Raw genomic sequence first — 56,261 nt, forward strand, 5'->3', positions numbered from 1 at the left:
GAGGATCGCATCGGAATGTTCGGTGCCGTAGGTGCGGATATGCGCCACGGCGGCGTCCAGATCGGCGACAACCGTCACGTTCAGATCCAGTGACAGCCATTCATCTGAATAATCTTCTTCGGTGACCGCCAGCACTTTCGCCGGGCCGTTTTGCAGATAAGGCATTGCAGATTCGCTGGCGTGTAACGTCACGCCAGCGCGGTGCATTTTGTCGCTCAGCTCCGGCAGGAAACGGGCGGCAATCGCCTGATGCACCAGCACGGTTTCCAGGCTGTTACAGGCGCTCGGACGCTGCACTTTGGCGCTTTCCAGCACGGTCAGCGCTTTGTCGAAATCTGCGCTTTCATCCACAAATGTATGACACACACCGATACCGCCGGTGATCACCGGAATGGTGGATTGTTCGCGGCACAGTTTATGCAGCGCCGCGCCACCGCGTGGGATCAGCATGTCGACGTATTTATCCAGACGCAGCAGTTCTGCGACCAGTGCGCGATCGGGGCTTTCAATCGCCTGAACCGCCGCTTTCGGTAATCCGCATTCTTCCAGCGCCATCTGGATGACGTTAACCGTCGCCTGATTAGTGTGGTGCGTTTCTTTGCCACCGCGCAGGATCACGGCGTTGCCGGTTTTCAGGCACAGGCTGGCGACATCAATGGTGACGTTCGGGCGCGCTTCATAAATCACGCCGATCACGCCGAGCGGCACACGGCGGCGTTCGAGACGCAAACCGCTGTCCTGCTGTGAACCATCAATCACCTGCCCGACCGGATCGCTCAGGCGGCAGACATCGCGCACGTCGCTGGCAATGGCCGATAAACGCGCGGGCGTCAGCAGCAGCCGGTCTAATAAGGCTTCGCTCATGCCGCTTTCGCGGGCGGCGGACATGTCGAGTTCGTTGGCAAGAATAATGCTCTGGCTGTTGGCCTCAAGCATGTCGGCCATCAGCATCAGCGCACGATTTTTCTGCGCGGTGCTGAGGGTGGAGAGCTGCCAGGACGCGGCTTTCGCGGCCTTGCCCATCTCGTTAAGCATCTGTGGCTCCTTAACTGACAATCATGTCGTCACGATGCACGGCAACCGGGCCGTATTCGTAACCGAGAATTTCGCTGATCTGCTGAGAGTGATGACCGGCAATCATGCGCATCGCATCGCTGTTATAGCGGCTGACACCGTGCGCAAGATCGCGTCCGTTCAGATTGCGGATGCGGATCACTTCGCCACGCGAGAAATCGCCTTTCACTTCGCGGATACCTTTTGGCAGCAGTGAACTGCCGCGCTCCATCATGGCGGAAACCGCGCCGTCGTCGATGGTGATTTCACCGGCTGGCGGTGCGCCGAAGATCCAGCGTTTACGGTTCTCCAGCGGGGTTTCCATCGCGTGGAAACGTGTGCCGACGGACACGCCATTAATCACATCACCAATCACACCCGGCAGGTTGCCTGCGGCAATAATGGTATCGACGCCCGCACGGCACGCGACATCCGCCGCCTGCAATTTGGTCGCCATGCCACCGGTACCCAGCCCGGAAACGCTGTCACCCGCCACACCGCGCAGTTCGTCATCAATCGTCATGACTTCACGGATAAGCTCGGCCTGCGGATTGGTGCGCGGATCGGCGGTAAACAGACCACGCTGATCGGTCAGCAGCAGCAATTTATCGGCCCCGGCCAGAATAGCGGCCAGCGCGGAAAGATTGTCGTTATCACCGACTTTGATCTCAGCCGTCGCCACTGCATCGTTTTCGTTAATCACCGGCACGATATGGTTATCAAGCAGCGCATGCATCGTGTCGCGGGCGTTGAGGAACCGCTCGCGGTCTTCCATGTCGGCACGCGTCAGCAGCATCTGACCAATGTGGATGCCATAAATAGAGAACAATTGCTCCCACAGCTGGATCAAACGGCTTTGCCCGACGGCAGCCAGCAGTTGTTTGGAAGCAATGGTGGCGGGGAGTTCGGGGTAGCCAAGATGTTCACGCCCGGCAGCAATGGCGCCCGACGTCACAATCACAATCCGATGCCCTGCCGCATGTTGCTGCGCGCACTGGCGGACAAGCTCAACAATGTGAGCACGGTTGAGGCGGCGTGAACCGCCAGTGAGCACGCTGGTGCCCAGTTTTACAACCAGTGTCTGGCTACCACTCATAATCGTTCCATTAGTGTGAATAAGAAGTGCTTCTGTGTCTTTTTTAACAGGGGAGAAGCGTTATGCCAACCGGCATAACGCTATAATAGCAGCATTCAGTATGGGAATGGGTAGTACAGAAAGTCAGGCGGAGAGCTTTACGGGTTCTTCGCTGAAATCATCAGCAGGTTCCAGTTTGAGGGACATCTCTTCAATCATCTTGTTGAGATTCTTGTGGAACCCTTTCAATGTCGTCTCAAGCTTCTCACGCACTTCAGCATCTTTAATGTTTTGCGCTTTCCAGATGCCGTCTTTATCGAACAAACCGAAGTGATAAACATAGGTAAAACGTTCGGCTTCAGCCTGCAACTCAATCCACCAGCCCCAGAACTCACGCTTTTCCGGCGCGGGCTTCACGTTCACACAGACAGCTAAGCAGTCAAAGAAAAAGCGGTCGTTCTCGCATTTTCCTTCTCTGATGTACGGTCCCAGCGTACCGAAACGTTTCATTAGCCTGCTTTTAGGATGACCGCTTGGTAACGTCATAGTACAACCTCCATAGAAAGACGATCCTTTTTAGCAAAACGTTAGGAATTAGCAACCATTAAGTTAACGCATATGCTTTTGCAACCACTCACAAATCTCATGCAAAGCCTTGTCAAAATGCTCATAAAGCGGCTCGTTCTGAATCGGTAATAGCTTGCCTTCAGATGAAGAATCCGCAATCAATCTGGCTTCCGCCTTCGGACTGAAGATGTCGTTTTCCCAGTACGCGGCCAGCATTGGCGTCGGCGTTCTGCGCCCCAGCAGCCCCTGCATTTTCAGAGAATATCGATTAAGTTCGGTCTTGAGCGCCGAATCCGACGCGCTCGACATCCCCAGCCGGCTCGCCAGCACATCCATATACATATCGGGAACCTGTTCCTGACATTTCGGATCGCTCAGCAATGAATGCACCAGCGCGCCTAATGTGGCAACGGCACACACACGGCGCGGTTCGAGATAGGCCAGACGCACAGCGACGTTCGCGCCAAAACGATAACCGAGCAGGCTGACACGGCTGGCATCGACCCACGCCACATCGGCAAGCTGGTGCAATACCTGCTGATGCAGGAAGCTGGTGTCCTGGGTGAGTTTCCACTTCGACGAGAACCCGATCGACGGCATGTCGATGGTCAGCATCGCAATGCCCATCGGCGCCAGATAAGAACGGAACAGACGCTGATGGTCACTTTGCAAGGTATCCAGACCGCCGCACACCAAAACAGTCGGGAACGGCGCTTTGCCTTCATTCGGCAGGTGCAGGAAACCGGTGATCGGCGCGCCGCCCGGAATTTTGAATTCGATCTCTTTGAGAGAATACGGCGAATGTTCTGACGATTTCTCAAAGGCTTTATTGGCCAGTACTTCTGACTGCTCTGCCAGCGTATCGCCTTTCAGATGCGGATAACCGGCGATGCTGTAAAGGTTCGCCGCCTTCAGCCAGTATTCGCTGGCCAGGTTCGGATCTTTTTCTTCTGCGGCTTTTTGCTGCCACGCCATCGCCTGATTTGACCATTCGTAAACCCAGTTGCCGTTACGGTAGCCAATGACGGTGTCCAGCAACAGCGGATCGCTGTGCTCGGCTTTGGAAACTGCAATCCGCGACAGCACTTCTTCGACTTCTAAAGGATCGACACCCCGCCACATCCACATCAGGCGGTTAATGGTTCTGTACCAGCAATTTACCGTGTCGCCTTCCAGCGCAGTGTGCATCGGCGGGTGCGTATTATGATGATGAACGCGACGAACCAGCGTCGAAGTTTCCGGATATTTAAAGGAAGGTTTAAACAGTTTTTCCGTAAGGTTGGCTGGAGCCATGATGCAAGATCCTCCGTTAGCAAGCAGCAGGTCGCCCGCAGGCGATCATTTCTGGACGGGATTATAACCCGACCACGTTGCGACAAGTGAGGGGTGAGGTCAAGCGGAAAGGATTTCAAGTCAACAAAAGCAAAACGCCCGGCAATAAGCCAGGCGTTAAATTAGAGGAATATTAACAGTGGAGGATTATTTTCCTACCAGAGGGGGGACGAATACGACCCCCATATCCCACGGCTGTTCGATCCAGGTGTTCTGCGGAATGTCGATGACGTAATCATCGACCAGCGGTGCGCCAGCAGGTTTCGCGAAGATGGTGATGAAATGTGCTTTCGGGTACATTTCGCGGATCGCTTTCGCGGTGCCGCCGGTATCAACCAGATCGTCGATCACGATGAAGCCTTCACCGTCGCCTTCTGCGCGTTTCAGCACTTGCATTTCGCGCTGATTATCATGGTCATAGCTGGAGATACACACGGTATCGACATGGCGGATGCACAGCTCGCGAGCCAGCAACGCTGCAGGGACCAGACCGCCACGGCTGACGGCAATAATGCCTTTCCATTGTTCTGCCGGCAGCAGGCGTTTAGCCATGGTGCGGGCGTGGATTTGCAGCATGTCCCAGGTTACAACGTATTTTTCGCTCATAAAGGTGTCCCAGCCAGTGAATTAACGGCTTCTAAATAAATAATGGGGGGAAAAAAGGTTGCGCGAGATTATAGTGAGTCCGTCTCACAAAAACCAGCGATTATCTGGTCAAAGCGCCCCAAAAAACCCGGAATTTCTCCCCGTCCCCGCGCACAGGTTAAGATTAAGTGATATTCTGTCAGGCCACTCGCCACACAGTCTGGCGGGGATTACTTAACCTTAAACCTACAGCATCTCAATCAGTTCCCCTGCAAACGGAGCCTGAATGAGCTGACTGTTACAGGAGACTTATAGTGTCTGAACTGTCTCAGCTTTCGCCACAACCGTTGTGGGATATTTTTGCCAAAATCTGTTCAATTCCGCACCCTTCTTATCATGAAGAAGAACTGGCAAAACACATCGTTGAATGGGCACAGGAAAAGGGTATCCACGCTGAGCGTGATGAAGTCGGCAACATTTTGCTGCGTAAACCGGCCACGAAAGGCATGGAAAACCGCAAAGCCGTTGCCCTGCAGGCGCACCTCGATATGGTGCCGCAGAAAAACAACGATACCGTTCATGATTTCACTAAAGATCCGATCCAGCCGTTCATCGAAGACGGTTGGGTAAAAGCCCGCGGCACCACGCTGGGTTCTGACAATGGCATCGGCATGGCGTCCGCGCTGGCGGTTCTGGCTGATGACAGCGTAGAGCACGGTCCGCTGGAAGTGCTGCTGACCATGACCGAAGAAACCGGCATGGCAGGCGCATTCGGCCTGCAACCAGACTGGTTACAGTCTGAAATCCTGATCAACACCGATTCCGAAACCGAAGGCGAAATCTACATGGGTTGCGCCGGCGGCATTGATTTTACCGCCACACTGCCACTGAGCCGTGAAGCAGTTCCGGCCGGTTTCACCACGCTGAAGCTGACCCTGAAGGGACTGAAAGGCGGCCACTCCGGCGCTGATATCCATTTAGGACTGGGTAACGCAAGCAAACTGCTGGCGCGTTTCCTGGCAGACAACGCCGATACACTGGGCCTGCGTTTGCTGGATTTCACCGGCGGCACACTGCGTAACGCCATCCCGCGTGAAGCGATTGCAACTCTGGCCGTTGCTGCGGATAAAGCAGACGCACTGAAAGCGGCAGCACAGGAATTCCTGGCGACCATTCAGTTCGAACTGTCAGCGGTAGAGAAGAAAATTGCTCTGGTGGCAGAAGCGGCTGAAAGCAACGCGAAAGCGCTGACCGCAGAAACTCAGGGTAAATTCCTTGCCCTGCTGAACGCGACGCCAAACGGCGTGATCCGCATGAGTGATGACGTGAAAGGCGTGGTAGAAACCTCGCTGAACGTCGGTGTTGTCACCATGAAAGATGACGAAGTAGCGATCAACAGCCTGATCCGTTCTCTTATCGACAGCGGCAAAGAATATGTGGTCAGCATGCTCAACTCACTGAGTGAACTGGCTGGCGCGAAAAGTCTGGCAAAAGGCAGCTACCCTGGCTGGAAACCTGAGCCAAGTTCACCGGTGATGACGCTGGTGCGTGAAACTTACCAGACGCTGTTCAATAAAACCCCGAACATCATGGTGATCCACGCCGGTCTGGAATGCGGTCTGTTCAAAAAACCGTATCCGGACATGGACATGGTTTCCATCGGGCCAACCATCACCGGCCCGCACTCGCCGGATGAGCAGGTTGAAATTGCCAGCGTCGAGCTGTACTGGAAACTGCTGACGGCCCTGCTGAAAGCGATCCCTGAACGCGGTTAATTTTTGCTCCCTCCCCTGCGAAGGGGAGGGTTGGGGTGGGGTATTAAAGCAAAATTAGTTGATTGAAGTTTTCTCAGGCATTGATTTTGCCCGCTAAACCCCCTCCCAGCCTCCCCCTTCGCAGGGGGAGGAGTTTAAATCTAACAATAGCTGCCGCTCGATTTGGGGATCTTGCAACGTCACATGTAACCCCACCAGCCTGACCCCTCTTCCGCCACGCCGCTGTTCCCAGGCATCACGCGCGACTTTCAGTAAATCTTCTTTATTCAGCACCGGCCACACGTGCTCCTGCGTGGTCTGCTGGAAATCATGAAATTTGAGTTTTACACCCTGTCTCGCAATGCGCAGATCCGGGCTGACGCGGCTTAAGCGCGTTTGCAGTTCGGGATACAAACGTTCGATCAGCGCCACGCACTCTTCCCAGCTGTGAATATCTTCGGCCAGCGTACGTTCCACACCGACGGATTTACGCAACCGCTCGGGGGAAATCTCGCGCTCATCAATCCCCTGACAGCGTTCCCACAACACGCGTCCAAACTTGCCAAAGCGTTTGAGCAGTTTCGCCAAATCGTAACGCTGTACATCACCGCAGGTGATCAACCCCTGCTCCTGCAACCGCTGGGCGGTGACTTTGCCGACGCCGGGGATTTTACTCAGCGGCAAATCTTGTAAAAACGCGTCCACTTTATCGGGCGTAATCACAAACTGGCCGTTGGGTTTATTCAGGTCTGAGGCGATTTTTGCCAGAAATTTTATCGGCGCAATGCCCGCAGAAGCCGTCAGATTGATTTCATCGAAAATGGCCTGACGAATTTCAGCGGCGATAAGCGTGGCGGAACCATTGCATTGGGTGGCGTCGGAAACATCCAGATAAGCTTCATCGAGTGACAACGGTTCAATCAATGGCGTATAACGCGCGAAGATTTCACGAATGTGGTTTGACGCTTCTTTATAGGCGTCCATTCTGCCGGGAATGACTTTCAGATGCGGGCACAGTTTCAGGGCCATGCCGGTAGGCATTGCGCTGTGTACACCAAATTTGCGGGCAGGATAATTGGCGGTACTGATGACGCCACGGCGGTCACGACTGCCGCCGATAGCGATTGGAATATCGCGCAGGGAAGGATCGTCGCGCATCTCGACGGCCGCGAAAAAGCAGTCCATATCCACATGAATGATTTTACGCATAGCCCTCCCCCCCAATGACTGTATAAGTATACAGTTGAGTGTGGAGATTTCCAACACAGAAAATGTTGGTTAATTTCGCTTAATTAATCACCATTCATGGCAAGGTAATAAATTTCCGATTGGGAAATTCATTATTCATTATTTGGTGATTGCTAAAAAATTAATCAGTATTAATATGGCATCGTTTCAGACAGGCAGTACATAAGAAGAAAATCAGTGGCGGTCTTACAGGCAGTTCCGCTGTAGACAAAATAATCGACATTATTACCAAGCAGGATTTAGAATGATCAGAATCGCGCTGTTTCTTGCGATGCTCCTCAGTTTGCCTTTATTTACAGCAAATTACGCCGTGGCCAGCGATGCTGTCCCGGTCAACGCGACGCTTAAAAAGCAATTGTTAGGCGCTCCGGTTTATATCCAGATCTTCAAACAAGAACGTAAACTCGAATTGTTTGCCCAGCTCGACGGCGAATTTCGTCTGATCGGCAGTTACGGCATCTGCGATTTTTCCGGCGGTTTGGGAAATAAACGTCGCGAAGGTGATTTCAAAAGCCCGGAAGGTTTCTACAACGTGGATATTCACCACCTGAAACCCGACAGCCGCTTTTATCGCGCCATCAACATCGGTTTCCCCAATGCTTACGACATCTCGCAGGGCTATTCGGGTAAGTATCTGATGATCCACGGAAACTGTAAGTCTATCGGTTGCTACGCCATGACCGACGGCTACATGGACGAAATCTTTACCTATGTGCAGGCGGCATTCCAGTTCGGGCAACGTAATCTGCAGATCAGCATTTATCCGTTCAAAATGACCGATGCCAACATGAAAGCACACAAAAACTCAAGCTACTACAGCTTCTGGAGCCAGTTGCAGCCGGGATATGCGTACTTTGAGAAACACCATCAGCCACCGAATGTTGTGGTTACTGACGGTAAATATGAAGTGCTGCAGCCGTTGTCTAACACCCCGCTGTCCTCACAGCTGGCGTTCGCCCCGATGAAATAACGCGAACTCACCTGGGGCAATCTTGTTCCAGGTTTCGTTTGCGGTCAGCGGTTGCGTGGCAATCACGGTGACGACATCATTCGGTGTCGTCTGCTGCTGAAAATCAATTTCCACATCCTGATCCAACAACGTTGCCTTTCCGAAAGGCGCCCGCCGCGTGATCCAGTGCAAATTCGTCGAGCAGTATGCCATCACGAAATTGCCGTCCGACAGCAACATGTTAAACACCCCTTTCTGCCGTAACTCATCAGCCAGCGACGCGATATAGCGAAACACCGGCGGCCAGCTTGCAGGGCGGCGCGGATAACGTTGGGTGAGTTTATGCAGCAACCAGCAAAAAGCGTACTCACTGTCTGTCTGACCGACAGGGCGCAGCGTGCCGGTATCCAGCTGGCGGTAACCGCGAAGCTGGCCGTTGTGCGCGTAAGTCCAGTTGCGTCCCCACAGTTCGCGGGTGAACGGATGGGTATTTTCCAGCGCCACTTCGCCACGGTTTGCCTGACGAATATGAGAAATCACCGCGCAGGATTTGATCGGGTATTCCTGAACAAGGCGGGCAATGGGCGAATTAAAACTTGGCGTCGGATCTTTAAAAGTACGACAGCCATTGCTTTCATAAAAGGTAATGCCCCAGCCGTCTTTATGCGGACCAGTCCCGCCACCGCGCTGCACTAATCCACTGAAACTGAAACAAATATCAGTAGGGACGTTAGCGCTCATCCCGAGCAATTCGCACATCACCTGCCTCCTTTACGGCAAAAATCTTATGCCTTGACCATCTCTTTTTCGATTAAGAGAATCAGGATATGAATCACTTTAATGTGGATTTCCTGCACGCGGTCAGCGAAACCAAAGTGCGGAACGCGGATTTCCACGTCGGCTGAGCCGTCCATTTTGCCGCCATCTTTACCGGTCAGGGTAATGACTTTCATGCCTTTAGCGCGGGCAGCTTCGATAGCTTTGATCACGTTACCAGAATTGCCGGAAGTGGAGATCCCCAGCAGAACGTCACCTTTCTGGCCAACGGCTTCCAGATAACGGGAGAAAATGTATTCGTAACCGAAATCGTTGCCGACGCAGGAGATGTGGCTGACATCAGAAATGGCAATCGCCGGATAGCCCGGACGGTTTTCACGATAACGGCCTGTCAGCTCTTCCGCGAAATGCATGGCGTCACAATGTGAACCGCCGTTGCCGCAGGAAATCACTTTCCCACCCGCTTTGAATGAATCTGCCAGCAGCACTGCTGCACGTTGAATAGACTCAATATTTGCCGGATCGCTGATGAATTTATTCAGCGTCTCAGCAGCTTCGTTCAGTTCAGTACGGATAATATCCTGGTACATAGCAGCCTCTTTTATGTCCATTTGCAGCCGGTTTACGCACGGCCGATAGCAATAAAACGTTCCGCTGTGCAGTTTAACGGAAAGCCGAAACAGCGAGAAGCAATGAAGCGGTAATGATTCCGATAGTTTCTATTTTTGACGCTTCGTGCGGCCGGTTTGTGAGCTGTGTTGTAATTAGTATGTAAACACATTGATAAAGAAATGAGCATGAACTAAAACCATTGTATCCCTACAACAGGTCAGACCTCCTACTACTCAGGAGCTTTACTATGATGGTTCTTAGCATTGTTGCATTTGTCGTGATCCTTGGTGTGTTGTTCTACCACAAGGTCAATCTTGCCCTTAGCAGCCTGATTTTACTGGCGTTTACCGCTGCCATGGGTGCCATTAATTTGTGGACGTTATGGCTTCTGGTGCCGCTGGCGATCATTTTGCTGCCGTTCAATATTCCTGCCCTGCGTCGTTCATTGTTCTCAGCCCCTGCCCTGCGTACCTTCCGTAAAGTGATGCCGGCCATGTCACGCACGGAAAAAGAAGCCATTGAAGCCGGGACGACCTGGTGGGAAGGCGATCTGTTTGGCGGTAAGCCTGACTGGAAAAAATTGCAGGATTACCCTGAACAGCAACTGACCGAAGAAGAGCAGCGCTTTATTGACGGGCCGGTTGAAGAAGCCTGTCGCATGGCGAATGATTTCCAGATAACCCATGAACTGGCAGATTTGCCGCCGGAACTGTGGGCGTATCTGAAAGAACATCGCTTCTTCGCGATGATCATTAAGAAAGAATACGGCGGCCTGGAATTCTCCGCTTACGCTCAGGCACGTGTGTTGCAAAAACTGGCCGGTGTATCCGGTATTCTGGCGATCACCGTCGGTGTGCCGAACTCCCTCGGCCCGGGTGAATTGTTGCAACATTACGGCACACAGGAGCAGAAAGATCACTATCTGCCGCGTCTGGCCGAAGGTCTTGAAATCCCTTGTTTCGCCCTGACCAGCCCGGAAGCGGGTTCTGATGCCGGTGCTATTCCGGATTTCGGTATCGTCTGTAAAGGCCAGTGGCAGGGGAAAGAAGTCCTCGGTATGCGTCTGACGTGGAACAAACGCTACATCACGCTGGCCCCTATCGCCACCGTGCTGGGTCTGGCGTTTAAACTGAGAGATCCCGATCATCTGCTCGGCAGCGAAACCGAACTGGGCATTACCTGTGCGCTGATCCCAACCGACACCGCCGGTGTCGAAATTGGCCATCGTCACTTCCCGCTGAACGTGCCGTTCCAGAACGGTCCGACGCGCGGCCACGATATTTTCGTGCCGATCGACTACATCATTGGCGGCCCGAAAATGGCCGGTCAGGGCTGGCGTATGCTGGTGGAATGTCTGTCTGTGGGTCGTGGTATTACCCTGCCGTCTAACTCCACGGGTAGCCTGAAATCTCTGGCGCTGGCGACTGGCGCATATGCCTATATCCGCCGTCAGTTCAAACTGCCTATCGGCAAAATGGAAGGCATCGAAGAACCGCTGGCACGCATTGCCGGTAACGCTTATGTGATGGACGCCGCTGCAACCCTGATTACCAACGGCATTATGCTCGGCGAAAAACCGGCGGTGCTGTCGGCTATCGTGAAATACCACTGTACTCACCGCGGCCAGCGCGCCGTGATGGATGCGATGGATATCACCGGCGGTAAAGGCATTATGCTCGGCACCAGCAACTTTGTGGCCCGTTCTTATCAGGGCGCGCCAATTGCGATTACCGTGGAAGGTGCCAACATTCTGACCCGCAGCATGATCATCTTCGGTCAGGGCGCGATCCGCTGCCATCCTTATGTTCTGCGTGAAATGGCGGCGGCTGAGAAAAACGATCTGGTTGATTTCGACCGTGCACTCTTCGGACATATCGGCCATGTCGGCAGTAACAATATGCGCAGCTTCTGGCTCGGTCTGACCGGCGGTCGCACCAGCGATACACCGGTTAACGATGAAACGGCGCGTTACTATCAGCACATTAACCGTCTGAGCGCCAACCTGGCACTGCTGTCTGATATTTCGATGGGCGTGCTCGGTGGCAGTCTGAAACGTCGCGAACGTATTTCCGCCCGTCTCGGCGATATCCTCAGCCAGATGTATCTGGCGACGGCGACGCTGAAACGTTATGACGAAGAAGGTTGTAACGAAGCGGATTTACCGCTGGTTCACTGGGGCGTGCAGGATTGTCTGCATCAGGCTGAAGTGGCTATCGACGATTTACTGCGTAACTTCCCGAACCGTTTCGTGGCGGGTGTGATGCGTCTGGTGATTTTCCCGCTGGGTCTTTCACATGCCGCACCGTCTGACCGTCTGGATCACGAACTGGCGCGCATTCTCCAGCTGCCGTCTGCGACCCGCAGCCGCATCGGTCGTGGTCAGTATCTGACGCCAAGCGAGCACAATCCGGTCGGTCTGCTGGAAGAAGCGTTGCAGGATATTCTGGCCGCTGAGCCGGTTCACAAACGTCTGTGCGACGCGATGGGTAAAAAGCTGCCGTTCACCCGTCTGGATATTCTGGCGCAAAAAGGTCTGGATGCTGGTCATCTGAGCGCCGACGATGCGCGTATCCTGAGTCGTGCGGAAGAAAGCCGTCTGCGTTCAATCAATGTCGATGAGTTTGAGCCGGACGCCCTGGCTGCGCAAAAACCAGAAGCGGAGAAAGACAGCGTAAAAAAGGCTGAGGCGAAACCCCGCCACACCGAAGCTGCCTGATTTAACGTTTAATCCATAGAAAAGCCTGAGTGTTTACGCACTCAGGCTTTTATTATTTGTGAAGATACACACGTATTACCCTAAAGAATTCAGGTTGCAGGAAGGCGGCAAGTAAACGCATCCCCAGGAACATAGATAACTATGTGACTGGGGTAAGTGCGCGAAGCCAACGCATCTGCAGCCAGAATTATGACGGGTAATTTAGAAGTAGTATTTAAAGCGGACACGCGCCCCATACCTCTGGTCACTGTCATCATCGCTGCTGTAAGTTTTATCCGCTTCCAGCATGGAGATGTACGCGCCCAGATAAACGTTGAAGTTTTCCATGTTCATGACGTTCGGGATCAGGTAGCTGGCGTGAACGGTATGGATGTCGTAGTTGCCCGGCTCATCGAACCAGTCATCGTCGTAATCAGATGCGCGGACACCCTCGATATTAAAGTCTTCAATTTTGTTGTGCGCGTAGATGTAACCCAGTTCGAAGTTTTTCCACAACGCATTGGCACCGACGGTGAAGTCCTTCTCATCTGACGCATCCATATACGCCGTGCTCAGGTTTGCTATCACGCCATTTTCCGGGTCAGCTTTCTGGCCGTCCCAGGTCATTGTCAGGCCATAACCATTACGTTTGGACTGATCGACGAATTCGTTTTTATCGTTGGTGTAACCATACGCGTTGTTCACCACGTTGGTTTCCATTGCCGCCGCGACTGACAAGGCATCCCCTTTCCAGGCAATGATCGGGCGCAGATAGGCAACGTTTTTGTCATTCTCAAGTTCGTTGCCATGATAGTTTTGATCGGCAAACAAGGCTGAACCGTTTTCCAGCAAGGTATTCAGCTCGAAATACCAGTTGCCGATATTTTTATTCAGCATGATGTTGCCGCCGCTGTCACTACGCCCGCGCCCTTCTTTCATCATATAGACATAGCCATAACCATCGGCGTACAAGTCGTTGGCGGTATTCCCGGAGTATTCGATGAAGGTATCCTGATTAAGCGGGAACATATCGTAGGCTTCGAAACGACCGATTTTTGCCATCCAGTCTTTTTCCTCACCGAAGAAGAAGGCGGCATCATCAAGATTCATCGAGCCATTCAGGTCAGCCGTTGGCTGTACAGAGAAACCGGAGAACTGGCCATTATCATTACGGCGATAACCATCCAGCCCGATTAATAACCGCCCGTTAACATCCCAGCGTTCATTATTTCCCGGCTTCCAGTTTTTATTGTCACTGGTTCGCACAGAGGTTAATTGCCCTGTACGACTTGCGCCGTCGATATTAAACTCCACATCGCCATACAGTTTTAAATTATCGAATCCATTAAGTGTTAATAATTTGTCTTGCGATATTCCATCTTTTTTAACTTCAACAGGATTAGCTTCTTTGACGATAGCAATTTCCTGTTCGCGTTTGATGTCCTGATGTTTGAGCTGCTCAATTTGCTTTTCTGCCGTTTCTGCTCGCGTTTCTGCCTGCTGCAGACGCTGTTCGAGCTGCGCCATGCGTGCTTCCAGACTGCTTTGAGACGCCGCAGCCACAGAAGAACCCGAAACGGCAAATCCGACGAACAAGGCCAGCGCTTTAATTTTTGTCATAAAAAGATATCCTTTTCACTATAAAATTTAACCGCTGCCCTTCAATTAACAGCGGTGTTTTATTTTTTTTGAAATAGTGCCCAGAGGTATTACGGCGAGGGATGAAGATAGTTTCCGGATTAATATCCTGTCAAAAATAAACTGGAAAAACGTGAAGTGAGAAAGGAAATAACTAAATTCCGCAATTACAGAATCAATAAACGTAAAACGGGAGCCTTTTTTGAGGCTCCCGCTTATTATTCACTAATGAAGTATTCTCTGTGAAAATATTTATTTCATGAATACTTTATATTCAGCCCTTCTTAGGACGCACTTTCGCCGTCAGCCCTTTCAGGAAATAACGCATTACCTGATCGCCGCAAGGACGGTAGTTTTTATGGCCTTCCTTGCGGAAGAACGCACTCAGTTCGCCTTCGGAGACTTTGAAATCTGCCGCAGTCAGCACGGAAATCATGTCTTCGGTTTTCAGCTCAAACGCCACACGCAATTTTTTCAGCATGATGTTGTTGGTCAGACGCTTTTCTACTTCCGGTGCCGGGAAGCGATCGTCTTTACCGCGTTTGAAGGTGATCAGGCCATTAAGGAAGTTTGCCATCACTTCGTCTGGCACTTCCATGTAGCCTTCTTCGTCTTCTTTTTTCAGGTAACGTGACATCACTTCAGGGCTGACAGGCGTACCGGTCGTTTTAAGGATCTCAATCAACTGACCTTCGCTCAAATCCAGCATGTAGCGCACGCTGCGCAAGACATGGTTATGCATCATAATTCTGTATTCCTGTTAAAAGTAAACCGAGGAAATGCCACCGGGTTTACCCCTACGCACCTCGAAGGCGGGCATTATACAAGAATCTTACAGGATTAGCTGAACTGACGGATCCGCGCAATAAGTGACTCCACATCGCCGATTTGTTGTGCAGTGATAATGAGTTTTTGTCCGAGGCTCAGCGCGTGGCGCTGGCAATCGGCGCGCATCGCCGCATCTTTAATGCTATCAATATCGGCGACGTGCGCCAGCCCGATGGTGCGGCGGATCAACTCCGCGCCGCAATAACCTACGGCATCGTGCCAGACTTCCTGCAGGAAAACTTCCGCATAGCCCGGCTCCGCCAGCGTCGGATCTTGTGATTTATCCCGCGCCAGTTGCAGGAAACGTTCCGAGAAGCTCAGCCACAGTTCACGCACATCTTTCAGGCGCTGCTCACGGCCATCTGCCGCTTCACGCACCCCGACCAGTCCCGGCAGACCGCAGTAGTTCAGCAGCAGATTTCCCATTGCCGAACCCGGATCAAATCCCAGCGGACCGTAATAACCGAATTCCGCGTCGATGGCTTTCAGTTTACCTTCGGCGACGAAAATCGACCCGCTGTGAATATCGCCGTGCAGCAACGCTTCCGCTTTACTCAGGAAACGGTGTTTCAGCGCAGCCACCGCCAGTCGCAGCGGTTTATCCGCACGCAGCGCATCCACTTCCGGCTGCAATACGGCATCAAAATTATTGCGTTCGTGATCGACATACGGATCGGTAAAGAACAGATCTTCGGTGATCTGACACAGTTCAGGGTTGGTAAAACGGGAAACTTCGGCTTTTTTGGTCTGCGCGTTCTGGAAGAAATCCGAGGTATGGAACAACGTCTGCGCCAGATATTCTCCCAGCTGGGCAGAAGCCTGCGGGTAGTATTTCCCCTGCACCAGCTCGCTACGCCAGATGTGATGATCCGACAAATCTTCCTGCACCATCACCGCCAGTTCTGCGTCGTGATGTAAAACGCTGACCGTGTGCTGCGGGCAATACTGACCGTGAATGATCAGGGTTTCAGCTTCAATGCGCGCACGATCTAAAGTCAGCGGCCAGGATTCACCCACACAACGCACATACGGCAGCGCCTGTTTGACGATCACCCGGCTTTTACCCGCAGTATCGCGGATCTTAAACACCAGATTCAGGTTTCCGTCACCGATTTCATCGGCAGTGACCAGGGAGTGCGGATCTGCCACGCCGCCAAACTGACGGGCATATTCAACGGCATCTTTGGCGGTAAATGTGTAGTAGCGCGACATCCTGACCTCTCGAATTCTTTTTTAGCCTTTAAAGCGTTTAGACGTCTATACATCCGTTACGCATGTTGGCAGAATAAGTGACCAGATGCAACCGGGCAACAAGGATTTAACCAATAATGCAAAGCCTCACAACCACCAGTTTACGTATTCGTGAAAACCAGCTGTGGATCCTCGACCAGCAAGCCCTGCCGCAACGGTCTGACTGGCGCGAATGTCGCGACGTCAGCGAACTGGTGGATCACATCCGCACCCTGCGCGTGCGTGGTGCGCCGCTGATTGGCTTGTCCGCCAGCCTGCTGCTGGCGCTGCTGGCTGAACAGGGAATGGCGCAGGATGAATTACATCATGCGCTGGACACGCTGCGCGCTGCGCGCCCGACCGCCGTGAATCTGATGAACAATCTCGACCGGATGAAAGTCGCGCTGCAACAACCTGATTACGTGAAGGCGTTATCAGAAGAAGCGTTGCGTCTGGTGGATGAGGACCGGGCATTGTGCGACAGCATTGCCACACATGGCGCTAAGCTGGTCACACCCGGCAGCCGCCTGCTGACCCATTGCAACACCGGCGGGCTGGCAACGGCAGGCGTCGGCACGGCGATCGGGGTGATCCGCCGCGCCCATGAACAGGGGAATGTAGAACAGGTGTGGGTGGACGAAACCCGTCCGCTGTTACAGGGCGGACGTCTCACCGCCTGGGAGCTCGGTGAGCTGGGCATTCCTTATCAGCTGATTTGTGATTCGATGGCCGCCAGCCTGATGGCACAAAAGCGCGTCGATGCCATCTGGGTCGGCGCTGACCGCATTGCTGCGAATGGCGATGTTGCCAACAAAATCGGCACTTACAGCCTGGCGGTTCTGGCGAAATATCACGGCATTCCGTTCTACGTCGCCGCACCGCATACCACGCACGATCCGCATTGTCCGAACGGTGCCGCTATCCCCATCGAACAGCGCGCCGCAAGCGAAGTCACCGGTGTTTCCGGCAGTTTTGGGTCCGTGCAATGGGCACCGCTGGACGCACAGGTTTATAACCCGGCGTTTGACGTCACCCCGGCAGAACTGATCAGCGGATGGGTGCTGGATGTGGGCGTGGTGACGCCGGATCAGGTTCGCGAAGGGATCTTCAGGCGAGCCTTACGTTAACCCTCTGGTAAATAATGCAGCGCCTGCAGGCGCTGTTTTTTTGAGCTAATGATAAAGAAAATCCATTAATGTAAGGAAATCGAAAAGCAATATCTGTTAGGATTATCATTAGCCAATTTTAAATTTTACTCTCTCTCAGCGCCGGTATTCCGCGCCCGAAAGAGTAAAAATGGCTATTGAGATAATTCATCGTGTTAAGTGAAATATCTCCTGATACGTATTGGAATAACATTAAGTCAAATTATTTTAATTTGGCACGGGCAACCCTTGCCCGTTAATAAAAATTAAATTGACAAGGAATAGTAACATGAGGAAATCAGTTTTCATTTTGTCGGCAATGATTGCGGCAGGTACATTAACAGGGTGTGCAACAGAATCATCCCGCACGGTTGAAGTTCAGAAAGTCGCTTCTTATAACACGCAATATAATGGCCCCCGCAGTCCGATTTCTGTCGGCAAATTCGATAACCGCTCAAGCTATATGAGTGGCATTTTCTCTGACGGCGTCGATCGTCTGGGCAATCAGTCTAAAACTATTCTGGTGACTGACCTGCAACAAACTGGCCGCTTTAATGTTTTAGACCGCACCAATATGGCTGAAATTAAAGAAGAAGCCGGAATTAAAGGCCAGGCGCAAACGCTGAAAGGTGCTAATTACGTCATCACCGGTGATGTGACTGAGTTTGGTCGTAAAGAAGTCGGCGACAACCAGTTGTGGGGCATCCTCGGCCGCGGTAAGCAACAGATCGCTTACGCTAAAGTCAGCCTGAATGTTGTCAATGTTCAGACCTCTGAAGTGGTGTATTCCTCACAGGGCGCAGGCGAGTATTCCCTGTCCAACCGTGAAATTATTGGTTTCGGCGGTACTGCCAGTTATGACTCTACCTTAAACGGCAAAGTGCTGGATTTAGCAATCCGTGAAGCGGTGAATAACCTGGTGAATGGGATCGAAAGCGGCGCATGGCGTCCGGCTAATTAATAATACGGATATTATCAAATGACATTACGTAAAACCCAACGCGCCGTGTTAAAAGGTGGATTTTTTACCCTAGCGTTATTATTAGCGGGCTGTGCAAAACAGGCTGACACATCATTATATAACTGGGATAACTATCAGAAGACCGTTTACCAGTATTATCAGGGTGACAAAGTCGGCCCGGAAGAACAAATCGCGTCATTAAAAGAGTCGATTGAAAAATCCCGTGCAACCGGTAAAGCCGTTCCACCAGGCCTGCACGCCCAGCTGGGATTACTTTATGCCAATACCGGTCATACCGATCTGGCATTTCAGGAATTCAATACTGAGAAAAGTTTATTTCCTGAGTCAGCAACCTACATGGATTTCCTGCTGAAAAATAAAGGGAGTGTTAAATGAAACGTTTATTCCTGCTGACCGGTATGGTGCTGACGTTGTTGCTGACAGGCTGCGCGAAAAAAGCGTCTTACGATTACACCGCGTTTAAAGAAAGCAAACCGAGATCGATTCTGGTCCTGCCGCCGGTGAACCATTCGCCGGACGTGAACGCCAGCCACAGCATGCTTTCAACTGTCACGGCACCGCTGGCAGAAGACGGCTTCTATGTCTTCCCGGTGGCTGTCGTTGAGGAAACTTTCAAGCAAAACGGCATAACCGGTGCGGAAGATATCCGTGCAGTCAGCGCCGCCAAACTGCGTGAAATTTTCGGCGCGGATGCCGCGCTTTACATTGATATCACCAGCTACGGCAGCAGCTACATGGTGGTTTCCAGCGAAACCCGTGTCACCGCTAATGCCAAACTGGTGGATTTACGCAATGGCAAAGTGCTGTGGACAGGTAACGCCACTGCCTCTGACAGCGAAAATGACAACAACAACGGCGGGATCATCGGCATGCTGGTTCAGGCTGCGGTGAAGCAAATCTCCAGCACGATTTCCGACAAAGGTCATGATATCGCCGGGCTCACCAGCTACCGTCTGCTGAGTGCATCTCAGACCGACGGCCTGCTGTACGGCCCACGCTCACCGAATTATGGTAAGCAGGTAATGCGTTAAAGGCCTGAAGAAAGCCGTCCCTTGCGGGACGGCTTTCTGGCTTACTTGCCCGGTGCGTTAATGATCACATTAAGAGAGTTGTTGGAAATGCTCCAGCTCCCCTTCCCTTGTGTCAGCGTCGCGCCGGTGACAACGAGAAAGATACAGATGTACCGTTTCATTGTGCGGTCCTTGCAAAGACCGCTTCACGTCAACACCACCGGTGATATCTCCGTGAAACAAGCGCTGGGTTGCGCCTGCGTTGACGGTCATTGGACATCCTTTTCTGAAACCGGTGCCCGTTTGCTAAGACGGCGTAAAGGGCCGCCACAATCATACACTTGTTGTCGACCAACTTGACAAAATTGTTCAGAAAGCAGACTATGTTGTGGCTGGGTTGCGCTTGCGTTACATCAGTAACGAAGCCCGCTGGAAAGGCCGCTAACCTGACCAGCACAAAAAAACCACCTTCTGGTGGTTTTTTTGTTTCTGCAGTACGCAAACCTTACTCCCCCATCCTCGGGTACGCATCGGCAATCTTATCGCCGGTGAAATGCGCCACCCAGCCTTCCGGATTGTCGAACACGCGGATCGCGGTAAACGACGGGGATCCGCCCATGTCAAACCAGTGGCGGGTGTTGGCCGGTACGGAAATCAGATCGTTCTTCTCGCACAGGATCTGGAAAATCTTACCATTGAGGTGCAGGCAAAACAGCCCTGCGCCTTCAACGAAAAAACGCACTTCATCTTCGCCATGCGTATGTTCGGAAAGGAATTTGGTGCGCAGCACGTCGCGCTGTTCGTTGTCCGGACGCATGCTGATCACGTCCCAGCTTTGATAGCCTTTTTCTTCGACCAGCTTGTCGATTTCATGCTGATAAGCGGCAATCACGTCCTGCGGCTGAGGATTCGCGCCTAAATCGCGGTCGGCCTGCCAGCGTTCGAAACGCACATCAATTTTGCTCAGTTCGGCGGCAATAGCATCGCCGTCGCGGCTTTCCCACACCGGTGCGGAAGGATCCTGGTCACTAAAAATCGTCAATGCACTCATGGTCAACCCTCTTATAAGAATGTTTCTAAGGCTATCTGATCAAAACGATTAACTTGCAGGTGATCGCTGAGTTCGTCAGCGTCATCACGGATCAGCTGACAGGTATGCCAGCCCGCCAGGCGCGCGGCATCGAGTTCCTGACGGATGTCCGATAAAAACAGTAAATCCTGCGGCGGCAGGATCAGTTGCTCGGCGATGTTCTGATACGACTCCGTTTCACGCTTGGCCCCGACGCGGGTGTCGAAATAGCCGCTGAACAGCGGCGTTAAATCACCGGCATCACTGTAGCCAAACAGCAGTTTTTGCGCGTCCACCGAACCGGAGGAATACACACAAAGTTGCAGACCTTCGGCTTTCCACGCTTCCAGTTGTGGCGCGACGTCGTCATAAAGATGCCCGCGAAAATCGCCATTCTCATAACCCGTGCGCCAGATAATGCCCTGCAAGACTTTCAGCGACGTCGATTTCACGTCGTTGTCCATGTAGGTAAAAAGCTGTTCGATCAGCGCTTCGACGCTGGCCTGTGGCCGGTCGATTTCAGCGCGTAAGGCGTCCAGCGCCGCTGCGACGTCCGGCTGTTCATGCTCATGACGCAGGAACTCCGCCAGACGCTGACGGGCATAAGGGAATAACACCTGATGCACAAAACGGATATCCGTGGTGGTGCCTTCAATATCAGTGACGATGGCGAGGATCATTTAGCCTCCAGCAGGCGACGTTGCAGTTCACACTGGAACAGGAATTCCAGCCCTTCCAGATGGCGGCGCGCTTCGGCCACATCCCGTCCCCAGCAAGTCAGCCCGTGGCCGCGCAGCAGAAAACCATACTGCAACGGCGCGTGCTCTGACGAGGCAATAATCTTCTGCGCCAGCGCAGGAATATCCTGGCTGTTGTCGAAGATCGGGATCACCACCTGATCAAGGTGCGAGGTCTGGCCACTGAGCGATTTTTGCATCTCGTAGCCTTCCAGCACCAGCGCGCCGCTGCGCTCAACCCGCGATAACACGGTCGAATTGACCGAATGGGTATGCAGCACCGCGCCTGTTTCAGGATAGCGGGAATACAGCATCGTGTGCAGCCCGGTTTCCGCCGAAGGACGACGACCGCCCGGCGCAAAGCCGCTTTCCAGTTCCACCAGCAGGAAGTCTTCTGCGGTCAGGGATCCTTTGTCTTTTCCTGATTCGGTGATCAGGCAATGGGCATCGCCTTCGCGTACAGACATATTACCGCCCGTCGCCGGGCTCCAGCCTTTCTGACCAATCCAGTGACAGGCCGCCAGCAGCGCGCCCAGTTGCAAATTCTCTGTCATTTTTATCCTGTAAAACCGGTGCGTTGAGGGACTCAGTTTGGCGTGAAACGGCGATATATAAAAAGTTAAGTGCCTTAGACCGAATTGGCATTTAGCCATCTAAGCGTCTCGATTGCCAAATATTAACATCGTGTTATATTGTCAGCAACATCGCTATTTGCACACCTGACGCCTGTCAGGTCAACGGTCCAGGAGTATTGACCCGCCATGAGCACAGCAGCATTGATCCCCGAAAGTAAACTTCCTGCCTTAGGCACCACGATTTTCACCCAAATGAGTGCTCTGGCGCAGAAACACAATGCGATTAACCTGTCGCAGGGTTTTCCTGATTTCGACGGCCCGCAATATCTGAGGGATCGTCTGGCGTATCACGTCAGTCAGGGTTCGAACCAGTACGCCCCGATGACCGGCACCACGCCACTGCGTGAAGCGATTGCCGCGAAAACCGAACAGATTTACGGCTACGCCCCCGACGCCAACACCGACATCACCATCACGGCGGGCGCGACCGAATCACTGTACATCGCCATCACCGCGCTGGTGTCGAAAGGTGATGAAGTGATTGCTTTTGATCCGAGCTATGACTGCTACGCCCCGGCGGTGGAACTGGCGGGCGGCGTGATGAAACGCATTCAGCTACAACCGCCGGAATTTAAAGTGAACTGGGCGGAATTCGCCGATCAGATCACTGACCGCACGAAGCTGGTGATTATCAACACCCCGCATAATCCGTCGGCCACGGTCTGGAGCGACAGCGACGTCGAACAGCTCTGGCAGACCATTGCGGATAAGCACATTTTCGTGCTGAGCGATGAAGTGTACGAGCACATTTGCTTTGCACCGCAAGGTCACGCCAGCGTGCTACGTCATCCCGAATTGCGTCAGCGTGCTATTGCGGTGTCATCGTTCGGCAAGACTTATCACATGACCGGCTGGCGCGTGGGTTACTGCATCGCACCGGCGATTATCAGCGCCGAACTGCGCAAGGTACATCAGTATCTGACCTTCTCGATCACCACGCCGGTTCAGCTGGCGCTGGCGGATATGCTGCGTGAAGCGCCGGAACACTGGCAGGAATTACCGGCCTTTTATCAGGCCAAGCGCGACCGTCTGGCGCAGGGGCTGGCCAACAGCCGTCTGAAAGTGTTACCCAGTCAGGGCACCTATTTCCTGCTGGTTGATTACAGTGACGTATCCGATTTAGACGACGTTGCATTCTGCCACTGGCTGACTGAACATGTCGGCGTAGCGGCCATTCCGATGTCGGTATTCTGCGCCGCACCTTTCCCACATAAACTGATCCGGCTGTGCTTCGCCAAACAGGAAGCCACGCTGGACGCTGCCGCGGAGCGCCTGTGTCAACTTTAAAACTGTCCGTACTGCAACAGCCGCTGGTGTGGCTGGACGGCGAGGCAAACCTCGCGCATTTCGACGGCCTGCTCGGTGCGCTGACCGGCCGTGACCTGATTGTGTTGCCTGAAATGTTTACCACCGGTTTTGCCATGCAGGCACCGGGCAGCACGCTGCCGGAATCGCGTGTGGTGCAATGGCTGCAACAATGGGCGAAACAACTCGGTGCGATGATCGGTGGCAGTGTGGCGCTGAGCACCACGGAAGGCGCGGTGAACCGTTTCCTGCTGGTTGAGCCGCAGGGCAACGTGCATTTTTACGATAAACGTCACCTGTTCCGCATGGCCGGTGAACACAATTATTATGTGCCCGGAAAACGTCGTGAAATCGTCGAATGGCGCGGCTGGCGTATTTTGCCGCAAGTCTGTTACGACCTGCGTTTCCCTGTGTATTCACGCAACCGTCAGGATTACGACCTGGCGCTTTACGTCGCCAACTGGCCTGCCCCACGCAGCCGTCACTGGCAGACATTGCTCGCCGCCCGTGCCATCGAAAATCAGGCGTATGTTGCCGGTTGCAACCGCGTCGGCCACGACGATAACGGTCATTATTACAGCGGCGACAGCCTGATCATTAATCCGCAAGGTGAAGAACTGGCGCGGGCAGAACCGGGTTCGGCGATGATTATTGAGGCCGAATTATCACTGGAAGCGTTACAGGATTACCGCGAAACCTTCCCCGCCTGGCGCGATGCCGATACCTATTTGCTGCACGATTAAAGAATCAAAGAACATGTCCCCGGCCTTCAGCGCCGGGTTCACATCTGACTCAGCCTTGCTCTCCTCTCCCCCCTTTTTGTCAGCGCATGTAAACACATCCCTGTGTGGATCAATTCTTGCATTCAATACCCCCGCAAAAACATCTGACAGAGGAACACTGATGACCATCACCTTTATTGCACACTCCACGCCCGAACCTGCGTTGTACGGCGCGATGGCAGCGATACTTGCTGAACTCCGCGCGTTGCCGCTGTGTCACTTTCCCGTCAGTCATAATGCACAACGTTACCCGAATGCCCGTCAGCACGTCACGGCGCAGGGACACGCACTGACCAGCGGGCTGGTGTGGCTTGAGCGCCTGACCGGGCGCGGTGCGGGTGAAGAAACCGGCCTAGAATCCCTGATTTATCGGGCACTTAAAGAAGATATCGTCGTGCCATTGCGTGAGCCTTTATCCGCGGATCTGGCGGCAAAAATCGCAGAACACGGCATAGAAACTGAGTCACTGACCGTGGTGCGCAATCAGGATAAATTTCAGCTGGAAGATTGCGCGACCGGCAAAATTCGCAGTAACGGCTGGGGGCGCGATGCCTTCGGGCGCTGGGCGTTAGGCTCCGTTTCGCAGCCAGTGATGCGGGCAGGAAAAACACTGCGCGTGGCGCTGGTGGGCGATTTTGCCGAGCAACGCGACAGCTATCCGGCGATGCTCGCTGCACTGGGAGACGCCGCCGATGCACTGGCAATGAACATTGACGTGGTGTATGTGACAGCGGCGTTACTGGGCAGCCAGCTCGACTGCACGCTTTTCGACGTCGACGGCATTATTTTACCGGGCGCAACGTTAACGCAGGGCGATCATCAGGCCAGCGCGCTGGCGACTGCCACCTGGGCACTGGAAAACCGTACGCCGGTGCTGGGCATCAATCAGGGAATGCATCAGATGGTGACGGCGCTGGGCCAGAAAGTGCTCGGACAGGATCGGGTAGTGATGCACGGCCCGTCAACGCTGGGCAGTCTGCAAACCGGTTTGCCGCTCGCCGAACACACGCAGCCGCGTCCGGGGAATCATACGGTCATCACCCGCAGCGGCAGCCTGCTGGCGAATAAAATGGGCGATGAGTTTACGCTGCGCTATAACCAGCGCCGCTATCTGAACCCGCATTTACTGGCAGAACTGGAAAGTACGGGATTGCGCATTACGGGGTATGACGAAAGCGGGGAACAGGCGCAGGTGGCAGAGCTGGACAATCATCCGTTCTTCCTCGGCGTTCAGGGACAACCGGAACTGATGTCACGTCGCGAGCGCCCGTATCCGCTGCTGATGGCGTTTCTGCAACAGGTGCGTCAGGGCAATCGTGACCGGGATGTCAGCCACGCGGCGCTGACCCAAAGCGTGCGGTTAAAGCATCCGCACCTGCTGATGGGCTGAATGACAGAAAGGTCTAACTGCCGCGATACGTTGAATAAGAATAAGGACTGATCAGCAGCGGCAGATGGTAATGATCCTGCTCACCGTCGATCACCACATCAATGATCGCCGAGTGATACAGCGTTTCTCGCCCCGTTGCCGTGAAATACGCGCCGATATCCGCACACAACCGGTAATGCCCGGAAGCCACCGGTTCCGGCGTTAATTTTGCGGCGCGGCCATCGGCATCGGTTTGGGTTTCGCTGATGAGCGTGATGTTCAGCCCTTCAAGGCTTTCCAGCCAGACGCGCACATTGGCCGCAGGCTGGCCCAAAGACGTATCAAGAATATGGGTGGTGATGCGTGTCATAACGGGAATATCTCCTTTAAACGCAGCAGGGTAATTTCTTTGAGTTGTTGCGCCGTTTCCTGATCTTCAGCGTCCGGTGAATTATTCAGGCGCCGTTGCAGATTATCCAGAATCTCCTCTGAACTGCGCCCTTTCGCGCGGATCAGAAACACCCGTCCAAAACGTTGCTCATAACGCAGGTTGCCGTCATGCAGCGCATCGATCACTGCCTGCTGGCTGATATTGAGCGTCGCCTGTTCGCCACGGGAAAGCTGCGCTTCCTTACTGGCTCCGCTGGCGCGTTCGCCGATACGCGGATGTGACGACAGCGCCTGAGTAATATCTTCCGGTTGCCAGTTTTCACAGGCCGCTTCGGCGCGGCGCAATACGTCTTCCACAGAAGTATAAGGCCGTCCGTCACTGACAGTTTTCGCCCACGAAGGGATATTCACCAGCGGGCGCAACAGGGCAACGGCTTCAAATTCGGAAAGCGCATTGAATCTGGATAACGAGCCGGATCCTTCGAAGGTCATAAATGTCCCTCAGCAAAACTCAGCACCGTATTGATATACGCCTGCACCGCATAAGCCACGTCGCCGGTAGTGACAGATTCATCAGGATGATGGCTGATGCCGTCTTTACAACGCACAAACAACATGCCGACCGGCCAGCATTCAGCGATGGCAATCGCGTCATGCCCTGCCCCGCTTGGCAATGACATCGCCTGTCCCTGCAGGTGTAAAACGCTCTGGCTCAGACGATGCTGCAAACCGGCATTACATTCCGTCGCGCTGATGCCGTAAAACTGTTCGGCTGCGAACGTCAGGCCGCGCCGTGCGGCGATATCCCGACCTTTCGCCAGCAACGTTTCCAGCAGCGCAGAGAGATCATCATCACGCGGACCGCGTACATCCAGCGACAGCTTCACCTGACCCGGAATGACATTCACCGCGCCCGGCAGACATTCCAGGGTGCCGACCGTCGCCACCAGATTACGGCCTGCAGCAGTAGTGATGCTTTCAATCGCCAGCGTCCATTCAGCGGCGGCGGTCAGGGCGTCCTGACGCTGCCCCATCGGCACGGTTCCGGCATGACCTGCGTGGCCAGTGAATTCGCAATTAAGCCGACGCGCACCGTTAATCGCCGTGACCACGCCGAGCGGCACATCCGCCGTTTGCAGGCACGGGCCTTGTTCGATATGCAATTCAAGATACGCGCAGAAATCGCTGACCGCGCGCTGTGACGCGCCGATTTTCAGCGGCTCCAGCCCGGCATTCTGCATCGCCTGTGCCACCGAAATCCCCTGCGCGTCCTGACGTTCCAGCCAGTCCGCCGGCCAGGTGCCGGTCAGCCCGCGGCTGCCCAGCAGCGTGATACCAAAACGCGTCCCTTCTTCATCGCAGAACCCGACAATTTCCACCGCCATCGGCAAACGGATGCCGTTGTGATGCAAATGCGCCACCACTTCCAGCGCGGTGAGCACGCCCAGCGGGCCGTCGTAACGCCCCGCATTACGCACGCTGTCGAGATGTGAACCGAGCAGGATGGCCGGAGCCGAAGCGTCCAGCCCTTCGTAGCGCCCGCAGATGTTGCCGACGCTGTCCTGCCAGACGCGCATACCGGCCGCTTCCATCCATTCGCCCACAACCTGATTGGCCTGCAAATGTTCGGCCGAGAGATACACGCGGGTCAGCTGACCCGGCGTTTCACTGATGGCGGCGAGTGCATCGCAGCGCGCCATCACCCGTTCAGCGGCACATTTTGCGCTGTCGGAAACCGCAGCCAGCGTAAAGGCTTCTGCCATTACTGACCTCCTGCGTAGTGATCCCAGGCGGCCTGCGCCCCTGCGCCGTATTTCGACGCATAGCCGAGACGGTTAAGCACCGCTTCCAGCGCCACCAGCGTCTGCAACACGCAGTCTTTACGCGCGTTGTAACCCATGGTGCCGATACGCCAGATTTTCCCGGCCAGCGGGCCAAATGAGGTGCCGATTTCAATGCTGAAATCGTTAAGCATCATCTGGCGCACCTGTTCGCCATGAACGCCCTGCGGAATGACCACGCCGAGCACGTTATTCATGCGGTTGTTCATGTCGCCGAACACTTCCAGCCCCATGCCCTGAATCCCTGCCAGCAGTGCGCCGCCGTGCAGTTTGTGGCGGGCGATACCGGTATCGAGCCCTTCTTCCAGAATGATGCGCGCACATTCGCGTGCCGCAAATAACATGCTGGTGGCTTCAGTATGGTGGTTCAGACGCTCCGGCCCCCAGTAATCCATGATCATGCCCAGATCGAAATAGTTGGAGTAGATCATCTCTTCATCGCCGTCGGCGTGGTCGGCGGTACGGATGCCTTCTTCCACGCATTTACGGCGGCGGATTTGTTCTTCAAAGCGCGGGCTGATAGTCACCGGCGAGCTGCCGGAAGGACCGCCGAGGCATTTTTGCAAACCGGCAGATACGGCGTCTAAACCCCAGGCATCGGTTTCCAGCGGATTGCCGCCAAAGGACGCCGTGGCATCGGAATAGAACAACACGCCGTGACGGCGGCAGATTTCACCCAGTTGCTCCAGCGGCTGCAACATGGTGGTGGACGTATCGCCCTGCACGGTCAGCAACCAGCGCGGTTTCACGGATTTAATCGCATCTTCAATTTGCTGCGGATCAAACACTTCGCCCCACGGCGCTTCGATGGTATGAACTTCAGCGCGGCAGCGGCGGGCTATTTCACACAGCAGATGACCGAAACGACCAAACACCGGCACCAGCACTTTGTCGCCCGGACGGATACCGGAAAGCAGCACGGCTTCGATACCGGCGCGCGAGGTGCCGTCGATCAGCAACGTCCACGGGTTTTCGGTTTTATACAGCGCACGGTACAGCGCCATCACTTCGTTCATGTAGCCGGTCATTACCGGGTCATATTGCCCGACCAGCTGGCTCGCCATCGCCCGCAGTACGCGCGGATCGGCATTGATGGGTCCCGGCCCCATCAGCAGACGGGTTGGCGGGTTGATTTGTCCGGGAGAGATGAAATCTGACATAGTTAATCCTTTACAATGTTAGCTTGCAGCAGCCTCACTAAGGCCGCGGACGGATGCGATAAACTGTTTCAGCTCGGGGGTTTGCGGATTGGCAAACAACGCCCGGCTTTCGCCCTGTTCCCACACGGTGCCCTGATGCATAAACACCACGCGGTCGCCCACTTCGCGGGCAAAATTCATTTCGTGCGTCACCAGCACCAGCGTCATGCCTTCTTTCGCCAGTTGCTCGAGCACTTTCAATACTTCGCCGACTAATTCCGGATCCAGCGCCGAGGTGATTTCATCACACAGCAGCACTTTCGGGTTCATCGCCAGCGCACGGGCAATCGCCACACGTTGCTGCTGGCCGCCGGAAAGATTCGACGGGTGATAATCCATGCGATCCGCCAGCCCGACTTTCGCCAGCATCTGCGCGGCCAGTTCACGGCATTCGGCGGCGGACTTTTTCAGCACGCGCCGTGGCGCCAGCATGACGTTTTCCAGCGCGGTCATGTGCGGAAAAAGATTGAAGCTCTGAAACACCATACCGACGGAACGGCTGATGTCACGCGCCTGAGAATCGCGGTCAGTGATGGTCATGCCGCCCAGTTTGATGCTGCCTTCCTGATAGCCTTCCAGCCCGTTCATGCAGCGCAACAGCGTGCTTTTACCTGAACCGCTGCGGCCGATGATCGAAATCACTTCGCCGCTGTCGATATCCAGATCCACGCCTTTCAGCACGTGGTTCTGACCGTAATATTTCTGAACCTGATTGATGGTGATCAGTGGCATTACTGTTTATCTCCACGCAATGATTTTTCTAAATGCTGACTGTAACGGGACAGCGGATAGCACATCAGGAAGTAGCCCAGCGCCACTAATCCAAACACTTTGAACGGCTCATACGTCACGTTGTTCAGCATGGTTCCGGCTTTGGTCAGTTCGACAAAACCGATAATCGACGCCAGCGCGGTGCCTTTCACCACCTGCACGGAAAACCCGACGGTCGGCGCAATGGCAATCCGCAGCGCCTGCGGAGTAATGACACGCCATAACGTCTGACCGAAATTCAGGCCGAGGCAGCGCGACGCTTCCCACTGGCCTTTCGGTAACGCGGCAATGCTGCCGCTCCAGATATCCACCAGATACGCGCTGGTATACAGCGTCAGCGCCAGCGCGGCAGCCGTCCACGGACTGACGTTGATACCAAACAGGCCAAGCCCGAAGAAGGCCAGGAACAGCTGCATCAGCAACGGCGTACCCTGAAACAGTTCGGAATACAGACGCACAAAACGCGTCGGCCAGCGGCGCCTGGTCAGGCGCATGAGCAACAGCGGCAGAGTCACCAGCGTGCCGCCGATAAACGCGGTCAGCGACAACAGCAACGTCCAGCGCGCCGCCAGCAGGAGATTGCGCACAATGTCCCAGTCAGTGAAGGTCATCATCAGTTTTCACTCCCAAAGACACGGCGTCCGGCCAGCAGCAGCAACTGACGCATCGCCACCGACAACAGCAAATAGAACAACGTGGTGACCAGATACACTTCGAAACTGAGGAAGGTGCGTGACTGAATTAAGTTCGCAGCAAACGTCAGTTCCTCAAAAGACACCTGCGATACCACGGAAGATCCGAGCATCACGATAATGCACTGGCTGACCAGCGACGGATAAATGCGTTTCAGCGACGGCGGCAGCACAATGCGCAGGAACGTCTGACTGCGCGTTAGTCCCAGCACGCGTCCGGCTTCCCACTGGCCTTTCGGCGTCACCTGAATACCGGCGCGAATAATCTCGGTGCTGTACGCGCCGAGGTTAATCAGCATCGCCAGCAGCGCCGCTTCACCGGCGGTCATTTTCAAGCCAATGGCTGGCAGGCCAAATACAATGAAAAACAACTGCACCACAAACGGCGTATTACGGATGGCTTCGACATAAATGCCCCAGACTGTCCGCAGAATTTTATGGTTGCCGCAGCGGATGGCCGCGCCGCAAATTCCTATCGCGACACCGCCAACCGTTGCAAGTACCGTCAGCTCAATAGTGGTCCATAATCCGGCCAGCAGTTCCGGCATATAAGGCCACAGCGCGCTAAAGTTAAGCTGATAGGTCATGAAAAATCTCCGTCAAAACCCTGATCACGCGCCGATTGATGCCGGCAGCGGTGCCTTCATCCATTTTTCAGACAGCGTATTCAGCGTCTTGTCTTTGATGCCTTCGGCGATCAGTTCATTCACTTTGTCTTTCAGTGCCGGTTCGTCTTTACGCAGACCGACATAGCACGGCGAATCTTTCAGCATCACTTTGGAAACCGGCGCTTTGGCCGGGTTCATACGGGCTACTGCCGCCACTACCAGGTTACCGGTGGCGATGTATTCCACCTGACCGGACAGGTAGGCCGACAGCGTGGTGTTGTTGTCTTCGTAACGCTGAATTTTGGCATCCTTCGGTGCCACATCGGTCAGCGCCAGATCTTCCACCGCGCCACGGGTCACGCCGATGGTTTTGCCGGACAGTTCTTTCAGATCCGACAGTTTGTCACCCTGCGCACCAAACACGCCGAGGAAGAACGGCGCGTAAGCGTTGCTGAAGTCGATGACTTTTTCGCGCTCGGCGTTTTTGCCGAGGCTGGAAATCACCAGATCGACTTTATCCGTTTGCAGATAAGGCACCCGGTTGGCGCTGGTGACCGGCACCAGTTGCAACTTAAGTTTCATCTTATCGGCCAGATAATGCGCCATGTCGATGTCATAACCTTCCGGCTGCAAATCCTTGCTCACCGAACCAAACGGCGGGAAATCCTGCGGAACAGCCACGCGCAGCACGCCACGCTTCTGAATATCCTGCAACTGATCGGCCATAACATTCGATGCCTGAAGCACCAACATTGCCGCACCTGCCCATGCCAACAACCGTTTGTTCATGTTCATAGATTATCTCCGGTGAAAAGTTTTTGGAACGATAGATTCTTATATTTATAACTTTGCAACGAATGTGCCAAAAATGACCCGGCAGAAAAAATGTGCGCAAAGACACGACATGACAAGGTATTAGCCATTCAGAGTAGAAGGGAGAAGGGATTTTTTTGCCCTGAATCAGGGCAAAAAGTGAGAAAGGTTGAAAACTCTGATGCACCGTAATTGTGCGAAAGCACCAGAAAAGCGCTCAGTTTGTGCCTGAATCGGGAATCAGCGCAGCTCCAGCTCATCCAGATCGTTATACAAATCGCTTATCTGATGAATGCGCTGACGGCCTGACGCGAGCATGTCGTGCAACAACGCATTGCTGAGTAAATTCGCCAGGCTCATGGCAGATGAATAACTGTCGAACGCCGACACGCTGTCGAGCGGCGCGGCCAGATGCCAGGTGGCGAGCGGAATAAGTGTCTGCGCCTGCGGCTCGCAAATCAGTAAAACCGGCACATCAAGTGACTGTAATTGCGTGAGAATCGCCTTCGCCATGCGGGGACGGCGACGGAAAGCAACGAAAATCACCACGTCCTGCGCGGTGAGATCCACCAGTTCTTCCGCCAGCGTCTGCCCCGGCTGCGGCATCATCATCACGCCAGCACGCACCTGAATCAGTTGCTGACGCAGGTGCAGCGCCACCGGATAACTGTTACGAAAACCGAGCAGACGTACCTGCCGCGCCTGACTCAGGGCGGTGATCAGCGCGCCAAACTGTGCGCCATCAATCTGATTAATCCACTGCGTCAGGTTAGCCATTTCCTGTTTATAGTGCCGTGATAACAAGGTGTTACCTTGTACCGCGTCACGGCTGTCGGTCAGCGGCATGCCACTCTGGCGCAGGGTGCGCATTTCATCGCGCATATCGCGATAACTCGGGTAACCAAGACGTTTAAACAGGCGGCTGACCGTGGCCTTCGACACACCGCTGAGCCGCGCCAGCTCTGCGCTGTTGTAGCTCATCAGGTCATCAATGCTGGCAAAAATAAAGTCGGCCACCCGCTGTTCCTGCGGCGTGAGTTCTGCGTAATGGTCACGCAGACGTTCGTCAATCTGTTTCATCTCCGTCCCTTTTGTAACCAATGTTTCAGTAAATCAGCGGAACATACCATGCACTATGCTTGCCAATGCAAGCTAAATTATGAGTGAAAGTCCGAAGGTTTTGCCGATGTGGAACACCTCTTGCTTAACTTAATCCCTGCACGCCCTCATCCCTGCATGCGCGGGCAACATAAAAAAAGCGTTTTAAAAAGGACATCGCATGATTAACAGTAACAGCGCACCGCTGGGCATGGCGGTTACACCTCATCATCTGGCGAGCCAGAGTGCGCTTGCGGTATTGCGTGAAGGCGGCAATGCCATCGAGGCAATGGTGGCAGCGGCCGCCACCATTGCCGTGGTCTATCCGCACATGAACGGACTGGGCGGCGACGGCTTCTGGCTGATTGTGCCCCCGCAGGGCAATCCGGTGGCGATCGACGCCAGCGGTGCCGCCGGTTCGCTGGCCTCTCTCGATTTTTACGCCGGTGAAACGCACATTCCGCATCGCGGCCCGAAAGCGGCGCTGACGGTCGCAGGCACCGTCGGCGGCTGGCAGGAAGCGTTGAATGTATCGGCTGAATTCGGCGGTGAGCAAAAACCGCTTTCGCGCCTGCTGCGTGACGCCATCCGTTACGCTGCGGACGGCATTCCGGTGACCGCATCGCAGGAAGCCGCCACCCGCGCCAAGCAACATGAACTGAAAGATTTCCGCACCTTCGCCGATGTTTTTCTGCCTAACGGCGACGTGCCGCGCGCCGGGAACCGTTTCACCCAGCCGCAGCTGGCGCAGACGTTATCGATGTTGTGCGAAGACGGGCTGAACAGTTTCTACCGCGGGGAGCTGGCCGACAATATGGCCGCCGACATGGAAAAGCTCGGTATGCCGGTCACCCGCGCCGATCTTGCTGCTTACAAGCCGCAGCGCCGTGTGCCGCTGCGCCTCAAACACAGCAAAGGCGAAATCTACAACCTGACGCCACCGACGCAGGGGCTGGTGTCGCTGGCGATCCTCGGCCTGACTGACCGCCTGCCGCTGGAAACCATGGATGAAAGCGCGACGATCCACAGCATTGTCGAAGCCACCAAACTGGCGTTCGGCCTGCGCGACCGCTTTATCACTGATCCGCGCATGATGACGCAGGACGCGCAGAGCCTGCTGGATCCGCAGTATCTCGATGCCCTCGCCACCCGCATTAAAGCGCACAGCGCCGCCGACTGGGGCAAAGGTAAAGGTCCGGGCGATACCGTCTGGATGGGCGTGATGGACAGCAGCGGGCTGGCGGTGTCATTTATCCAGAGTATTTATCACGAGTTCGGCAGTGGTGTAGTGCTGCCGGGCAGCGGCGTGTTGTGGCAAAACCGCGGCGCATCTTTCAGCCTCGACGCCAGCCATTTACTGGCGCTGGCACCGGGCAAGCAACCGTTTCATACCCTCAACCCCGCCGCCGCACGTTTATACGACGGGCGCACCATGGTTTACGGTTCGATGGGCGGCGACGGTCAGCCGCAAACCCAGGCCGCGGTGTTTATCCGCCATGTGGTGCAGGGGCAATCGTTGCAGCAGGCGATCAGCGGTCCGCGCTGGCTGCTGGGGCGGACGTGGGGAGAAAGTTCGGATTCACTGAAACTGGAAGGCCGTTTCGCCTATCCGACGCAGGCCGGACTGAGACAGCGCGGTCACGACGTCGAACTGTTACCGGATTTCAGCGAAGCCGTCGGCCATGCCGGTGCCATTGTCCGCCATACCAACGGCATGTTTGAAGGTGCCTCCGACCCGCGCAGCAACGGCAGCGCCGCCGGATTTTGATCAGAGTTCGCTCATGAAAATTGATAAGGAAGCAGCATGAAAAATACCCCCGCAGCGACCGGCTGGGCCGCTTATATCCGCCAGATGGAAAGCGTGCTGGCACTGGAACTCGACGACACCCGTCGTCAGGAATTGCTGGTGCAGTTCAGCCGTATCGCGCAAATGGCACAACCGCTGATGGATTTACCACTCGATTCGCGACTGGAAATTGCCGGGGTGTACAGAGCATGAAGAGTGTATCGCGCATGAAATCGTTTGATAGCTTTACCATCAGTCAGTTACATCAGGCGATGGCGCAGGGCGAAATCTCAGCGACAGAAATTGCGACGTCCACGCTGGACGCCATTGAACAGGCTAATCCGGTCATCAACGCGTATACGCATATCACCCGCGAACGTATGTTACGTGAAGCAGCAAAAGTGGATAAAACCCGCGCAAGCGGTGCCGCACTTCCGCCTCTGGCAGGCATCCCTTATGCGGTGAAAAACCTTCTGGACGTGGCCGGTGAAGTAACGCTGGCAGGCGCAAGCCTCAACAGCAGCAACGCTGCCGCACGCCACGATGCGTGGACAGTTTCACGCCTCGCAGCACAAGGCGCGATGCTTTCCGGCATGCTGAATATGGATGCTTACGCGTACGGTTTCACCACCGAAAACAGCCATTACGGTGCCACCCGTAATCCGCGGGATCTGGCGCGTGTCGCCGGAGGATCTTCCGGCGGTTCCGCCGCCGCCGTGGCTGCTGGTCTGGTGCATTTCACACTCGGGAGCGACACCAACGGCTCGATCCGCGTGCCGGCCTCATTGAGCGGTATTCTCGGCCTGAAGCCGACCTTCGGGCGTATTTCACGTCGCGGCAGCCAGCCGTTTGTCGCCAGCCTGGATCATATCGGCCCGATGGCGCGGTGCAGCGAGGATCTGTCGCAGGTCTATGACGCGATTCAGGGCACGGATCCGCAGGATCACTTCCAGGCAGATAAGCCCGTTACCGCGACGTTTTCTCAGCTCGGACGCGGCCAGCAGGGTTTGCGCACTGCGGTGCTGGGCGGATATTTTTCTACCTGGTGCGACGATCACGCTAAAGTGGCGGTGCTTCAGGTTGCGCAGGCTCTGGAAGCACAGGAAGAAGTCGTGATGCCGCAGGCCGAACTGGCGCGTTCAGCGGCGTTTATCATCAGTGCTTCTGAAGGTGGTAATCAGTATTTGCCAAAACTGCGCAGCATTCCGGAGCAGTTTGAGCCATTATCCCGCGAGCGTTTACTGGCAGGCGCGATGATCCCGGCGGCGTGGTACGTCCAGGCACAGCGTTTTCGTCAGCATTTTCAGGAACAAATCTTGCCCCTGTTCGATCACTGGGACATTCTTATCGCCCCTGCCACGCCATGCCCGGCAACACTTATTGGTCAGGACACAATCAGAATTAACGGTCAGGATCTGCCAACCCGTGCCAATATGGGCATGCTGACGCAGCCGATTTCGTTCCTCGGTTTACCGGTGGTCACGGTGCCGGTCACGACATCAACCGGTCTGCCGATTGGATTACAACTGATTGCGCCGCCGTGGCGCGAAGACCTGTGCCTGCGCGCTGCACGGGCGCTGGAATTACAGGGAATAGTGAACGTCAGCAGTTCTCCGGTGATGCCCGCGTAAAAACCTGCATCTCCGTTTTCCAGGGTGAAGTAAAAGAGTAAAGAGACGAATCATGAAAACTGAACATATCGACCGCCCGGCGATCCTTGCCGAAATGAATGCGGCATTTTATCGCTATGAACAGGCGCTGATCACCAACGATACCGCCGTCCTCGACGAACTGTTCTGGCACGATCCGCGTACCGTGCGCTACGGTGCGGGCGAAAATCTTTACGGCATCGAAGCCATCCGCGCGTTCCGCTCAGCGCGTTCCTCACAAGGTTTAAACCGGGATCTGGTCAACACCACCATCACCACATTTGGCGATGACATGGCAGTGGCCAGCACGGAGTTTCGCCGTGAAGGGACCGACAAAATCGGACGTCAGCAGCAGACGTGGGTGAAGATGGCGAGTGGATGGAAGATTGTGGCAGCCCATGTGAGTCTGATGGTTTGACCGAACCAATGGGCGGTTCAGCTTTGGAAAGCTGAGGAAACTGTTCTTTTCCAGAAATGGACGGTGACAATTTCGGTTTCCACCGAGGGGCAATCTGAACGGTGACATTTTCGGTTTCTCAATAACAGCGATCACTTGTCGCGCTGCGCCGAAACCGCCCAAAAGGGGCCAGGACGGGCCCCTCTTGGATCTCCCACGTCTTTTAACTGCGCGCTATCGCTCGCTGGCTATGTTTCAGGTATCACAGAGACAGGCTGGAAATCTTGCCGCTCTGCGGTTCCTTCTCTCGGTCTTCGAGCCATAGGTCTCGAAGCCGCTCCGTTCAGCAAGATTTCTGAATCGCCCGTGGGCTTTTTAAAAAAATATAGTGAGGTTGTGAAGTTGAAGCCTGAGGCCGGTTCCAAAATCGCGCCGGAGGAGAGGTGGAAAACCGCGCGTCTTTTTGCGCGGGTTGTAACCCGAACGGAGGGCACCGCGGAGCGGCGAGATTTTGCGGCTATCGCTATGGCTTATGAAACATAGCCAACGAGCAGAGCGCGCAGTGAAAGAGCCGGGGATTCTTAAGGGGTGCGGCGATAGGCGCCCCTTAAGGCCAGTTTGGGCGGCGAGCCCAAGGTGTTGAATTTGAATTTCGCGATTAAACACCGAAATGTTTAACCCAATGATCCGCAATGTCCTGCCGCTTACACACCCACACCTTCTCATGTGACCCGATGTAATCGAGAAACCGCTGTAAAGCGCGAAATCTCCCGGGACGTCCCAGGATCCGACAATGCATCCCGATCGACATCATTTTCGGCGAGGTTTCGCCCTCTTCATACAACACGTCAAAGGTGTCTTTGAGGTAAGTGTAAAACTGCTCGCCGGTATTGAACCCCTGCGGGGAGGCAAACCGCATGTCGTTGGTTTCCAGCGTGTATGGGATCACCAGATGCTGTTTCGTTTCGCCGTTTTCCAGTTTCACCGGCGTCCAGAAAGGCAGGTCATCACCGTAATAATCGCTGTCATACAGGAATCCGCCAGACTCCGCGACCAGCTGGCGGGTGTTCGGGCTGTCGCGGCCGGTGTACCAGCCGGACGGCGCTTTGCCGAACAGGTCGCGCAGCACGGTGATGGCTTTTTGCATGTGCTCCGCCTCTTCGGCTTTGCTCATGTTCTGATAGTGGATCCAGCGCCAGCCGTGGCTGACGACGTCGTAATCCGCCGCTTTGATCGCGCTGACGATTTCCGGATTGCGTGCCAGCGCCATCGCTACACCGAAAACGGTCAGCGGTAAGCCACGTTTCTGAAACTCATTGTGGATGCGCCAGAAACCCGCACGAGATCCGTATTCGTACAGCGAATCCATCGACATATGGCGGTCGGGGAAACTGGCTGCACCGATGATGTCAGATAAAAATTGCTCGGAACCGGCATCGCCATGCAGAACGTTATTTTCAGCGCCCTCTTCGTAATTGAGAACAAACTGCACCGCAATGCGGGCGTTGCCCGGCCAGTTAGCGTGTGGCGGACGTCCGGCGTAACCGATCAGGTCACGCGGATATGCATCAGTCAAACCGTACTCAAAATCAGACATAGTGTTCTCTCAGATTCAGTCCGGCAAAACGACCAGACAAAGGTTTTTCCAGCGGATAATCCAGATCGCCGTGTTTACTGGTCGTCAGGCGTAAAGACGCCAGTGACTCGACCATTTTGACCGCCGCGCTGACGCCGTCGATCACCGGTATATTCAGCTCGAGCGTCAGTTCCTGCGCCAGATCGGCCATTCCGCCACAACCGAGCACAATCGCCCCGCTGCCGTCGAATTTTTTCGCCGCGATACACTGCTCGCGCACCTTCTGCTGTGCCAGCCCGCTGCCGTCTTCCAGCGACAGCACCGGTAAATCGATGGCATGTAAGGCAGCACAATGGCGTTCGAAGCCATACTGATGCAGCAAATGGCGGGCGATGGTCAGCGTGCGCGGTAAGGTGGTGACAATCGAGAAACGCGTCGCCACCATTGTCGCCAGATGCATCGCCGCTTCGGCAATGCCGACAACCGGCGCACGCGCCAGTTCACGGGCGGCCAGTAATCCGGGATCACCGAAACAGGCAATAATGTGCCCGCCGACACCCGCATCCCGTCCGGCTTTTATCTGCTGTAACACGCCCAGTGTGGCAATCGCTTCATCGAAATGCCCTTCAATGGACGGCGCGCCCTCTTCCGGACAAACGGCCAGAATTTGTGTCTCCGGCGCCGCCACCGAGCGGGCGGTTTGCGCCATCACGTCGGTCATCGCCAGACTGGTATTGGGATTGATCAGTTGTATACAAAGTGGATTCGCCATCAGTCTGAGTCCTTTTCTGTGACCTGCATCCGGGCTGCAAAAATCTGCGCGAAATCAGGCGTCGGCCCTTTATTTTGCTCAAAGCGCAGGCTGGCGACGATGCTGTCAAAATGCTGCGCCATGCTGGCGGACAGCGCCACGGCGTCCCGTTTTTTCAGCAGTTCCAGCAGATCGTCATGATCATGACAACGACATCCTTGCTGCCACGGCGCGCCCCAGGCGGCGATCGCCAGTGAAGATCGTAATGTGAGCTGAGAGACGGATTCGGTCAGGACTTTGTTGCCAGAAATGGCCTGAAGCTGGACGTGAAAAGCGGCGGACAGACGGATTGCCGCAGAGCCGTCGCGCTCGTCATGGGCACGCTTTTCTTCCTGCACCAGCTTCTTCAGTGCGACCAGATGGGGCGACTGACAACGGGCAATCACCTGCGGCAGGTTGGCGCACTCGAGAATTTTACGGGTCGAGAAAACATCGCGAGCCTCTGCGGCATCCGGCGCGGTCACATGCGCACCACGTTTGGGCAATATCGTCACCAGTTGCACTGCGGCAAGGCGCTGTAACACGCGGCGAATACCCGTGCGGCTGACCGAGAACACTTCCGCCAGTGCTTCTTCGGGTAATTTACTGCCGGGTAAAAGCTGGTGCTCAACAATAGATCTCACCAGCGCGTTGTAAATGTGGTCGTCCTTATCCTCGGTAAAATAGGCCGTATTCAGCCCGCTCCAACTGGTCATTGCTGTTACTCCGTATACCGTTTTGTGTATTTATCGTATACCTGAAATGGATTTTTTGTATACAAGAAGTGAAGTTTGGCCTGATTCATGCAGTGTTCCCGTGACTGCTTTTTAACTTTGGGCAGCCGGTCACCGGCTTCCGACTTTCACATGTTGTTTATGACAGGAGCACGATTTATGCCAAATCAGGAAATCACCTCCGCAACGGCGTCTTCCGAACAGGGTGCCGGGATCATCAAGCCTTATTACAGCCCGCGGCTGTGCAATGATGATTTAGCGCCGACCCGTGACCAGAACTGGAGCTGGTACAATATATTTTCCTTCTGGATGTCCGACGTACACAGCATGGGCGGTTATGTGGTCGCCGCGAGTTTCTTCACCCTCGGCCTGACCAGCTGGCAGGTGCTGCTGTGTTTGTTGTGCGGGATTTGTATCGTGCAGATTTGTGCCAATCTGGTGGCAAAGCCAAGCCAGCAAGCCGGTGTGCCCTACGCGGTGATTTGCCGTCAGGCATTTGGTGTATTCGGCGCGAATATTCCGGCGGTGATCCGCGGGCTGATCGCCTTCGCGTGGTACGGTATTCAGACCTATCTGGCGGCCAGCGCGTTAATGCTGGTGCTGCTAAAATTCTTCCCTTCCCTGACGCCGCTGACCGTGCCGCACTGGCTGGGCCTTTCTGCCCTCGGCTGGATTTGTTTCGGCATTATGTGGGTATTGCAGGCGATGGTGTTCTGGCACGGAATGAGCGCGATTAAGCGCTTTATCGATGTGGCGGGTCCGGCAGTGTATGTTGTTATGCTGATGCTGGCGGGCTGGATTTTGTATAAAACCGGGCTGAGTAATATCTCCTTTACGTTATCCACCAAAACCCTGACAGTCGGTCAGCAAGGCTGGGAAATGCTGACCGCCACGGCGCTGGTGGTGTCTTATTTCTCCGGTCCGCTGCTGAACTTTGGTGACTTCTCCCGCTACGGTAAAAGCATGAGCGAAATCCGTCGCGGTAACCGCTGGGGTCTGCCGTTTAACTTCCTGCTGTTCTCGATTGTGACCGTAGTTATCGTCTCAGGGACACAATCGCTGTTCGGGCAGATGATCACCGATCCTATCGAGACCGTCAGCCGTGTGGGTAACAGCGTTGCCGTGGCGCTTGGTCTGCTGACCATGATCATCGCCACCATCGGTATCAATATCGTGGCGAACTTCGTGTCGCCGGCGTTCGACTTCTCTAACTGTTCACCGCAGAAAATCAGTTTCCGTACCGGCGGGATGATCGCTGCTGTGGGTTCTGTGCTGCTGACGCCGTGGAACCTGTTCCAGTCACCGGAAATTATCCACTACACGCTGGATGTGCTGGGGGCATTTATCGGGCCATTGTTCGGGATTTTGCTGGCGGATTATTATCTGATCAAACGCGGTCATATGGACGTCGATGCACTGTTTAACGCCACGCCTTCCGGCCGTTACTGGTATCGCAACGGGTTTAACCCGAAAGCGATTGCAGCCCTGGTACCCGCAGTGGTGATTGGTCTGGTGATAAGCTTTACGCCAGGCCTGCATCAGGTGGCGAACTTCAGCTGGTTTATTGGCGCATTCCTGGCAGGCGGTTTCTATCGTTACATCGCCCGCCATGATCGTGCGGCCAGCGGCGCAATGGGCTATATGAAAATCGAAGCGGAATAACAGACTGATACAAGGAAGGAAACAGCCAGGATGGCTGAAACGACGAAGCCCTGAGTGATTTCTCACTCAGGGCTTCTGAATAGTGGCGGAACGGACGGGGCTCGAACCCGCGACCCCCTGCGTGACAGGCAGGTATTCTAACCAACTGAACTACCGCTCCGCGTTTTGTTCTGGTTAAGAACGGAGCGGATATTAAGGAATGCCCGCCCTTACGTCAATGCTTTTCCTGATATTTTCAATCAACCGCACAGTTTTTCTGCAGGCTGGATATTTTCAATCCAAAAGTCAGGAAAAGCGGCTTAAGAACGCCACAAACAACTGCCGCCCTTTTTCACCACCAGATCCAGTCTTTCTTCGTGCCACGCCAGTTCCTGCTCATTCGCCGCGATCACTTTTAACCCGGACGCCGGACGCGCCACGCGCTGGATCCCGAGCCCGTCAGCGCCGGTATTTTGTTCGCCTTCGTGCGTGAATTTAATGCTGGTCTGGCCGCCGGTCATCATCAGATAAACTTCGGCAAGAATTTCGGAGTCAAGCAATGCGCCGTGCAGCGTACGTTTGCTGTTGTCGATCAGGTAACGATCGCTGAGAGCATCGAGGTTGTTACGCTTGCCGGGAAACAGCTTACGCGCCATCGCCAGGCTGTCGGTGATTTTACAGAACGTCTCGGTTTTCGGCAGATTACGGCCAAGCATGTCGAACTCGTAATCCATAAAGCCGATGTCGAACGTTGCGTTATGAATGACTAATTCGCTGCCGCGAATGTACTCGACAAAGTCGTCAGCAACGTCGGCGAAGGTCGGTTTATCCGCGAGGAATTCGTCACTAATGCCGTGAACGCCGAAGGCTTCCGGATCCACCAGACGATCGGGTTTGAGATAAACATGGAAATTGCGCCCCGTCAGACGACGGTTAACCACTTCAACAGCACCGATTTCGATAATCCGGTGCCCTTCGTAATGGACGCCGAGTTTATTCATACCGGTGGTTTCGGTATCGAGAACGACGATCCTGTTAGATGTGTTTTGTAAATCCATGGGTCATTTTCCAACGCTGACAGTCAATGGCAGAAACAGTCTGCCCGGCACGCAAAGAGACACGGCCGGGCACTTTATCTTACGCGGGGATTTGCTGCGTAATGCAGTGGATGTTACCACCACCCAGAAGAATTTCACGGGCCGGAATACCGGTGATTTTATAATCCGGATACATTTGCGCAAACATTGCTTCAGCCAGCTTATCGGTTCTCGTATCGAGCAGCGGGAAAATGATGTGGTTATTGCTGATCAGGTAATTGACGTAAGACGCTGCCAGACGGTTGCCTTCCACACGTTCAATCGCCGTACCCGGCAATACCCCAATCGTCTCTTCTGCGGTGGCGTGCATCATAGGAGGCGAAGGCATTTTCCAGATTTTCAGGCTGCGCCCTTTGGCATCTTTCGTTGCTTCCAGCACTTTTAACGCTGCGGCAGAACGCGCGTACTGCGGGTCCTGCTCGTCGTCAGTCCAGTGCAAAGCGACTTCACCCGGTCGCACGAAGCAGCACATATTGTCGATGTGTCCGTCGGTTTCGTCGTTAAATACGCCCTCTTCCAGCCAGATGAATTGCTTCACGCCGAGGTATTTCTGCAACTGCGCTTCAATGTCAGCTTTAGAAAGATCAGGGTTGCGGTTCGGATTGAGCAGGCATTCTGCGGTGGTCAGCAAGGTGCCTTCGCCGTCCACATGAATGGATCCCCCTTCCAGCACCAGATCCGTCGACACATAAGGAATGTGCTGATAGTTCGCCACCTGACGGGCAACCAGCTGGTCGCGCTCCCAGCTCGAATACAGACCGCCGTTGAAGCCGCCCCAGGCGTTGAATGTCCAGTCGATAGCCACACGCTCGCCTTGCGGATTGACCACAATGGTCGGGCCGGTATCACGCATCCAGGCGTCGTCGCTTTCCATTTCCACCAGCGTAATCTGCGCTGGCATCACTTCGCGTGCGTTGGCCATTTCCGCTGCCGGAACCGCCATAAATACCGGCGTTTTTGTCGCAATCGCTGCCGCCACATTGGCGAAAGCCAGCTGTGCCGGACGCCCGTTCGAGCGCCAGTTATCGGTGCGGTAAGGCCAGATCATCCAGACAGCCTGCTGCGATGCCCATTCAGCGGGCATCGCAAAACCTTCAGCCTGAGGATTGATATCAATAGAAGACATCAGTTATTTCCTTGTTGAACCGTCGGATGTCGCGATTGCGCCATACATTTCAGGACGGCGGTCGCGGAACAGACCCCACGATGCGCGCTGTGCAGCAATAGCATCCAGATCAAAGGTATGAACCAGCACGGCTTCTTCCGTTTTGTTGGCTTGTTCAACCAGCGCACCGGTCTGATCAGCAATGAAGGAAGAACCGTAGAAGGTCATTTCATAATCAGGAATGAATTTGCTTTTTTCCGTGCCGATACGGTTAGAGGCGATCACCGGCACCAGGTTAGCCGCAGCGTGGCCCTGCTGAACGCGGGTCCAGTGTGGCTGGCTGTCGATTTCCGGATACGCTGGTTCTGAACCGATCGCCGTCGGATAGAAGATGATTTCTGCGCCCTGCAATGCCAGGCAACGTGCGGTTTCCGGGAACCATTGATCCCAGCAAATGCCCACGCCGATTTTCGCATAACGGGTATTCCACACTTTGAAGCCAGTGTCGCCCGGAATGAAGAATTGTTTTTCCTGATAGGCCGGGCCGTTCGGAATGTGAGTTTTGCGATAAACGTCCAGCACACTGCCGTCAGCATCAATCATGACCAGCGAGTTGTAATAGGCGTTATTGCACTTTTCAAAGAAGCTCAGAGGCAGTACCACTTCCAGTTCTTTCGCCAGCGCAGAGAAATGGCGGATCAGCGGGCTGTTATCCAGCTCCTGTGCCAGGCTGTAATGCTCAGGGCTCTGATCAATACAGAAGTAAGGCGCAGCAAAAAGTTCCTGAATAAGAATAACTTGTGCGCCTTTAGAATGAGCCTGGCGAACCAGTTTCTCAGCGTTAACAATATTCTTTTCCAGATCCCAGCTGCAGCTCATTTGTGTTGCAGAAACCGTAACATTTCTCATTAGACATCCTTAAAGCATTGGAAAATTGGCAGTGAAAAAACCATGAAAGTCGGAACTCACTCAGAGTTTTGAACTGGCACTCTGCAGTTTCCTATTATATTGCAAAAGACAGCGCTCTCCAGCCAAAAGAGTCATTACTGATGCCCAAACCTGTTACAAAGCCTCCTCAGCGCCCGCTTTCAGACAGTTACACCCCAAGATATTGCTGTGCCCGGCACGGCGGTTTATGTCAGACTTGGTTTTTACTTTTGATGACAGAGCCTGCCAGATATGACCAAACAGGTAGAAATTTTCACCGACGGCTCCTGCCTGGGTAATCCCGGCCCCGGCGGTTTCGGCGCGATATTACGCTATAAGCAACACGAAAAAGAGTTCAGCGCGGGTTTTCGTCTGACCACCAATAACCGCATGGAAATGATGGCGGCGATTGTGGCGCTTGAAGCATTGAGCACGCCGTGCGAAGTGACGCTGAGCACCGACAGCCAGTATGTGCGCCAGGGCATTACCACCTGGATCCACAACTGGAAGAAACGTGGCTGGAAAACAGCAGACAAAAAACCGGTGAAAAACGTCGATTTATGGAAACGCCTCGACGCCGCGATCCAGACGCATCAGCTGAACTGGATGTGGGTCAAAGGCCACGCCGGACACCCTGAGAATGAGCGGTGCGACGTGCTTGCGAAAGAAGCAGCGGGGAATCCGACGCTGGATGATGTGGGTTATCAGGCTGAGAATTAAACGGCTGGCGTCGGTCATTTTTTTCTCAACTCAATCCCGATGTTCTTCCCGGTAACTCTTCGTCGCCCCCACCGCCTGCGGTATTTTTTGTTTCTGTGCGAGGACTTTTTTCGCGGTCGGTGTCAGCGGGAAAGTCCTTTTGCGGGCAATGATCAGCGTCATACATCCCAGCGCAGGAAGATGCGTACTCAGCAATTTTCCGCCATTCTTTTTCCACGGCAGCACGTGAAAACGCCGGTGAACCATCACTTCATAATTGAGCAAAGACAGCCAGTCGAGCAGACGCATCTGGGTAAATAAACGGCTGCTGTAAGGCTGGCGTTTACGAAACACCGGCATCAGTTTGCCAATACCTAAAAGACTAAGCGGATTAAAGCTGCTGAGCACCATCCAGCCGTCATCAATCAGCACGCGATCCACTTCACGCAGTATGCGGTGCGGGTCATCCGCGTAAGCGAGCGTATGGCTGAGCAGGCAGGCATCCACCGATTTTGCCGCAAACGGTAAATAGTAAGGATCGCCCTGAACATGCAGCCCCTCGCCTTCCGGTGCGAAGTTCACCTGATGCGAGATCGGACAGGCCTGAGCATCGATTTCGGCACTTAATGCGCCGATTTTCAGCAGGTGGAACCCGTAAAGTTTGCCCCACCAGGGTTGCAGTTGTTGCTCAAGCGCGGCACGGTAGTAGTCGCCGCATGGGATATCTTCCCATGAAGCCGGTGCAACTATTTTCTTACGGGCGCGGGCTGGTCGCATAGTTTGTTATCTTCTTTCAAGCAGTTGCCAAAGAGAGGTTGCCATGAATCTTATCAGTATTCCTGCCTTGCAGGACAATTACATTTGGATGCTCGATGACCAGCAAGGGCATTGCCTGATTGTCGATCCCGGTGAAGCAGCGCCGGTTTTAGCCGCGCTGAAAAAGGATAATTTAACCCCGACGGCTATCCTCCTGACGCATCATCATCACGACCATGTAGGGGGTGTTGATGAGATTTGCAGCCATTTTCCGGGTCTGAAAGTGTACGGACCTCACGAAACTGAGAACAAATTTAGTCAGATTAGTCTTAAAAACGGCGATAAATTGGTAATTGGCGGTCTGGAATGGCAGATCTTTGCTACGCCCGGGCACACTCTTGGTCACATTTCATACTATAGCGCACCTTATCTTTTCTGCGGAGACACGATGTTTTCCGCCGGATGTGGCCGTTTGTTCGAAGGGACGCCGGAGCAAATGTACCAGTCGTTTCAACGCTTAGCAGCCCTGCCTGATGAAACATTAGTCTGCGCCGCACATGAGTACACTCTCTCAAATCTTAAGTTTGCGCGCTCCATTTTACCGCAGGATCATGATATTCATTCTCATGAGCACAAAGTGCAACAAATGCGTGAAAAGGGACAATCTTCCCTGCCTTCTACCCTCGGTCTTGAGCGTAAAATTAACCTCTTTTTACGTTGCGATGATGTTGATTTACAAAACAAATTAAACCTTAACGGTTCCTTAAAGCCTGACTGGCAGGTTTTCGCACAATTAAGGGCACTGAAAGACACCTTTTAGCCCCAAAGGTTGTGTTTTTTTTCGAAGCAAAGTATTATCGCTCGTCTTTTAAGCAACTATGACACACACATGAAGGCAAACGCGATCCTAATAATCGCCTCCATGTTGCTCACAGGTTGCCAGGCGTCCAGGCAGGGCGTGAAGGTACCGGAACAACATGCACAGAGTTTGTCTTCAGCAAGTCAAAGTGAAGCAGGACAGTACACAGATGATGGCCGTGCGGCCTCTGGGGGATGGTTGGATGGAAACGACACCGTCTCCCAACAAAATTTGTGGAACTTCATAGGCGACGAGCTGAAGATGAAGGTTCCGGATAATCCCCGGATCCGCGAACAAAGAGTTAAATATTTAAAGAATAAGAGCTATCTCCACGATGTAACATTACGGGCAGAGCCGTACATGTACTGGATCACCGAGCAGATTAAGAAACGTAATATGCCGATGGAACTGGTACTGCTACCCATAGTGGAGAGCGCTTTTGACCCTAAAGCAACCTCATCAGCTAACGCTGCAGGGTTGTGGCAGATTGTGCCTCAAACGGGTCGAAACTATGGTTTGAAACAAAACCAGTGGTATGACGGTCGCCGCGATGTTGTGGCTTCGACAACCGCTGCGCTTGATATGATGCAACGCCTGAACAAGATGTTTGGTGGTGACTGGTTACTGACCGTTGCTGCGTATAACAGTGGTGAAGGCCGCGTAATGCAAGCGGTGAAAGCGAACAAAGCTAAGGGTCGTTCGACTGACTTCTGGGCGCTGGCGCTTCCACGTGAAACATCGATTTATGTGCCGAAGATGTTAGCCCTGAGCGACATTCTCAAGCACAGTAAAAAATACGGTATCAACCTGCCGAAACCGAGTGAAGACCGTGCCCTGGCGCGTGTTGAAGTCGGACAGCAGATGCAACTGACCCAGGCGGCGGAGATGGCGGGCATGTCCCTGACCAAGCTCAAGTCGTTTAACACTGGCTACAAGAAAAATGTAACCGCGCCGAATGGCCCGCATTACATCGTTCTGCCGAAGGCGCATGCCGACCAGTTAAAAGATTCACTGGCTGATGGCGATATTGCCGCAGTACAGGAAACCAAACTGGCCAGCAACACTCCGTCAGGTGCAAAACAGTACAAGGTTCGCTCCGGCGACAGCTTGTCTGGCATTGCAGCCCGGCTGAATGTGAAGACCCGTGATTTACAGCGTTGGAACAATTTGCGCTCAGCAGGCGCGTTAAAAGTTGGGCAAACACTGCAGGTGGCGGATAACAGCGTCAGCGATACCAGTGCCAATGGCGGCAGCATCACTTATCAGGTGCGTAAAGGCGATTCATTGTCGAGCATTGCCAAGCGTCACGGCGTCAACATCAAAGATGTGATGCGCTGGAACACTAATGCCGACAACCTGCAGCCGGGCAACAAGTTAACGTTGTTCGTCAGTAACAAGATGAGTCCTGATACCTGATTCGTAACGGTACCGGCAATAAAAAAGCACCCTGAATATTCCGGGTGCTTTTTTTATGTCTGCGTTTTTTGACTGTGTTCTTTTGAGCCGCGTTCTTTTGTTCAACAAAAAAAGCGCTACAACGCCAGCGGTTTACTTGCCATAAACTCAACCCGCAACGGGTTGTGGTCTGAAGCCCGCGTTTCCATCACCGACGCACTGGTGACGCTCAGGTCTCGGTAGAAGATGAAATCCAGCGGCCTGCCGAACGCCCGCTTACGATAGTCAGAAGGAAAACGCACTTCCTCCAGATGGATATTCCCCGCAAAGCCGTACAGTGCGTTAATACGCTGTTTGCTCCAGGCGTTGAAATCCCCCGCCATAATCACCGGCCCTTTATGGTTAGCAATCTGCTCACCAATCGGGTCGAGCTGTTTGCTGTAGACGTCAATACCGATGCTGAAATTGACGGCATGAATATTCACCACCATCAGCAAACGGCCATCCAGAAGCGGATAGACAGTCACTAATGCCGATTTAGACAGCCTCAGAAGTGGCTCACGCTCACGCAGCGGGCAACAATAAACCGGATGCGCCGCAGAGAGTGTCATCACGCCAGAGGGGTGCTGAGGCAGCATAAACGCCGGCACCTGATCGGCAGCCAGATAGTTGGATGTGGCAAAGCGGATCAGTTCGGGCGTCGTCTGCGCCTCCTGAAGTAACACCAGTTGCGCATCTTTGCCGTAATCGCGCAGAACTGACAACCAGTCAGCCCGCTGCTGTTTAAAGATATTCCACACCATGACGCGCAGAATATTCGAGTTGGGTAGCGCAGCACCCGGCGGCAAATCCGGCCCTAAATGTGCGAGGGCACCCGGAAAGATTTGCTCAGCGGGCTGACCTGCGACATACCTCATTGCATATGTTTTTTTCCGCACGCTAATCGCCTGTTTACCCGTTGTATCGTTGCTATATGAGAGAGATTCCCACAGCGAAAGTTCAGTATACGCCCGCAGACGCTCAGGCCAAATCTGTTTACATTGGTATACAACCTGGTCACATCTACAGGCTAGCACAAAAACGAAAACGGCCCGCCGAAGCGAGCCGTGAAGACACAGAATGCAGGATAAATCAGGCCAGCGCCGCTTTCGGCTTGCGGTCGAGATGCCCGCTCAGACGGATAAGTAACAGCGCGCCCGCGACGATCACCGCGCCAATCCACGGCGTTTGCGCCAGACCAATTGTGGAAACCACCTGCCCGCCAATCACCGAACCTAAAGCGATACCGACGTTAAATGCTGCGATGTTCAGACCAGACGCCACATCGACCGCATTCGGCGTTACCTCTTCGGCTTTCTGCACCACGTAAACCTGCAATCCCGGTACGTTGCCGAAGGCGAAAATACCCATCACCAGCAGCGTGATCAACGCCGGAATACCGAAACCTGAAGTGAACTGGAAAATCAGCAACAGCGCGGCAAGTGCGGCAAAAATAATCGTCAGCGCTTTAACGGCTCCGTGGCGGTCAGCCAGTTTGCCGCCCCAGATATTGCCGATGGCAACCGACACGCCATACGCCAGCAGGATCCAGCTGACCATACTGGCGGAGAAACCGGCCTGTTCCTGCATCATCGGCGCAAGAAACGTGAACGTAGTGAATACGCCGCCGTAACCCAGCGCGGTGATGGCGTAAATCAGTAACAGACGCGGGTTCATCAGCACTTTGACCTGATCGGCAATACGCGCTGCCGCTTTGTTTTTGATGTTATTCGGTACCAGGATCGCGCTGGCGATAATGGCAACGACACCAATCAGCGACACCGCGAGGAAAGTTTCACGCCAGCCGAAATGCTGACCGATAAATGTCCCGAGCGGCACACCCGTCACCAGTGCCACGGTCAGACCACCAAACATCAGCGCGATGGCAGAAGCCGCTTTTTCTTTCGACACCAGACTGGTGGCAATGGTCGAGCCAATAGAGAAGAACACACCATGCGCCAGGCCGGTAAGCAGGCGCGCCATCACCAGCGTGCTGTAATTCGGTGACTGCCACGCCAGCAGGTTACCCAGCGTGAACAGCACCATCAGGCCAATCAGCAACGTTTTGCGCGGTACGCGGCCGGTCAGTGCGGTCAGAACCGGTGCGCCAATCGCCACGCCGAGCGCGTAAATGGACACCAGCAAACCGGCGGACGGGACTGAAACGTCCAGTTGCTGTGCGATGGTCGGCACCAGGCCGACGATAACAAACTCTGTTGTTCCTATAGCGAACGCACTGATGGTCAGTGCTAATAGTGCAAGCGGCATAACCTTTACTCCACATGAATATCGATTTGATGGCGGCTATTATCGGCTTGTGCTTAAATGACAGAAATAACCAAAATATCAATTTATTTATGCTGGAGTAACAACAATGCGAGCCAGTTCTGAAGAGTTGATTACCTTTGTCACGGTGGTGGAAAGCGGCAGTTTCAGCCGCGCGGCAGAACAGCTGGGACAGGATAATTCCGTGGTCAGCCGGACGCTGAAACGTCTGGAGCAAAAACTGGGCATCACCCTGCTCAACCGTACCACGCGCCAGATAAGCCTGACGCACGAGGGCGAGCGCTATTTCGTCCGCGTACAGAAGATCCTGCACGAAATGGCGGCAGCAGAAGACGATCTGCTGGAGAACCGCGACGATCCGCAGGGGGTTTTACGCATCGATGCAGCGACGCCGGTTATTTTGCATATCATTTCGCCGCTGGTGGCAGAATTCACCGAACGATTCCCGAAGATGTCGCTCGCGCTTTTTTCTTCCGAGAGCAATATCAATCTGATCGACCATAAAGTGGATGTGGCGATCCGCGTCGGTGAGCTGGAAGATTCCAGCCTGCGGGCGCGCAAGCTGATGCTCAGCTATCGCAGCGTGCTGGCGTCACCGGATTACCTGAAAAAATGGGGGACGCCGCAAAGCGCTGATGATCTGCTTAAACACCGCTGTCTGGGCTTTAACGAAGTGGTGGCGCTGAACAAATGGCCACTGCTGTGCGCGGACGGCCAGCAACTGACGGTCACACCGTTTATCAGCTCAGGAAGTGGTGAGACACTGCGCAGATTGTGTTTACAGGGCAACGGCATTGCCTGTCTGTCGGATTTTATGACCGATGAGGATGTTGCACGGGGAGATCTGGTGAAACTGCTGGTACCGGATACCCTGCGTATCGCCATGCCATTCCATGCGGTGTATTACAGCGATCAGACGGTGAGCACAAGGATCCGGTGTTTTATTGATTTTCTGAGTGAAAAGCTGGGAACACGCGGGGCCTGAATATCCCCCCAGAAGACTTTTGATTTGAACGCAATAATCAGCGGGAGGAAAATTGCGACCATGGCCGGCAAGCCAGTGGGACAAAATCACCGGAAGCCGCGTTAAAAGCATATTCTTCAAGTTCTGAAACACCCGCAGGCAGCGCCAGCGCACGCATCTCAGAACCATCGGCTAAATACCATAACTGCGTGTCCGTGGCGGGTTCAGATGTAAAAGACCTGAAGGCAGGATCGAGGCGGATCCGGTCCATCTGCCACACGCTGCCGCCCTGCTGTTTCAGCCACGCTTCACGCAGACACCACAGTTGCCAGAACGCCATTTGCGGTTCCGCTTGTTCCATCAGCCACAGAAATTCAGTGTCACTGAATGCTTCGCGGGCGACGTCATGATAACGACGCCGCGGACGCATTTGCTCCACATCGCCTCCGGCTTCACCCGCCTGACATAGCAGCAGTTGCAGATGATTTTTGCTGTGGCTGAGAGAAAAATGCGGCAGGGATACATCGGCAAAAAAGGGTTTTCCGTGCGCGGAAAACTGCAGTTCCGGCAAGGTCTCACAACCGCAGAAAACGGACAATGCTTCGGCCAGCAGCACCCTGCCCGCACGCCATTGCTGGCGGCGGGCGGGGTTCATTGCGGCACTTTTAGCGATCATGTCTGCGGACAAGCGGGACAACGAAAAAGGGTCATCCATCGATGCAGTGATGAGACGCGCAGAGTTCATTGTTTACTGCCAGCGACGGAAAACTAAAGAGGTATTGATCCCGCCGAATGCAAAGTTATTCGACTGAATAAATTCAGTCTGAATATGGCGCGATTCCCCCATGATGTAGTCCAGTTCGCCGCAAAGCGGATCCGGCTGCGTCAGGTTGATGGTCGGCACAAACCGGTCTTCACGCATCATTTCCAGCGACATCCACGCTTCCAGCGCACCACAGGCACCGAGCGTATGGCCGAAGTAACTTTTCAGCGATGAAATGGCCGTCTGATTACCAAACACGGCAGCAGTTGCGTGACTTTCCGCGATATCGCCGCGATCCGTTGCCGTGCCATGCGCACTGATATAGCCAATTTCAGAAGCAGGAATACCGGCATTTTTCAGCGCTTTTTCGATACAAATCTGCATGGTGGATTGCTGCGGCTGGGTAATATGCGCCGCGTCACAATTGGTGGCGAATCCGACGATTTCAGCGTAAATTTTCGCGCCCCGCGCCTGTGCATGTTCGAGGGATTCAAGAATAAGCGCCCCGGCGCCTTCGCCAATGACCAGACCGTCACGCTGTGTGTCAAACGGACGCGGCGAAAGTTCAGGGTGATCATTCTGCTGGCTGGTGGCGAACAGCGTGTCGAACACGGCGGCTTCAGACGGGCAGATTTCTTCCGCACCGCCCGCCACCATCACAGTCTGGTAACCGTGTTTGATCGCTTCATAGGCATAACCGATGGCCTGACTGCCGGAGGTACAGGCGCTGGACGTCGGGATAACACGCCCTTTCAGCCCGAAGAACAATCCTGCATTCACGGCCGTGGTGTGCGGCATCATCTGCACATACGTCGTGCCGGTGATGTTATTGGTGTGCTTCTCCGTCAGCATGGTGGCGAATTCACTCACCGGACCAGTGCTACCGGTCGATGAACCGAACGCAATGCCGGTCTCGCCATCGGTCAGAACCGGGTCCTCCAGCAAACCGGCCTGTTCCAGCGCCAGTTCCACTGCACGCGTTGAAAGTAGCGAGACGCGCCCCATCGACCGGATACGTTTGCGGGTGTAGTGCGCAGGCAACACAAAATCATCCACCGGTGCGCCCAGATGAGTGTTAAGCCCCTGGTAAATCAACCATTCATCCATATGACGAACGGCATTTTTACCCTGCTGCAGACGGGCAGAAACCTCGTCCCAATGGTTGCCGAATGCCGTAATCCCTTTCATGCCGGTGATCACTACACGATGACTCATACCATGCCTCCGTTGATGGAGATTACCTGGCGTGTCACATAGCCCGCGATATCCGACATCAGATAGCTCGCCAATCCGGCGACTTCTTCGGCACGTCCCATACGTTTAAGTGGGATCATGCTCATGGCAGCATCCAGCGCCGGCTGTTCCATGTCGAGCATACCGGTGTCGATCAGCCCCGGCGCAATACAGTTGACGGTGATTTTGCGTTTCGCCAGCTCCAGCGACAGAGCCTTGCAGGCGCCGATAATCCCGGCTTTGGCCGCACTGTAATTGACCTGACCGCGGTTGCCCGTGATACCGGAAACCGAGGAAAGTGCGATAATGCGCCCGCCCTGACGCAGGCCGATCATCGGCATTACGCAGGGGTGTAAAACATTGTAGAAACTGTCGAGATTAGTGTGGATCACGCCGTCCCAGTCTTCGTCAGTCAGCGCAGGAAACGCGCCGTCGCGGGTAATACCGGCGTTATTAATCACACCGTAATACGCACCATGCGCTTCTATGTCCGCGTCGATCACGTCGCGGCACTGCTGGCGGTTGCTGATGTCGAACTGCACAATGCGCCCGCTACCGCCATTTTCAGTTATTTGTTGCAGGGTGTTTTCTGCACCTGCTTGATCGCTGTGGTAGTGAATGACTACCAAAAAACCCTCACCTGCCAGCCGACAGGCAATGGCTTTGCCGATCCCCTTGCTGGCACCGGTCACTAATACCGAACGCGTCATTCCAGTTTCCCCTGTGTCAATTTAATCAATTCATCCTTGTCTGGCTGGTACGTATTCAGCCTTCCCTGTGCAACCTGAAGGTTGTCTTGTTCTCGTTTGATGCAGATAACGCCTTCAAAGCTGGCGAGTTTTTCGTCGCGCAATACCATCGCCACGCTTATCCGTAATTCACTGCCTGCTGTAAATTCCGGCACGCTGCATTTTATCGCCCTGCCGCCCAGCAGCATGCCCACCTGCGGCGATAACCCGCTCTGCGCGCCGTGCCAGCCACTCCACACGCCAATAGTTTGCGCGATGAGCTCAATGGCGTACCACGCGGGCAACGCACCACGAGCATTGAGAAACGGTGCCAGCACGCCGTTTTCTGAAACCACGACGCTGCACAACGCCGTTTCTTCTGTCACGTCGATGATGTTTTCCAGCAACACCATCGGCGATTCATGCGGTAAATAATCTGCTGCGTTTAAGGCATTCATGACGGTCTTCCGATCACCAGGCTGGCGTTATTGCCGCCAAAAGCAAAGGAGTTGGATAAAATGACCGGTTTCTCCGCCATTACTGTGGTTTCCACCAGACGGATATCCGGCAGGCTGATATCCCGCGGCGTTATGCTGAAATCCTGTCGCGGCAACGCAAGATGTTGCGTGAGGATAAGCCAGCTCAGCGCCGCTTCCGTTGCGCCCGCCGCACCCAGCGTATGGCCGGTAAGATGCTTGGTAGAACTGCACGGCGTCCGGTTGCCAAACAACCGGTGGATCACCGCCGCTTCCACCTGATCGTTAAGCGGAGTAGCAGTGCCATGCGCATTGATGTAGCCCACCTCATCGGGAAGCAGACCGGCCTGTTCTAACGCCATAATAATGGCACGTTCGGCGCCCAGCCCTTCAGGATGCGGCGCAGACATATGCCAGGCATCTGATGATTCACCGGCGCCAAGCAGCGCAATCTCTGCCGGTTCACGTGTCAGCAAAATCAGGGCTGATGCCTCACCGATATTGATCCCATCGCGGTTTTGCCCGAATGGCGTGCAATGACCGCGGGAATAAGATTCCAGACTGTTAAAGCCGTTTACCGGCATCCGGCACAAACTGTCAGCCCCGCCGACCAGCGCGGCATCAGCCAGCCCGGATTCAATCAGGCGTTTTCCGCTGATAATCGCTTTCGCACTGGAAGAACAGGCCGTCGATAAGGTATAGGCAGGACCATTCAGATCCAGCAGTTGCGCCATAAACTGTGAAGGATCACCCAACTCCTGTTGCTGATAGTCATAACCCGCAGGGAATTCACCATGCTGCTGAAGATAGCGTACCGCGTCTTCACCTTCAGCAATGCCTGACGTGCTGGTGCCCATTACGATTGCCACGCGATCTTTGCCATAACGGGCGATCGCGTCTTTTACCGGCGCTTCAATTTGCGCCAGCGCGGCCAGTAACAGCTGATTATTGCGGCTGCGGTGCGCAGAGAGATCTGCCGGGATGGCAGGCAAGTCACCCGTTACACTGCCCAGCCAGACCGGCCGGTCTTCCGTCAGCCAGCCTTCCTGCACGGTCATACCCGGCGCTACGCCCGCCATCAGGCTGGCTGCGATTTGCGCGTTGTTATTTCCCAGCGCGTTAACCATGCCCACGGCCGAAAAGTAGATCATGTTATTCACCGACATTCTGGATAGTTATCTGGTAGTGAAACGCCATCTGAGTAATCGAAACGGGCTGACGCGTGCCGCCCTGCACCACGTAATCAATACGGGTGACGGCATGGCCTTCGTTATCCAGTAATGTCCGGCGCAAAGGCTGCTCATCGAACGTCCAGCCCGCTGGCAGCAACGGTTGCCAGCTCTTTACCGGCCAGTAGCTCAACATAATATCGGCCAGAACCTGATTAGCGGGAGGTAAACCCTCAATTTTTATCGCCTGCTCGGTGTGGATGCCTGTTTGATCGTAGACCACTTTGAACAGGCGGATCCCAAGCGGAGACAATCCGGCCAGTTGCAGCGATTTGCCATCCGCATTAAGCAGCACCAGCAATGACTGCTGTTTGCCGTTGACGGTAGCCGTCAGTAACTGTTG

57 protein-coding genes and 1 tRNA gene (2 of these 58 running past the window's edge) are annotated in these 56,261 nt (G+C 54.4%); 19 read left to right on the top strand and 39 right to left on the bottom strand.

The annotated features are described in order from the left end of the window. The 5 genes from proA to gpt all read right to left on the bottom strand — a co-directional run. A protein-coding gene (gene proA / locus EC840_RS20585) for a glutamate-5-semialdehyde dehydrogenase (protein WP_112290911.1) crosses the window boundary here: on the bottom strand, nucleotides 1-1,035 show its 5' portion. It extends 219 nt beyond the left edge of the window; the window shows 1,035 of its 1,254 coding nt (coding positions 1-1,035); the start codon lies at nucleotides 1,033-1,035; its stop codon lies beyond the left edge, outside the window. Nucleotides 1,036-1,045: 10 nt separating this feature from the next. Further along, a complete protein-coding gene (proB, locus tag EC840_RS20590) occupies nucleotides 1,046-2,149 on the bottom strand; it encodes a glutamate 5-kinase (RefSeq protein WP_112290913.1) in 1,104 nt (367 codons plus the stop codon). A 123-nt stretch (nucleotides 2,150-2,272) separates the two neighbouring features. Continuing rightward, nucleotides 2,273-2,674 carry a sigma factor-binding protein Crl gene (gene crl, locus EC840_RS20595; RefSeq protein ID WP_112290914.1) on the bottom strand — a complete coding sequence of 134 codons (402 nt, stop codon included), beginning with the start codon at nucleotides 2,672-2,674 and terminating at the stop codon, nucleotides 2,273-2,275. 63 nt (nucleotides 2,675-2,737) lie between these two features. Further along, on the bottom strand, nucleotides 2,738-3,988 hold the full coding sequence (gene frsA, locus EC840_RS20600) for an esterase FrsA (RefSeq protein ID WP_132966835.1): 1,251 nt from the start codon (nucleotides 3,986-3,988) through the stop codon (nucleotides 2,738-2,740). A 186-nt stretch (nucleotides 3,989-4,174) separates the two neighbouring features. Then, on the bottom strand, nucleotides 4,175-4,633 hold the full coding sequence (gene gpt / locus EC840_RS20605) for a xanthine phosphoribosyltransferase (protein WP_013574288.1): 459 nt from the start codon (nucleotides 4,631-4,633) through the stop codon (nucleotides 4,175-4,177). Nucleotides 4,634-4,926: 293 nt separating this feature from the next. Here gpt and pepD point away from each other — a divergent pair, with 293 nt between their 5' ends. Then, nucleotides 4,927-6,387, top strand: a complete 1,461-nt coding sequence (pepD, locus tag EC840_RS20610) for a beta-Ala-His dipeptidase (RefSeq protein ID WP_132966837.1) — start codon at nucleotides 4,927-4,929, stop codon at nucleotides 6,385-6,387. A 93-nt stretch (nucleotides 6,388-6,480) separates the two neighbouring features. Here the strand turns inward: pepD and dinB are convergent, their stop codons facing one another. Then, nucleotides 6,481-7,575, bottom strand: a complete 1,095-nt coding sequence (gene dinB, locus EC840_RS20615; RefSeq protein WP_129639170.1) for a DNA polymerase IV — start codon at nucleotides 7,573-7,575, stop codon at nucleotides 6,481-6,483. Nucleotides 7,576-7,858: 283 nt separating this feature from the next. On the opposite strand from dinB, the gene dpaA reads away from it, so the two are divergent. Further along, nucleotides 7,859-8,584 (top strand): peptidoglycan meso-diaminopimelic acid protein amidase, encoded by a 726-nt coding sequence (dpaA, locus tag EC840_RS20620; protein WP_113877968.1) that lies wholly within the window; start codon nucleotides 7,859-7,861, stop codon nucleotides 8,582-8,584. Here the strand turns inward: dpaA and EC840_RS20625 are convergent. Beyond that, the gene (locus EC840_RS20625) at nucleotides 8,555-9,322 is read right to left on the bottom strand and encodes a class II glutamine amidotransferase (RefSeq protein ID WP_132966839.1); all 768 of its coding nucleotides are present in this window, start codon (nucleotides 9,320-9,322) and stop codon (nucleotides 8,555-8,557) included. The two genes, dpaA and EC840_RS20625, sit on opposite strands and share 30 nt — an antisense overlap. Nucleotides 9,323-9,348: 26 nt before the next feature. After that, a complete protein-coding gene (gene lpcA / locus EC840_RS20630; protein WP_132966841.1) occupies nucleotides 9,349-9,930 on the bottom strand; it encodes a D-sedoheptulose 7-phosphate isomerase in 582 nt (193 codons plus the stop codon). 269 nt (nucleotides 9,931-10,199) lie between these two features. Here lpcA and fadE point away from each other — a divergent pair, with 269 nt between their 5' ends. Beyond that, nucleotides 10,200-12,668 carry an acyl-CoA dehydrogenase FadE gene (fadE, locus tag EC840_RS20635; RefSeq protein ID WP_132966843.1) on the top strand — a complete coding sequence of 823 codons (2,469 nt, stop codon included), beginning with the start codon at nucleotides 10,200-10,202 and terminating at the stop codon, nucleotides 12,666-12,668. 201 nt (nucleotides 12,669-12,869) lie between these two features. Here fadE and EC840_RS20640 read toward each other — a convergent pair whose 3' ends face one another. The 3 genes from EC840_RS20640 to mtnK form a co-directional block, all read right to left on the bottom strand. Continuing rightward, nucleotides 12,870-14,267, bottom strand: coding sequence for a carbohydrate porin (locus tag EC840_RS20640; protein ID WP_132966845.1), 1,398 nt, complete (start codon nucleotides 14,265-14,267; stop codon nucleotides 12,870-12,872). Nucleotides 14,268-14,559: 292 nt separating this feature from the next. Beyond that, nucleotides 14,560-15,030: a DUF1456 family protein gene (locus tag EC840_RS20645; RefSeq protein WP_095923134.1), complete on the bottom strand. Its 471-nt coding sequence runs from the start codon at nucleotides 15,028-15,030 to the stop codon at nucleotides 14,560-14,562. Between the two features lie 95 nt (nucleotides 15,031-15,125). Further along, entirely contained in the window at nucleotides 15,126-16,325 is a 1,200-nt protein-coding gene (gene mtnK, locus EC840_RS20650; protein WP_132966847.1) for an S-methyl-5-thioribose kinase, read from the bottom strand. Between the two features lie 116 nt (nucleotides 16,326-16,441). Here mtnK and mtnA point away from each other — a divergent pair, with 116 nt between their 5' ends. The 4 genes from mtnA (at nucleotide 16,442) to EC840_RS20670 (ending at nucleotide 19,501) form a co-directional block, all read left to right on the top strand. After that, nucleotides 16,442-17,470, top strand: a complete 1,029-nt coding sequence (gene mtnA, locus EC840_RS20655) for an S-methyl-5-thioribose-1-phosphate isomerase (protein ID WP_129639174.1) — start codon at nucleotides 16,442-16,444, stop codon at nucleotides 17,468-17,470. A 307-nt stretch (nucleotides 17,471-17,777) separates the two neighbouring features. Continuing rightward, nucleotides 17,778-18,449: a CsgG/HfaB family protein gene (locus tag EC840_RS20660; RefSeq protein ID WP_112290558.1), complete on the top strand. Its 672-nt coding sequence runs from the start codon at nucleotides 17,778-17,780 to the stop codon at nucleotides 18,447-18,449. An 18-nt stretch (nucleotides 18,450-18,467) separates the two neighbouring features. Next, a complete protein-coding gene (locus EC840_RS20665; protein WP_112290559.1) occupies nucleotides 18,468-18,845 on the top strand; it encodes a DUF4810 domain-containing protein in 378 nt (125 codons plus the stop codon). Beyond that, nucleotides 18,842-19,501 carry a DUF799 domain-containing protein gene (locus tag EC840_RS20670; protein ID WP_112290561.1) on the top strand — a complete coding sequence of 220 codons (660 nt, stop codon included), beginning with the start codon at nucleotides 18,842-18,844 and terminating at the stop codon, nucleotides 19,499-19,501. Before EC840_RS20665 ends, EC840_RS20670 begins: the two co-directional genes overlap by 4 nt. A 484-nt stretch (nucleotides 19,502-19,985) precedes the next feature. Here the strand turns inward: EC840_RS20670 and EC840_RS20675 are convergent, their stop codons facing one another. The 3 genes from EC840_RS20675 to EC840_RS20685 are packed head-to-tail and all read right to left on the bottom strand — an operon-like array spanning nucleotide 19,986 to nucleotide 21,840. Beyond that, entirely contained in the window at nucleotides 19,986-20,531 is a 546-nt protein-coding gene (locus EC840_RS20675; RefSeq protein ID WP_113877962.1) for an acireductone dioxygenase, read from the bottom strand. An 11-nt stretch (nucleotides 20,532-20,542) separates the two neighbouring features. Further along, nucleotides 20,543-21,229 (bottom strand): acireductone synthase, encoded by a 687-nt coding sequence (mtnC, locus tag EC840_RS20680; RefSeq protein WP_132966849.1) that lies wholly within the window; start codon nucleotides 21,227-21,229, stop codon nucleotides 20,543-20,545. Continuing rightward, entirely contained in the window at nucleotides 21,226-21,840 is a 615-nt protein-coding gene (locus tag EC840_RS20685; RefSeq protein WP_112290565.1) for a methylthioribulose 1-phosphate dehydratase, read from the bottom strand. The genes mtnC and EC840_RS20685 overlap by 4 nt, the downstream gene beginning before the upstream one ends. A gap of 207 nt (nucleotides 21,841-22,047) precedes the next feature. On the opposite strand from EC840_RS20685, the gene EC840_RS20690 reads away from it, so the two are divergent. The 3 genes from EC840_RS20690 to EC840_RS20700 all read left to right on the top strand — a co-directional run bounded on the left by EC840_RS20690 (nucleotide 22,048) and on the right by EC840_RS20700 (nucleotide 25,398). Then, a complete protein-coding gene (locus EC840_RS20690; RefSeq protein WP_132966851.1) occupies nucleotides 22,048-23,208 on the top strand; it encodes a pyridoxal phosphate-dependent aminotransferase in 1,161 nt (386 codons plus the stop codon). After that, entirely contained in the window at nucleotides 23,196-23,969 is a 774-nt protein-coding gene (locus EC840_RS20695; protein WP_132966853.1) for an amidohydrolase, read from the top strand. Before EC840_RS20690 ends, EC840_RS20695 begins: the two co-directional genes overlap by 13 nt. A 160-nt stretch (nucleotides 23,970-24,129) precedes the next feature. Continuing rightward, nucleotides 24,130-25,398, top strand: a complete 1,269-nt coding sequence (locus EC840_RS20700; protein WP_132966855.1) for a glutamine amidotransferase — start codon at nucleotides 24,130-24,132, stop codon at nucleotides 25,396-25,398. A gap of 13 nt (nucleotides 25,399-25,411) precedes the next feature. Here the strand turns inward: EC840_RS20700 and uraH are convergent, their stop codons facing one another. The 9 genes from uraH to EC840_RS20745 all read right to left on the bottom strand — a co-directional run bounded on the left by uraH (nucleotide 25,412) and on the right by EC840_RS20745 (nucleotide 32,771). Next, on the bottom strand, nucleotides 25,412-25,747 hold the full coding sequence (gene uraH, locus EC840_RS20705) for a hydroxyisourate hydrolase (RefSeq protein ID WP_132966857.1): 336 nt from the start codon (nucleotides 25,745-25,747) through the stop codon (nucleotides 25,412-25,414). After that, on the bottom strand, nucleotides 25,744-26,259 hold the full coding sequence (uraD, locus tag EC840_RS20710) for a 2-oxo-4-hydroxy-4-carboxy-5-ureidoimidazoline decarboxylase (RefSeq protein ID WP_132966859.1): 516 nt from the start codon (nucleotides 26,257-26,259) through the stop codon (nucleotides 25,744-25,746). The genes uraH and uraD overlap by 4 nt, the downstream gene beginning before the upstream one ends. Next, on the bottom strand, nucleotides 26,256-27,530 hold the full coding sequence (gene hpxK, locus EC840_RS20715; RefSeq protein WP_132966861.1) for an allantoate amidohydrolase: 1,275 nt from the start codon (nucleotides 27,528-27,530) through the stop codon (nucleotides 26,256-26,258). Before hpxK ends, uraD begins: the two co-directional genes overlap by 4 nt. After that, nucleotides 27,530-28,768, bottom strand: a complete 1,239-nt coding sequence (locus EC840_RS20720; protein WP_112290576.1) for an alanine--glyoxylate aminotransferase family protein — start codon at nucleotides 28,766-28,768, stop codon at nucleotides 27,530-27,532. Before EC840_RS20720 ends, hpxK begins: the two co-directional genes overlap by 1 nt. Before the next feature lie 18 nt (nucleotides 28,769-28,786). Beyond that, the gene (locus tag EC840_RS20725) at nucleotides 28,787-29,539 is read right to left on the bottom strand and encodes an amino acid ABC transporter ATP-binding protein (RefSeq protein ID WP_132966863.1); all 753 of its coding nucleotides are present in this window, start codon (nucleotides 29,537-29,539) and stop codon (nucleotides 28,787-28,789) included. Then, nucleotides 29,539-30,189, bottom strand: coding sequence for an amino acid ABC transporter permease (locus EC840_RS20730; protein WP_132966908.1), 651 nt, complete (start codon nucleotides 30,187-30,189; stop codon nucleotides 29,539-29,541). Before EC840_RS20730 ends, EC840_RS20725 begins: the two co-directional genes overlap by 1 nt. A 2-nt stretch (nucleotides 30,190-30,191) precedes the next feature. Continuing rightward, complete coding sequence (locus tag EC840_RS20735; protein WP_112290580.1) at nucleotides 30,192-30,857, bottom strand: amino acid ABC transporter permease; 666 nt, start codon at nucleotides 30,855-30,857, stop codon at nucleotides 30,192-30,194. Nucleotides 30,858-30,881: 24 nt separating this feature from the next. Beyond that, nucleotides 30,882-31,673, bottom strand: coding sequence for a transporter substrate-binding domain-containing protein (locus tag EC840_RS20740; protein WP_112290582.1), 792 nt, complete (start codon nucleotides 31,671-31,673; stop codon nucleotides 30,882-30,884). A gap of 258 nt (nucleotides 31,674-31,931) precedes the next feature. Further along, nucleotides 31,932-32,771: a MurR/RpiR family transcriptional regulator gene (locus EC840_RS20745; RefSeq protein WP_132966865.1), complete on the bottom strand. Its 840-nt coding sequence runs from the start codon at nucleotides 32,769-32,771 to the stop codon at nucleotides 31,932-31,934. Between the two features lie 199 nt (nucleotides 32,772-32,970). On the opposite strand from EC840_RS20745, the gene EC840_RS20750 reads away from it, so the two are divergent. From EC840_RS20750 to hpxZ, 4 genes are read left to right on the top strand one after another with little or no spacing between them, the layout of a single operon-like run. Then, complete coding sequence (locus EC840_RS20750; RefSeq protein ID WP_112290585.1) at nucleotides 32,971-34,557, top strand: gamma-glutamyltransferase; 1,587 nt, start codon at nucleotides 32,971-32,973, stop codon at nucleotides 34,555-34,557. A 36-nt stretch (nucleotides 34,558-34,593) separates the two neighbouring features. Beyond that, nucleotides 34,594-34,788, top strand: a complete 195-nt coding sequence (gene hpxX / locus EC840_RS20755) for an oxalurate catabolism protein HpxX (protein ID WP_132966867.1) — start codon at nucleotides 34,594-34,596, stop codon at nucleotides 34,786-34,788. A gap of 14 nt (nucleotides 34,789-34,802) precedes the next feature. Next, nucleotides 34,803-36,206 carry an AtzE family amidohydrolase gene (locus tag EC840_RS20760; RefSeq protein WP_132966869.1) on the top strand — a complete coding sequence of 468 codons (1,404 nt, stop codon included), beginning with the start codon at nucleotides 34,803-34,805 and terminating at the stop codon, nucleotides 36,204-36,206. Between the two features lie 52 nt (nucleotides 36,207-36,258). Continuing rightward, nucleotides 36,259-36,642 carry an oxalurate catabolism protein HpxZ gene (gene hpxZ, locus EC840_RS20765; RefSeq protein ID WP_112290588.1) on the top strand — a complete coding sequence of 128 codons (384 nt, stop codon included), beginning with the start codon at nucleotides 36,259-36,261 and terminating at the stop codon, nucleotides 36,640-36,642. A gap of 637 nt (nucleotides 36,643-37,279) precedes the next feature. On the opposite strand, the gene puuE is transcribed toward hpxZ, so the two are convergent. From puuE to EC840_RS20780, 3 genes are read right to left on the bottom strand one after another with little or no spacing between them, the layout of a single operon-like run. Next, complete coding sequence (gene puuE, locus EC840_RS20770) at nucleotides 37,280-38,218, bottom strand: allantoinase PuuE (protein ID WP_132966871.1); 939 nt, start codon at nucleotides 38,216-38,218, stop codon at nucleotides 37,280-37,282. Beyond that, nucleotides 38,211-38,969 (bottom strand): aspartate/glutamate racemase family protein, encoded by a 759-nt coding sequence (locus EC840_RS20775; RefSeq protein WP_129639183.1) that lies wholly within the window; start codon nucleotides 38,967-38,969, stop codon nucleotides 38,211-38,213. Before EC840_RS20775 ends, puuE begins: the two co-directional genes overlap by 8 nt. Continuing rightward, complete coding sequence (locus EC840_RS20780; RefSeq protein WP_132966873.1) at nucleotides 38,969-39,703, bottom strand: GntR family transcriptional regulator; 735 nt, start codon at nucleotides 39,701-39,703, stop codon at nucleotides 38,969-38,971. Before EC840_RS20780 ends, EC840_RS20775 begins: the two co-directional genes overlap by 1 nt. Before the next feature lie 177 nt (nucleotides 39,704-39,880). Here EC840_RS20780 and EC840_RS20785 point away from each other — a divergent pair, with 177 nt between their 5' ends. Continuing rightward, a complete protein-coding gene (locus tag EC840_RS20785) occupies nucleotides 39,881-41,383 on the top strand; it encodes an NCS1 family nucleobase:cation symporter-1 (RefSeq protein WP_112290791.1) in 1,503 nt (500 codons plus the stop codon). 83 nt (nucleotides 41,384-41,466) lie between these two features. On the opposite strand, the gene EC840_RS20790 is transcribed toward EC840_RS20785, so the two are convergent. From EC840_RS20790 to aguB, 4 genes are all read right to left on the bottom strand, one after another. Further along, nucleotides 41,467-41,543: transfer RNA gene (locus EC840_RS20790), tRNA-Asp, on the bottom strand. Between the two features lie 139 nt (nucleotides 41,544-41,682). Then, nucleotides 41,683-42,420, bottom strand: coding sequence for a DNA polymerase III subunit epsilon (dnaQ, locus tag EC840_RS20795; RefSeq protein ID WP_112290792.1), 738 nt, complete (start codon nucleotides 42,418-42,420; stop codon nucleotides 41,683-41,685). 79 nt (nucleotides 42,421-42,499) lie between these two features. Continuing rightward, nucleotides 42,500-43,585 carry an agmatine deiminase gene (gene aguA, locus EC840_RS20800; protein ID WP_132966875.1) on the bottom strand — a complete coding sequence of 362 codons (1,086 nt, stop codon included), beginning with the start codon at nucleotides 43,583-43,585 and terminating at the stop codon, nucleotides 42,500-42,502. Nucleotides 43,586-43,588: 3 nt separating this feature from the next. Then, on the bottom strand, nucleotides 43,589-44,473 hold the full coding sequence (aguB, locus tag EC840_RS20805) for an N-carbamoylputrescine amidase (protein ID WP_112290795.1): 885 nt from the start codon (nucleotides 44,471-44,473) through the stop codon (nucleotides 43,589-43,591). Nucleotides 44,474-44,743: 270 nt separating this feature from the next. Between aguB and rnhA the strand changes: the two genes are divergently transcribed. Beyond that, the gene (gene rnhA, locus EC840_RS20810) at nucleotides 44,744-45,211 is read left to right on the top strand and encodes a ribonuclease HI (protein ID WP_132966877.1); all 468 of its coding nucleotides are present in this window, start codon (nucleotides 44,744-44,746) and stop codon (nucleotides 45,209-45,211) included. Between the two features lie 30 nt (nucleotides 45,212-45,241). Here the strand turns inward: rnhA and EC840_RS20815 are convergent, their stop codons facing one another. Beyond that, nucleotides 45,242-45,967, bottom strand: a complete 726-nt coding sequence (locus EC840_RS20815; protein WP_112290797.1) for a class I SAM-dependent methyltransferase — start codon at nucleotides 45,965-45,967, stop codon at nucleotides 45,242-45,244. A 43-nt stretch (nucleotides 45,968-46,010) separates the two neighbouring features. Here EC840_RS20815 and gloB point away from each other — a divergent pair, with 43 nt between their 5' ends. Continuing rightward, nucleotides 46,011-46,766 (top strand): hydroxyacylglutathione hydrolase, encoded by a 756-nt coding sequence (gloB, locus tag EC840_RS20820; protein WP_120163219.1) that lies wholly within the window; start codon nucleotides 46,011-46,013, stop codon nucleotides 46,764-46,766. Nucleotides 46,767-46,835: 69 nt separating this feature from the next. After that, nucleotides 46,836-48,221, top strand: coding sequence for a murein transglycosylase D (mltD, locus tag EC840_RS20825; RefSeq protein ID WP_112290800.1), 1,386 nt, complete (start codon nucleotides 46,836-46,838; stop codon nucleotides 48,219-48,221). 116 nt (nucleotides 48,222-48,337) lie between these two features. Here mltD and EC840_RS20830 read toward each other — a convergent pair whose 3' ends face one another. Both EC840_RS20830 and EC840_RS20835 read right to left on the bottom strand, forming a co-directional pair. Further along, a complete protein-coding gene (locus EC840_RS20830; protein WP_112290801.1) occupies nucleotides 48,338-49,138 on the bottom strand; it encodes an endonuclease/exonuclease/phosphatase family protein in 801 nt (266 codons plus the stop codon). A 193-nt stretch (nucleotides 49,139-49,331) separates the two neighbouring features. After that, nucleotides 49,332-50,507 carry an MFS transporter gene (locus EC840_RS20835; protein ID WP_132966879.1) on the bottom strand — a complete coding sequence of 392 codons (1,176 nt, stop codon included), beginning with the start codon at nucleotides 50,505-50,507 and terminating at the stop codon, nucleotides 49,332-49,334. 106 nt (nucleotides 50,508-50,613) lie between these two features. Between EC840_RS20835 and yafC the strand changes: the two genes are divergently transcribed. Then, nucleotides 50,614-51,510 carry a DNA-binding transcriptional regulator YafC gene (gene yafC / locus EC840_RS20840; protein ID WP_132966880.1) on the top strand — a complete coding sequence of 299 codons (897 nt, stop codon included), beginning with the start codon at nucleotides 50,614-50,616 and terminating at the stop codon, nucleotides 51,508-51,510. Nucleotides 51,511-51,547: 37 nt separating this feature from the next. On the opposite strand, the gene EC840_RS20845 is transcribed toward yafC, so the two are convergent. The 6 genes in view from EC840_RS20845 to EC840_RS20870 are tightly spaced (at most 3 nt apart) and all read right to left on the bottom strand, a layout consistent with a single transcriptional unit that may run on beyond the window. Next, nucleotides 51,548-52,234: a 4'-phosphopantetheinyl transferase superfamily protein gene (locus EC840_RS20845; RefSeq protein ID WP_132966882.1), complete on the bottom strand. Its 687-nt coding sequence runs from the start codon at nucleotides 52,232-52,234 to the stop codon at nucleotides 51,548-51,550. Between the two features lie 3 nt (nucleotides 52,235-52,237). Continuing rightward, nucleotides 52,238-53,467 carry a beta-ketoacyl-ACP synthase gene (locus EC840_RS20850; RefSeq protein WP_132966884.1) on the bottom strand — a complete coding sequence of 410 codons (1,230 nt, stop codon included), beginning with the start codon at nucleotides 53,465-53,467 and terminating at the stop codon, nucleotides 52,238-52,240. After that, nucleotides 53,464-54,195, bottom strand: a complete 732-nt coding sequence (locus EC840_RS20855; protein ID WP_129639190.1) for a 3-ketoacyl-ACP reductase FabG2 — start codon at nucleotides 54,193-54,195, stop codon at nucleotides 53,464-53,466. Before EC840_RS20855 ends, EC840_RS20850 begins: the two co-directional genes overlap by 4 nt. After that, a complete protein-coding gene (locus tag EC840_RS20860; RefSeq protein ID WP_129639191.1) occupies nucleotides 54,192-54,671 on the bottom strand; it encodes a hotdog family protein in 480 nt (159 codons plus the stop codon). The genes EC840_RS20855 and EC840_RS20860 overlap by 4 nt, the downstream gene beginning before the upstream one ends. Further along, nucleotides 54,668-55,840, bottom strand: coding sequence for a beta-ketoacyl-[acyl-carrier-protein] synthase family protein (locus tag EC840_RS20865; RefSeq protein ID WP_132966886.1), 1,173 nt, complete (start codon nucleotides 55,838-55,840; stop codon nucleotides 54,668-54,670). The genes EC840_RS20860 and EC840_RS20865 overlap by 4 nt, the downstream gene beginning before the upstream one ends. A 1-nt stretch (nucleotide 55,841) precedes the next feature. Then, a protein-coding gene (locus EC840_RS20870; RefSeq protein ID WP_132966888.1) for a DUF3261 domain-containing protein crosses the window boundary here: on the bottom strand, nucleotides 55,842-56,261 show its 3' portion. Its footprint extends 156 nt past the window's final position; the window shows 420 of its 576 coding nt (coding positions 157-576); its start codon lies off the right edge, out of view — the gene reads right to left on this strand; it ends in the stop codon at nucleotides 55,842-55,844.

Source organism: Rahnella sp. JUb53, assembly GCF_004346065.1.
GTDB lineage: Bacteria > Pseudomonadota > Gammaproteobacteria > Enterobacterales > Enterobacteriaceae > Rahnella > Rahnella variigena.

Bases quoted from the DNA above. Each gene is read 5' to 3' on its own strand.
- proB (WP_112290913.1), bottom strand. From the start codon at position 2,149: ATGAGTGGTAGCCAGACACTGGTTGTAAAACTGGGCACCAGCGTGCTC.
- crl (WP_112290914.1), bottom strand. From the start codon at position 2,674: ATGACGTTACCAAGCGGTCATCCTAAAAGCAGGCTAATGAAACGTTTC.
- frsA (WP_132966835.1), bottom strand. From the start codon at position 3,988: ATGGCTCCAGCCAACCTTACGGAAAAACTGTTTAAACCTTCCTTTAAA.
- gpt (WP_013574288.1), bottom strand. From the start codon at position 4,633: ATGAGCGAAAAATACGTTGTAACCTGGGACATGCTGCAAATCCACGCC.
- dinB (WP_129639170.1), bottom strand. From the start codon at position 7,575: ATGCGTAAAATCATTCATGTGGATATGGACTGCTTTTTCGCGGCCGTC.
- dpaA (WP_113877968.1), top strand. From the start codon at position 7,859: ATGATCAGAATCGCGCTGTTTCTTGCGATGCTCCTCAGTTTGCCTTTA.
- EC840_RS20625 (WP_132966839.1), bottom strand. From the start codon at position 9,322: ATGTGCGAATTGCTCGGGATGAGCGCTAACGTCCCTACTGATATTTGT.
- lpcA (WP_132966841.1), bottom strand. From the start codon at position 9,930: ATGTACCAGGATATTATCCGTACTGAACTGAACGAAGCTGCTGAGACG.
- fadE (WP_132966843.1), top strand. From the start codon at position 10,200: ATGATGGTTCTTAGCATTGTTGCATTTGTCGTGATCCTTGGTGTGTTG.
- EC840_RS20640 (WP_132966845.1), bottom strand. From the start codon at position 14,267: ATGACAAAAATTAAAGCGCTGGCCTTGTTCGTCGGATTTGCCGTTTCG.
- EC840_RS20645 (WP_095923134.1), bottom strand. From the start codon at position 15,030: ATGATGCATAACCATGTCTTGCGCAGCGTGCGCTACATGCTGGATTTG.
- mtnK (WP_132966847.1), bottom strand. From the start codon at position 16,325: ATGTCGCGCTACTACACATTTACCGCCAAAGATGCCGTTGAATATGCC.
- mtnA (WP_129639174.1), top strand. From the start codon at position 16,442: ATGCAAAGCCTCACAACCACCAGTTTACGTATTCGTGAAAACCAGCTG.
- EC840_RS20660 (WP_112290558.1), top strand. From the start codon at position 17,778: ATGAGGAAATCAGTTTTCATTTTGTCGGCAATGATTGCGGCAGGTACA.
- EC840_RS20665 (WP_112290559.1), top strand. From the start codon at position 18,468: ATGACATTACGTAAAACCCAACGCGCCGTGTTAAAAGGTGGATTTTTT.
- EC840_RS20670 (WP_112290561.1), top strand. From the start codon at position 18,842: ATGAAACGTTTATTCCTGCTGACCGGTATGGTGCTGACGTTGTTGCTG.
- EC840_RS20675 (WP_113877962.1), bottom strand. From the start codon at position 20,531: ATGAGTGCATTGACGATTTTTAGTGACCAGGATCCTTCCGCACCGGTG.
- mtnC (WP_132966849.1), bottom strand. From the start codon at position 21,229: ATGATCCTCGCCATCGTCACTGATATTGAAGGCACCACCACGGATATC.
- EC840_RS20685 (WP_112290565.1), bottom strand. From the start codon at position 21,840: ATGACAGAGAATTTGCAACTGGGCGCGCTGCTGGCGGCCTGTCACTGG.
- EC840_RS20690 (WP_132966851.1), top strand. From the start codon at position 22,048: ATGAGCACAGCAGCATTGATCCCCGAAAGTAAACTTCCTGCCTTAGGC.
- EC840_RS20700 (WP_132966855.1), top strand. From the start codon at position 24,130: ATGACCATCACCTTTATTGCACACTCCACGCCCGAACCTGCGTTGTAC.
- uraH (WP_132966857.1), bottom strand. From the start codon at position 25,747: ATGACACGCATCACCACCCATATTCTTGATACGTCTTTGGGCCAGCCT.
- uraD (WP_132966859.1), bottom strand. From the start codon at position 26,259: ATGACCTTCGAAGGATCCGGCTCGTTATCCAGATTCAATGCGCTTTCC.
- hpxK (WP_132966861.1), bottom strand. From the start codon at position 27,530: ATGGCAGAAGCCTTTACGCTGGCTGCGGTTTCCGACAGCGCAAAATGT.
- EC840_RS20720 (WP_112290576.1), bottom strand. From the start codon at position 28,768: ATGTCAGATTTCATCTCTCCCGGACAAATCAACCCGCCAACCCGTCTG.
- EC840_RS20725 (WP_132966863.1), bottom strand. From the start codon at position 29,539: ATGCCACTGATCACCATCAATCAGGTTCAGAAATATTACGGTCAGAAC.
- EC840_RS20730 (WP_132966908.1), bottom strand. From the start codon at position 30,189: ATGACCTTCACTGACTGGGACATTGTGCGCAATCTCCTGCTGGCGGCG.
- EC840_RS20735 (WP_112290580.1), bottom strand. From the start codon at position 30,857: ATGACCTATCAGCTTAACTTTAGCGCGCTGTGGCCTTATATGCCGGAA.
- EC840_RS20740 (WP_112290582.1), bottom strand. From the start codon at position 31,673: ATGAACATGAACAAACGGTTGTTGGCATGGGCAGGTGCGGCAATGTTG.
- EC840_RS20745 (WP_132966865.1), bottom strand. From the start codon at position 32,771: ATGAAACAGATTGACGAACGTCTGCGTGACCATTACGCAGAACTCACG.
- EC840_RS20750 (WP_112290585.1), top strand. From the start codon at position 32,971: ATGATTAACAGTAACAGCGCACCGCTGGGCATGGCGGTTACACCTCAT.
- hpxX (WP_132966867.1), top strand. From the start codon at position 34,594: ATGAAAAATACCCCCGCAGCGACCGGCTGGGCCGCTTATATCCGCCAG.
- EC840_RS20760 (WP_132966869.1), top strand. From the start codon at position 34,803: ATGAAATCGTTTGATAGCTTTACCATCAGTCAGTTACATCAGGCGATG.
- hpxZ (WP_112290588.1), top strand. From the start codon at position 36,259: ATGAAAACTGAACATATCGACCGCCCGGCGATCCTTGCCGAAATGAAT.
- puuE (WP_132966871.1), bottom strand. From the start codon at position 38,218: ATGTCTGATTTTGAGTACGGTTTGACTGATGCATATCCGCGTGACCTG.
- EC840_RS20775 (WP_129639183.1), bottom strand. From the start codon at position 38,969: ATGGCGAATCCACTTTGTATACAACTGATCAATCCCAATACCAGTCTG.
- EC840_RS20780 (WP_132966873.1), bottom strand. From the start codon at position 39,703: ATGACCAGTTGGAGCGGGCTGAATACGGCCTATTTTACCGAGGATAAG.
- EC840_RS20785 (WP_112290791.1), top strand. From the start codon at position 39,881: ATGCCAAATCAGGAAATCACCTCCGCAACGGCGTCTTCCGAACAGGGT.
- dnaQ (WP_112290792.1), bottom strand. From the start codon at position 42,420: ATGGATTTACAAAACACATCTAACAGGATCGTCGTTCTCGATACCGAA.
- aguA (WP_132966875.1), bottom strand. From the start codon at position 43,585: ATGTCTTCTATTGATATCAATCCTCAGGCTGAAGGTTTTGCGATGCCC.
- aguB (WP_112290795.1), bottom strand. From the start codon at position 44,473: ATGAGAAATGTTACGGTTTCTGCAACACAAATGAGCTGCAGCTGGGAT.
- rnhA (WP_132966877.1), top strand. From the start codon at position 44,744: ATGACCAAACAGGTAGAAATTTTCACCGACGGCTCCTGCCTGGGTAAT.
- EC840_RS20815 (WP_112290797.1), bottom strand. From the start codon at position 45,967: ATGCGACCAGCCCGCGCCCGTAAGAAAATAGTTGCACCGGCTTCATGG.
- gloB (WP_120163219.1), top strand. From the start codon at position 46,011: ATGAATCTTATCAGTATTCCTGCCTTGCAGGACAATTACATTTGGATG.
- mltD (WP_112290800.1), top strand. From the start codon at position 46,836: ATGAAGGCAAACGCGATCCTAATAATCGCCTCCATGTTGCTCACAGGT.
- EC840_RS20835 (WP_132966879.1), bottom strand. From the start codon at position 50,507: ATGCCGCTTGCACTATTAGCACTGACCATCAGTGCGTTCGCTATAGGA.
- yafC (WP_132966880.1), top strand. From the start codon at position 50,614: ATGCGAGCCAGTTCTGAAGAGTTGATTACCTTTGTCACGGTGGTGGAA.
- EC840_RS20845 (WP_132966882.1), bottom strand. From the start codon at position 52,234: ATGAACTCTGCGCGTCTCATCACTGCATCGATGGATGACCCTTTTTCG.
- EC840_RS20850 (WP_132966884.1), bottom strand. From the start codon at position 53,467: ATGAGTCATCGTGTAGTGATCACCGGCATGAAAGGGATTACGGCATTC.
- EC840_RS20855 (WP_129639190.1), bottom strand. From the start codon at position 54,195: ATGACGCGTTCGGTATTAGTGACCGGTGCCAGCAAGGGGATCGGCAAA.
- EC840_RS20860 (WP_129639191.1), bottom strand. From the start codon at position 54,671: ATGAATGCCTTAAACGCAGCAGATTATTTACCGCATGAATCGCCGATG.
- EC840_RS20865 (WP_132966886.1), bottom strand. From the start codon at position 55,840: ATGATCTACTTTTCGGCCGTGGGCATGGTTAACGCGCTGGGAAATAAC.